Here is a 56,352-nt window from a genome sequence, read left to right on the forward strand (position 1 = left end):
AACGAGCGGAAGGGCAATAGCAGTAACTAAACCTGTTATAAGATAGAGACGATTGGTTTGAAAGAAGGTCTCTCGCTGTAGCATTAATTTATAAAAAAGGTAAAATATGAAAACTACGGCCGATGCTTTTAATAAATATTCCATAGTCATTATTTTTTATTTTCAATTAATTCTATAATTTCCTTAAGCTCGTCAACACTTATTTTCTCTTCTTTAGCAAAGAAAGAAACCACATTTTTATATGAGCTATTAAAATAATGGTCAATCGCAGTGTTCATAAATCTTTTTTTGTAATCTTCCTTAGATACAATTGGGTAGTACTGATGTGTTTTTCCAAATGCATTGTAGCTCACATATCCTTTGTCCTCTAGATTTCTAATAATCGTGGATAGGGTGTTGTAGTGAGGTTTATCGTCTTTAATTTCTGAAAGTACATCCTTTACAAAGGCTTTTTCTAACCTCCACAGAATGTGCATAATCTCCTCTTCCTTATTTGTTAGTTTTTGCATTGACTAATTAAATTTCATTGTAGTGAATTCAAATATAACTATTTTTGTAGTTATGTAACTAAAATAGTAGTTATTTAACGAAATTTTTAGTTTTTTCTTGCTTTAATAATGAAATGTTATCTTCGCGACTCTAATAAAAGAGGTGATTAAATAATTAATTGATACATGAGCGTATTCCTTGTTATAGCTGGTTTAGCATTGTTGGTCATTGGTGGTGATTTTTTGGTAAGGGCTTCGGTTGGCTTGTCTTTTAAGCTAAAGATTTCAAAACTCGTTATTGGTATGACAGTTGTGTCTTTTGCCACGTCTGCACCAGAACTTTTGGTGAGTTTACAAGCGGCCTTTGATGGTATTTCTGATATTGCCTTGGGTAATGTTATCGGTTCTAATATTGCTAATATTGGTTTGGTTTTAGGGATTACAGCAATCATTTCACCGTTGACAGTGGATAGGGACTTTTACAAGTACAATTGGCCTATGATGATGCTGGCTTCCTTTGTGCTGTATTACTTTTTGAAGAATGACCAAGTGTTAACGGCAATTGAAGGTGCTATAATGTTTACTTCGTTGATTATGTTTCTTTTTCTTTTAATTAGAAGCTCGAGAAAATTAACTAAAGCCAAATTAGATGAAATCGATGATGGGCTTGCCGTTGTGTCAAATTTTAAAATCGTAATGTGGCTTATAATTGGTGCAACTGGCTTGTACTATGGCTCTGAATGGCTGGTAGAAGGCGCTAAACGATTAGCGGCAGCTGTAGGAATTAGTGATTATGCTATATCTGTAACGGTAATAGCAATAGGTACGAGCGTACCGGAATTAGCAGCATCTGTTATTGCGGCTTTAAAGAAGGAAAAAGCTATTTCGTTAGGGAATTTAATCGGATCTAATATTTTCAATATCGCTTCGGTCTTAGGTTTAACGGCTATTGTAAAACCTATCGTTGTTAATCCTCAAACGCCAGAAATATTATCAACAAATATTTTTTGGATGATCGCATTTGCGGCTGTCCTGGTGCCTTTGATGCTGATTCCAAAGCAATTTATAATTAGCCGATATAAAGGGATGTTGTTGTTTGGGGCTTATCTTGTTTTTATATATATAACACTGCAATAAAAAAAAAGCCTGCTAAAAAGCAGGCTTCTTAATTATATATTGAATTGACAAGACTTAAACATCAGCACTTTTTACAGTTTTGATAATTCTACCTGCAATTTTATACGGATCGCCATTAGAAGCAGGCCTTCTGTCTTCTAACCAACCTTTCCAGCCTTTTTCAACTGTAATAATTGGAATACGGATAGAAGCTCCTCTGTCTGAGATGCCATAACTAAAATCGTGAATAGATGCCGTTTCATGTAAACCAGTTAAACGTTGGTCGTTAAACTCACCGTAAACTTCAATATGCTCTTTTACGACAGGTCTAAAAGCTTCACAGATTTTTTCATAAACTTCTTGACTTCCGCAAGTTCTTAACGTTGTGTTAGAGAAATTAGCGTGCATACCTGAGCCATTCCAGTCCATATCCTTACCTAAAGGTTTAGGGTGGTATTCTATATAGTAGCCATATTGTTCAGTTAGTCTGTCTAACAAATATCTGGCAACCCAGATTTCGTCACCTGCTTTTTTGGCACCTTTTGCAAATAATTGAAATTCCCATTGACCAGAAGCAACCTCTTGATTGATACCTTCAAAGTTTAGTCCTGCAGCAATACAAAGGTCTGCATGCTCCTCAACTAAATCTCTTCCGTGAGTGTTTTTCCCACCAACAGAGCAATAGTACATTCCTTGAGGTGCAGGATAGCCTCCAATAGGAAAGCCTAAAGGTAATTGTGTCTGAGTGTCCATAATAAAGTACTCTTGCTCAAAGCCGAACCAGAAATCATTATCATTATCATCAATGGTTGCTCTACCGTTAGACTCATGTGGTGTTCCGTCTGCATTTAGAACTTCAGTCATTACTAAATAACCATTTTTTCTTGCAGGATCAGGATAAATAGCAACAGGCTTTAATAAGCAATCTGAAGATCCACCTTCAGCTTGTCTCGTTGAACTCCCATCAAAAGACCAGATTTCGCAATCTTCTAGTTTTCCACTAAAGTCTTCTACTACTTTAGTTTTACTTCTCATGTTTTGAGTAGGCTTATAACCATCAAGCCAGATATACTCTAATTTAGATTTACTCATCGTAATAATATTTAACAAATTGACACTGCAAATATTGTGTTTTTTTTCAATAGGTCAAAAAAAATAGGGGTTTTTAGATGAAATGTTATTAATAATTGTTGACAACCCTATTTTTAGTAGGGTATATTTCTTAAATATTTAATAATTCTTATTTTTGCATCAAATAAATAAGAATATGTCAACACTAAGATTTAATGCAGTAAAAGAATCCTTAAAAAGAAAACCTCTTAAGGTAAAGGAATACAAACGTCGTTCAGAGGTCTTCGGCTCTAATGTTTTTAATGAGACAGCAATGCGTCAATATTTGACCAAAGATGCTTTATCTGGAATTCTAGAGGCTGTTGAGAAAGGTAAGAAGATAGATCGTGTAGTAGCTGATCATATTTCCACAGGAATGAAAGAATGGGCAATCTCAAAAGGTGCAACACACTACACACATTGGTTTCAACCTTTAACCGGAGCAACGGCAGAAAAACACGATGCTTTCTTTGAAACTATCGGAGATGGTATGGCGATTGAAAAATTTGGTGGAGGGCAATTGGTACAACAAGAACCTGACGCATCCAGTTTTCCACATGGTGGCATAAGAAATACGTTTGAAGCTAGAGGATATACAGCTTGGGACCCAACATCACCTGCTTTTATATATGGTACAACATTATGTATCCCAACAGTTTTTGTGGCTTATACAGGTGAAGCCTTGGATTATAAAACACCATTGTTACGAGCACTTCAGGCCGTGGATAATGCAGCGGTTGATGTTTGTAAGTACTTTGATAAGAATGTAAAAAAGGTAAATGCGTCTCTAGGTTGGGAACAAGAATACTTCTTAATAGATAATGCACTTGCAGCATCACGACCAGATATTGTACTGACAGGTAGAACACTTTTGGGCCATTCACCAGCGAAAGGTCAACAGCTCGATGACCATTATTTTGGTACCATACCAAATAGAGCCATGTCGTATATGCGCGATTTGGAAAACGAATGTATGCTTTTGGGTATTCCTGTTAAGACAAGACATAATGAAGTGGCTCCAAATCAATTTGAACTCGCTCCTATATATGAGGAAGCGAATTTAGCGGTAGACCATAACTCGTTGTTAATGGATGTAATGCACAAAGTTGCCGAACGTCATAGTCTAAAAGTATTGATGCACGAAAAACCTTTTGCAGGTGTCAACGGGTCTGGTAAACATAATAATTGGAGTCTGAGTACAGACACTGGGGTGAACCTGTTATCACCAGGGAAAACACCAATGAGTAATCTTCAGTTTTTAACCTTTTTCATTAATACCATTAAGGCAGTTCAAACTCATGAAGAATTGTTGAGGGCAGCAATTGCGTCTGCAAGTAATGACCATAGGTTGGGTGCAAATGAAGCTCCACCTGCTATTATATCTGTATTCATAGGCGCACAATTGACAAAAGTTCTCGAGGAACTGAAAACCGTTACCAAAGGAAAATTATCTCCACAGGAGAAAACGGATTTAAAACTGAACGTGGTTGGTAAAATACCTGAGATATTGTTAGATAATACCGATAGAAATAGAACCTCGCCTTTTGCCTTTACTGGTAATAAATTCGAATTTAGAGCTGTTGGCTCAACGGCTAACTGTGCTAATCCTATGACTGTTTTAAATACAATTGTTGCAAAACAATTGATAGATTTTAAAGCTGAAGTCGATGCCTTGATTGATAAAAAGACCATGAAAAAGGATGACGCTATTTTTAATGTGCTGAGAGAGTATATTAAAACATCTAAGAGCATTCTTTTTGAAGGTAATGGGTATAGTGAAGAATGGGAAAAGGAAGCTAAAAAGCGTGGTTTGAGTAATAATAAAACCACTCCTGAAGCTCTAAAAGTAAAGGTGGCTAAACCATCTCTTGAACTTTTTGAGAACATGGGAGTTATGAATAAGGTTGAGGCGCAGGCACGTTACGAGATTGAAATGGAAGAATATATTCTTCACATTCAAATTGAAAGTAGGGTTCTCGGTGATATTGCCAGAAATCATGTGGTACCAACTGCCGTGAGATATCAAAACATATTGATTGAAAACGTCACAGGGCTTAAGACCATTTATGGCTCTAAATTTAAGGACTTTGCAAAGGAGCAACTCGCATTGATTGAACAAATTTCGCAACACATTGAAGCTATAAATTCATTAGTAACCAAAATGACAGATGAAAGAAGGTCATTGAATAAGCAAACCAATATTGAAAAGAAAGCTAATGGCTATAGTTTAAAGGTGAAATCCTTATTTGATGAAATTAGATATCATAGTGATAAATTAGAACTTATGATTGATGATGAGCTGTGGCCATTGACAAAATATAGAGAGCTCTTGTTTACCAAATAGCAGATTATTGCTATAAAGTGTTAATGAAGTCATAATTATATCTTAACACATACGTAATAATACGTAGTTGAATAAGTTTTAAATTATAGGTTTTGTGCAGTTCGTCGATTGCATCTGCCTAATTGTCGAAAAGCCTATGTATTGTTGTTAAAAAACAGTGATTCTGCATCTTTACAAAGAGTAAATTTAGTATGTTTGTAGTGCTATTAATCAATATTTGTAAAAATGAAGAAGTTACTACTCAGTGTAGCTATTCTTGTGGGCGCGACATTAATTCTTTCTCAGGATAATTCTGAAAACATAAAAGATGTTGTCAAAGATGAGGTTGTAAATGTTCAGCCAGAGCTACAGACGGAATCTTAAAACTTAAGATAATACTAAAAGGCAAAATTGCCAATTTAGAATATAATAGGATAAAACCAGCTTGTTTGGTTTTATCCTATTTTATTAGCTAAATATTAGATTTTTTTATGTTTTGAATAATAATTTTCTATATTGCGCAGCTCCATAATCTTAAATGACGTAGGCTTATTTACTAACTAAGGTTATATGATTACAAAATATAAATACGTTTTTCTGATAGCAGTTTTGGCTGTTTTTGGACTTGATTTTGCGAACGCCCAAGAACAAAAGGAGGAAGGGAAGAAAGACAATGAGAAATTATATAGGCAACTAGAGTTTTTTAATTTAAGGGGCACTAATGCGGTTGATATGGCTATTGGCGCATCCCTTATCACTGGTGACTTCCCTCAACCAGAAGCTGATATTTTCTTCAAAATAGGCTACAAACGCTTCATCACTGAGCAAATAGGAATTAGCTTTACTTACAATAAATACAATCTGGCATTTAACGATGCTTTCCATCAAGGGTTTATGTCTTTTGATTTAAATCTCGAATATTTAATAAGCCCATATACTAGTATCAGTCCTTTTATTTATGGTGGCTATGGTTATAATGCCGACAATGATTTTGAGACTACTGGTGCTAAAGTACAAGGCGGTTTGGTTATTGAGTTTGTGCCATTTGAAAAAGTTGGTATAAAATTATTTGGAGAATATAATTATGTAATGTCCAACGAGGCCAATCCTATCATAATGGAAGAAAGTAACATTAGTTTTTTTAGAGTTGGAATAGGAGTAAACCTCTATTTTGGTGGTGGAAAGAAGAAAGAAAAGCTGCTCGAAGAAGTGGATACAGTTATTAAATCAAATTATATCAAATAATAAATATCAATTCTTACTTTTGCAGTACCAAGTATAAAATTCTTCAATGGGTAATTCGGTAAGCAAAAGATATGCACAGAGAGGTGTTTCAGCCTCTAAAGAAGATGTGCACAATGCCATAAAAAATATAGACAAGGGCTTATTTCCTAAAGCCTTTTGTAAAATAGTTCCTGATTATTTAACCAATGACGACGAGTATTGTCTTATAATGCACGCTGATGGTGCTGGTACAAAGTCTTCGTTGGCGTATATGTATTGGAAAGAAACCGGAGATATTACCGTATGGAAAGGTATTGCCCAAGACGCCTTGATTATGAATATTGATGATTTACTTTGTGTTGGTGCAGTTGATAATATTATGTTGTCATCGACCATAGGAAGAAATAAAAATTTAATTCCAGGAGAGGTTATTTCTGCGGTTATAAACGGTACTGAGGAATTAATTGAAGATTTAAAAAACTTCGGAGTTACAATTCATTCTACTGGTGGTGAAACTGCAGATGTTGGTGATTTGGTAAGAACAATAATTGTAGATTCTACTGTGACTGCGCGTATGAAGCGTAGTGATGTTATTGATAATGCTAATATTTCTGAAGGTGATGTTATCGTAGGATTAGAATCTTTCGGACAAGCCACATACGAAACCGAATATAACGGAGGTATGGGGAGCAATGGCTTAACGTCTGCAAGACATGATGTGTTTTCAAAATACTTGGCCAAAAAATATCCTGAAAGCTTTGATGCAGCCGTACCAGAAGACTTAGTGTATTCAGGAAATACAAAACTTACAGACTCAGTTGAGGATTCCCCAATTAATGCAGGCAAATTGGTATTATCACCTACAAGGACTTATGCACCTATCATAAAGGCTATATTAAATAAATATAAAAGTGATTCCATCCACGGAATGATTCACTGTAGTGGTGGTGCACAGACAAAGATTCTTCACTTTATAGACAATCTTCATATTGTAAAAGATAATATGTTTAGAATTCCTCCGTTGTTCAAACTTATACAAGAACAATCAAAAACCGACTGGAAAGAAATGTATCAAGTATTTAATTGTGGTCATCGTTTGGAGCTCTATGTAAAACCAGATGTAGCTGAGGACATCATCGCTATTTCAAAATCCTTTAATGTCAATGCAAAGGTCATTGGTAGAGTAGAGGCTTCAAAAACAAAACAACTTACCATTAAAAGCGAATACGGTACGTTTTATTATTAAAATAAATTTTTGGCATGCATTGTTATTTTAGATACCTACTGACGGTATGCACCATCTTTGTTTCAACTTTAGTATCGGCACAACCAGATTCCTTATTCTTTAAAAAGAAAACGAATGCTGATATACAATTGGGTTGGCGTACTAAAAAAGAAGCCGGACTTTACCTTAACCAAGTTTCTTTTACCAACTGGAATGCTGGAGGTACCAATTCCATTTCCGGAATCATAAGCGGAAAGGCATCAGCAAAATACAAACAAGAAAAATATTTTTGGAATTCGTCCATCAATATGCGCTACGGTTTAAACAAGCAAGAAGGCGAATCCGTTTTTAAAACTGAGGATGTCATTGAGGTCATTTCCAACTTCGGACTCGAAAAAGACCCTCAAAGCAATTGGTTTTATTCAGCTCGGTTTAGTTTTAATACACAATTCTCAAATGGATTTAACTACCCGAATAGAGATGAGCCAATTTCAAGATTTATGGCACCAGGCTATATGTTTCTTGGTTTAGGTATGGAATATGGAAGGCATATTGAGCGTATGTCCTTTTACGCCTCGCCATTTACTTTAAAAACGACATTTGTGTTAGATGACGATTTGGCTAACAGAGGAGCATTTGGTGTAGATCCGGCAATCTATGATATGGAGGGTAATATTCTTCAAAATGGACAAAAGATAAGAAGGGAGTTGGGCATATTACTGACCAATCAGTTTGAGGAAGAATTGTTCGAAAATATAAAAGTGAATAGCCTATTACGCCTCTATACGGATTACCTCAACAGTTTCGGAAATATTGATATTGATTGGGAGCTGAACATAGATATGAAAGTAAATCAATATGTTAAAGCTACATTTGGGTCCCATCTACGATATGACAATGACATTAAAAATAAAGTTGAAATCAACGACATGACCAATGAGGAAATTTTAATTGAGGGGCCAAGGCTACAATGGAAACAAATTCTAGGTGTAGGTGTTGTTGTGGATTTAGACAATATTATTGGTGTAGTCAGTAAGTCTTAGATAAATCCTTTTATAAGAAGTAAAAAAGTACATGTGATGACACTATCCAAAATAAAAATAGTGCCAAAAAACTTCAGATTAGAAACGCCTCTAATTCTATAGAACTTTAAACGTTGCCTTAGCTTTCTGTCACTGATCATTATCCACAATAAAAAAACCAAAAACAATTTAGTGCAGAGCGCTAATATTAATTCAGGATTAATAATAGTAATAGCCAAGGTCACTAAAAATGACCATAAAGCAAGCGGCTTGTAATAATTTAGTATGGACCTTAACTGCCTAAGCATATATTATACAACGCTAAAACAATTAAAAATATTTTCTTAATTCTGTACAAAATACAGTTCCAATAAAATCCATAAAAAATCGTACTTTTGAAATTCAATTTTTTGAAGATAGATGTTAGAGAAAATACAGATTGTAAAACAGCGATTCGATGAGGTTAATGACCTTATTATTCAACCCGATATTATATCAGATCAACAGCGTTATACTAAGCTGATGAAAGAATATAAAGATCTTAAGCTCATTGTAGATAAAGGAGAAGCTTATAAAGAAGCTTTGGAAAATCTTTCAGAAGCTGAAGAAATTATTGCTGATGGTTCTGATGATGAAATGGTAGAAATGGCAAAAATGCAACTCGAAGAAGCCAAGGAGTCTATAGAGAAATTAGAAGAAGAGATTCGTTTTATGCTAATACCAAAAGACCCAGATGATGCTAAAAATGTGGTGGTAGAAGTACGTGCCGGAACAGGTGGAGACGAAGCTAGTATTTTTGCAGGTGATTTGTTTAGAATGTATTCAAAATACTGTAGTGATAAAGGCTGGAAGGTCGATGTAGTATCTCAAAGTGATGGTACCTCTGGCGGATTTAAAGAAATTATATTTGAAGTTTCTGGTGAAGATGTGTATGGAACTTTAAAGTTTGAAGCTGGTGTTCATCGCGTACAACGTGTACCGCAAACAGAAACTCAAGGTCGTGTGCATACTAGTGCAGCAACCGTTATGGTATTACCAGAAGCAGAAGAAATTGATTTTGAACTCGATATGACCGAAGTACGTATAGAGCGTACAACATCAACAGGTCCAGGAGGTCAGTCGGTAAATACTACATATTCAGCAATTAAGTTGCACCACGAGCCAACAGGTATGATTGTGAGCTGCCAAGATCAAAAATCATCACATAAAAATTTAGAGAAAGCTTTAAAGGTTTTACGATCGCGTTTGTACGAAAGAGAGCTCGAAAAGCAACGAGAAGAAGATTCTGCTAAACGAAAAAGTATGGTGAGTTCTGGAGACAGAAGTGCTAAAATTAGAACTTATAATTATGCTCAAGGACGTGTTACGGACCATAGAATCGGATTGACCCTTTATGATTTATCAAACATCATTGATGGCGATATTCAGAAAATAATAGACGAATTAATGCTGGCTGAAAACACAGAGTTGTTAAAAGCTAGTGATGATGTAATTTAAATACAAGCCTCTTTATGAGGCTTTTTTTATAAATGACTACACAACAACTAACAAATCAAATCAAAAAAAAGCAATCCTTCCTTTGTATAGGATTGGATGTCGACTTAAATAAAATCCCTAAATACTTACTAAAAGAAGAAGATCCAATCTTTGCTTTTAATAAAGCCATTATTGATGCAACACATCACCTCTGTGTGGCTTACAAGCCCAACACAGCGTTTTATGAGGCTTATGGACTTAAAGGCTGGAAAGCTTTAGAAAAGACGATTAACTATCTTAATGAAAATCATCCAGAAATATACACCATTGCAGATGCAAAACGAGGCGATATTGGTAATACAAGTACTATGTACGCCAAAGCCTTTTTTGAGGATTTAGGATTTGATAGCGTAACCGTAGCACCATATATGGGTAAAGATTCAGTAGAACCTTTTTTAGCTTTTGAGGATAAACATACTATACTTTTAGCATTGACTTCTAATCAAGGAGCATTCGATTTTCAGACTAAGTCCGTGGACGGAATAGAATTATACAAACAAGTTTTAGAAACCTCAAAAACTTGGAAGAGTTCAGAAAACTTAATGTATGTTGTTGGCGCGACCAAGGCAGAGTATTTAGCCAATATTCGTAAAATTGTTCCAGATAGTTTTTTATTGGTGCCAGGTGTTGGGGCACAAGGAGGAAATCTTCAAGACGTCTGCAAATATGGAATGAATGATTCCATTGGGTTATTGATAAACTCTTCACGCGGTATTATTTATGCGTCACAAGATGAAACCTTTGCTCAAGCTGCTGCAAAAAAAGCCGAAGATCTGCAAATGCAGATGAAAGCCGAATTGAAACGCCATTCCAAATGATAATTAGACTGTCATTGCGAGAAGCTAAGCGACGTGGCAATCTCGTAAAATATAACTATAATTAAAAGGCCTGTCTACCAATAGGCAGATTGCTTCATTTTTTTCGCAATGCCATATATCGACCAACTCAATAGAAAACTTCAAATAACTGAAACACCAAAACGAATCATCTCGTTAGTGCCTTCCCAAACAGAATTGTTGGTCGATTTAGGTTTAGAAACTTCAATCGTTGGTGTTACCAAGTTTTGTGTTCACCCTAAACACCTCAAAAAAACCAAAACAGTTGTAGGTGGCACAAAGCAAATCAATATCGAAAAAATAAAAGCGCTCAAGCCAGATATTATTCTTTGTAATAAAGAAGAGAATACTAAAGAAATAATTGATGAGTTAGAGTCTACAGCTCCAGTTCATGTTAGTGATATTTATAATCTTGAGGACTGTTTTGAGCTTATTGAAATGTATGGTAGTATATTTAAAGTAGAGGCTAAAGCATCTGAAATTATTACCAAGATTAAAAACGACCGTAAGCAATTTCAAGAAAAAATAACGGTTAAACAGCAACCCAAAGTCGCATACTTTATCTGGAAGAACCCATGGATGGTTTCCGCTTCAAATACCTTTATTGACTATATGCTTTATGAAGCGGGTTTTAAGAATGTTTTTGAAAATGATCAGCGCTATCCAGAAATAGAATTGAGCAGCTCAAAATTAAAAGAAGCCGATATTATTTTTCTTTCGAGTGAGCCTTTTCCTTTTAAGGATAAGCATATTCTAGAGTTACAATCTCGTTTTCCTCAACAGACAATAAAAATTGTGGATGGTGAGATGTTTTCCTGGTACGGAAGTCGGCTGCAACAAGCTTTCAAATATTTTGAATCCCTACATAGTATAAAATAAAAAGTCGGTACCTAACTAAAATACCGACCTTTACCTAACTAACTTTTGTAATCTCTTTTAAGACTTACTCTCTTTTGCGTTACAAAGATGCTGACATTCTTTGTAATCAATGTTATGTTAATATTAGCTTATAATTAAATGTAGTTTAATAACTTAGTTAAAATAATATTAACATGAAAAAGCTCATAACCCTAACTACTGCACTAGTGTTTTCACTAGTAATGATTGCTCAAAATACGCCTTGTGTTTGTTGTACTGACAAACATTCAGAATTCGATTTTTGGATTGGCACTTGGGAGGTAACAAATCCAGATGGAACCAAAGTTGGTGAAAATGTAATTGAGAAAGTTCAGGATAAATGTGTATTACAAGAAAACTGGACGAGTACATCACCTGGTTATACAGGCACAAGCAACAACTTCTATAATTACAAGACCAAGCAATGGGAACAAATTTGGGTGGACAACAAAGGGCAAAGTTTACACCTAAAAGGTAATAAGGTCGGTAATCAAATGATAATGAGGACTGATGATGAGACCAATGCTGAAGGAAAAACTTTTTTTCACCGTGTGACTTGGACAGATAATAAAGATGGAACCGTAAGGCAATTATGGGAAACCATTACCGAAGGATCTGAGACCGTAATTGCATTTGACGGCTTGTATAAAAGAAAAGACTAATTGGCTTTTAGTTTAGAATCTCTAAGCATAAATTTAAGCTTATTGATTTTGTTGAGGACTTTAGTGGCTTGGTATTCAGAAAAATCACTTAAAGCATGGTCGGTTTGCCTAAGATTATAGGCATCTTCAATTAGCTGCTTGTATTGCTGCTTTAGTTTTGTCTTTTTTTGGAGCAATCGATCTAAATTGGCCACTTCGATTGGTTTATTAATTAAGTCTTTAAATTAATAAATAAAATAACACGAAACCATAATTTTAATCAAAAGAGCAACAAATTAATCTTGTAGAGCAAAAACTTTCTTCAACAAATCCGTTGTTCTCGAAGACACTTTGTTTCTAATTTCTTTCTCTTCAACTGCGATCATGGTATATACTCCTTCTAGGGCTTCTGACGTTACGTAATCGGTAAGATCTGGATTAACATCATTGGTTAACGGAAGGTTATTGTACTTAGTAATGAGATTTGTCCAGATTTGATCAGCACCAACTTTGCTGAACGAATTATTGATTACTGGTTTAAATTTGTTGTAGAGTTGAGTTTGTGTTTTTAATGTTAAGTATTCTGTTGCGGCATCATCTTCTCCTAAAAGAATATTTTTTGCATCATTGAATGTAATGTCCTTTACTGCATTTACAAATATAGGAGTTGCTTCCATAACGGCATCTTCAGCAGCTCTGTTAAGTGCTTTTATACCGCTATCTGCTAAACTGCTCAGCCCAACTGCGCGTAATGCATCATCAACTTTCTGCAATTCTTCTGGCAATAAAATCTTAACGAGTTCATTTTTGTAGAAACCATCTTTTTGAGTCAATTTTGTGACTTGTTTATCGATTCCAAAATCCAGTGCTTGTCGTAATCCTGCAGCCATATCGGCATTGCTAATTTCACCACTTTCTGGTAGTTTATTTATAACATCCTGTAGTTCTGCACAAGCAGTCAAGTTAAAAATTATAAGAAGAGCAAAAATCCTTTTTATCATGGCTTTAAGTTTTATCTTTAACAAAGATATATGTTACACATGAAAACGTTTCAATATTCAAGCCTAATATTATTTCTTTTGGTATTTGCGTGCCACCAAAAACCAGAAGAAAAGATTGAGATTGTGAGTAAAGCTATAAAGATAAAATCACAACAGTATATTACTGTTTTGGGTGTAGCCCAAGATGCAGGTTTTCCTCAGATTAATTGTGAAAAAAAATGCTGTATGGCCTTTTATAGTGGTAAAGAATCAAAGAAACTTGTATCGTGTTTGGGTCTAGTGGATATAGAGTTCAATAAAAAATGGCTATTTGATGCAACTCCAGATATTACAGAACAAACCCAGATTTTAAAAGAAAAGCATTTAGATAATGGCAAAGTAATTGACGGCATTTTTCTAACCCATGCACATATTGGCCATTATACAGGGCTAATGCAGTTGGGCCGTGAAGCTATGGGAGCTAAAAATATCCCTGTCTATACCATGCCTAAAATGAAAACCTATTTAGAAACCAATGGACCTTGGAACCAGTTGGTGGAACTAAATAATATTGAGTTGAAGTCCTTAAAAGCTGACTCGACTGTAAACCTGAACAGCAAATTAAAAGTTTTGCCTATACAAGTGCCGCATCGAGATGAATACTCCGAAACGGTAGGTTATAAAATAGAGGGTAAAAACAAATCCGCATTGTTCATTCCAGATATTGACAAATGGCATAAGTGGAATAGAAACATTGTAGAAGAAGTTAAGAAAGTGGATTATGCTTTTTTAGATGCTTCATTTTTTAACAATGGTGAATTAGAAAGAGATATGAGCGAAATTCCACATCCATTTATCACCGAAACAACGACATTGTTTGAGGACGAGACAATGGAAACTAAGCAGAAGATACATTTCATCCACTTTAATCATACTAATCCAGCATTAAAAGACCAAAATAGATTAAAGGATAGCATTCGGAATTTGGGCTTTAGATTTGCAAAACGCGGAGATAATTTTGATTTATAGACTCAAGAAAAAATAACAGTTTTGTTATTAAACACCATTACTTTTCTGTTGGCATGAAGCTTTATCGCATTAGAAAGCACAATCTTTTCCAAATCACGCCCTTTTGCAATTAAATCTTTTATGGAGTACGAATGGGATACGTGAGCAACATCTTGTTCTATAATTGGGCCAGCGTCTAATTCTTCAGTGATGTAATGACTTGTAGCTCCGATAATTTTCACACCTCTTTTATATGCAGAATGATAGGGTTTGGCACCAACAAAAGCGGGTAAAAACGAATGATGAATATTGATTATCTTATTTGGAAATTTATCAATTAAAAGATTTGAAACTATTTGCATATATCGGGCCAAAACGATAAAATCCACCTTATGGGATTCTAGCAATTCTAGTTGCTTAAATTCAGCTTTTTGTTTGGTGGCTTTTGCAACTGGGACATGGAAAAAAGGAATTTTGAAACTTTTAGCAATAGGCTCTAAGTCATTATGATTACTTAAAATAAAGGGAATCTCCAGATTAAGCTCACCAGAATTGTATCTGCCTAAGATGTCATACAAGCAATGGTCATACTTGGATACAAACAATGCCATTCTTGGCTTTCTGTCGGCTAAATACATGCGCCATTTTAAGTTGAATTTATCTACGAGGGCATTCTTAAATAATTCTTTAAAACTTTCAATAGAAAAAGCACTGGAATTAAACTCACATTCAAGACGCATAAAAAATATATTCTGCTCTCTATCTACATGTTGATCTATATATACAATGTTGCCATTGTTCAATGCCATGAAATTAGTGACAGAAGCAATGATGCCTGGTTGATCCTTACAGTGAATTAATAAAGTGATTTTATGCATATCCTCTAACTAATATGTTTGTAAATTAGGGTAAAATACTAAGTTTTGTTGATGCTTTTTAAGATTTAGATAATTAATAATTAATGCTTAGATTTTTTGAATATTCCGTAAATTTGTTGCTCAATTAAGCGATATTTTTACGAATGGAACAAGTCACACCATATAAGCCAAAACATAAAGTTAGAATTGTAACAGCAGCATCACTTTTTGATGGACATGACGCAGCTATAAACATAATGCGTCGAATTATACAATCTACAGGAGTTGAGGTGATTCATTTAGGACATGATAGAAGTGTTGAGGAAGTGGTAAATACAGCCATACAAGAAGATGCCAATGCTATTGCCATGACATCCTATCAAGGAGGACATAATGAGTATTTTAAATACATGTATGATTTGCTTCAGGAAAAAGGAGCAGGCCATATAAAAATCTTCGGTGGTGGAGGTGGAGTTATTCTTCCTGAGGAAATCAAAGAGTTAATGGATTATGGAATCACCAGAATCTATTCTCCAGATGACGGTAGAGAAATGGGCTTACAAGGCATGATTAATGATTTGGTAAAACAATCTGATTTCGCCATAGGTGATCAGCTCAATGGAGAAGTGAAAGTTTTACATAAGAAAAACCCAAAAGACATTGCACGTGTAATTTCTTCGGCTGAAAATTTCCCTGATGTTGCAAAAGACGCTCTTGAAACTATTCATCATAAAAACAAGAATTCCAAAACACCAGTTTTAGGAATCACGGGAACAGGAGGAGCAGGGAAGTCCTCATTAGTTGACGAATTAGTAAGACGTTTTCTTATAGATTTTCCAGAGAAAACTGTTGGATTGGTTTCTGTGGATCCTTCAAAACGAAAAACAGGTGGAGCATTATTGGGAGATAGAATCCGTATGAATGCGATTAATTCTCCTCGTGTTTATATGCGTAGTTTGGCAACGCGTCAGTCTAACTTGGCATTATCTAAGTATGTCAACGAAGCTGTTGAAGTATTAAAAGCTGCTGAATACGATTTAATAATTCTAGAAACTTCTGGTATTGGGCAATCCGATACCGAAATATTAGAACACAGTGATGTTTCGCTTTATGTCATGACACCAGAATTTGGTGCTGCAACCCAGCTTGAAAAAATTGATATGCTCGATTTTGCTGATTTGGTGGCCATCAACAAGTTTGATAAACGTGGTGCTTTGGATGCTTTGCGTGATGTTAAGAAACAATACATGCGCAACCATAATATGTGGCACGCTGACCTGGATACTATGCCAGTTTTTGGTACTATTGCTTCTCAGTTTAATGATCCAGGAATGAACACGCTTTATAAAGCGATAATGGATAAGCTGGTAGAAAAAACTGAAGCCGATCTAAAATCGACTTTCGAGATTTCTAAGGAAATGAGCGAAAAGATTTTTGTCATTCCACCAGCACGTACACGTTACTTATCTGAAATAGCTGAGAATAATCGTGCTTACGATAAAACTGCAGACGCTCAGGTTGAGGTTGCACAAAAATTGTATGGTATTTATAAGACTATAGAGTCTGTATTAGACGTCATTGCGAGTGAAGCGAAGCAATCTCATATGGATAAGCACGGACTAAATTCGGACGAAATCCTGAAACAAGTTCAGGATGACAAAAAGGATTTTATTAAAATGTTGATTGCCGAATTCGACCGTGTAAAACTAAATCTAGACCCATATAACTGGGAAATCATCACGGGTTGGGATGACAAAGTAAACCGTTACAAAGACCCTGTCTATACCTTTAAAGTAAGAGATAAAGAAATAAAAATTGAAACCCATACTAAATCACTTTCACATTCTGATATTCCAAAAGTAGCATTACCTAAGTATGAAGCTTGGGGTGATATTTTAAGATGGTGTTTACAGGAAAATGTTCCAGGTGAATTTCCTTATACAGCAGGATTATATCCGTTTAAAAGAACAGGTGAGGACCCAACCAGAATGTTTGCAGGTGAAGGTGGACCAGAACGTACCAATAGACGTTTTCATTACGTGAGTATGGGCTTGCCTGCAAAACGATTATCCACGGCGTTTGATTCTGTAACACTCTACGGAAACGATCCAGATTACAGACCAGATATCTATGGGAAGATTGGTAATGCTGGTGTAAGTATTTGCTGTTTAGATGATGCTAAGAAACTATATTCTGGTTTTAATTTGGCAGATGCTATGACTTCTGTGAGTATGACGATTAATGGACCTGCACCAATGTTGTTAGGTTTCTTTATGAATGCCGCCATAGACCAGCAATGCGAGATTTATATCAAGGATAATGGTCTGGAAAATGAGGTAGAACAAAAGATTGAAAAACTCTATAAAGGTAAAACAAGACCAAGTTATAATGGTGAAATTCCTGAAGGTAACGATGGATTAGGGTTAATGCTTTTAGGTGTTACAGGTGACCAAGTGTTACCAAATGATGTCTATGAAGATATTAAAGCGAAAACCATTGCTCAAGTAAGAGGAACGGTTCAAGCAGATATTTTAAAAGAAGATCAGGCACAAAATACCTGTATTTTCTCTACGGAATTTGCATTAAGATTGATGGGTGACGTTCAGGAGTATTTTATTGAGAATGGGGTCCGTAACTTTTATTCGGTATCCATTTCTGGTTATCATATTGCCGAAGCTGGCGCCAATCCGATTTCTCAATTGGCATTTACACTTGCGAATGGCTTTACTTATGTAGAGTATTACTTAAGTAGAGGCATGGATATTAATAAGTTTGGACCAAACTTATCGTTCTTCTTTTCAAATGGTATCGATCCAGAATATGCAGTGATTGGTCGTGTAGCACGTAAGATTTGGGCAAAAGCACTTAAACATAAGTATGGTGCAAATCCTAGAGCGCAGATGTTGAAATATCACATTCAGACTTCCGGACGTAGTTTACATGCCCAGGAAATTGATTTTAACGATATAAGAACAACGCTTCAGGCACTATATGCCATATACGATAATTGTAATTCATTGCATACCAATGCTTATGATGAAGCTATTACTACACCAACTGAAGAATCGGTTCGTAGAGCAATGGCAATTCAGTTAATCATTAATAAAGAATTGGGCTTAGCGAAAAACGAAAATCCAATTCAAGGCTCATTTATTATTGAAGAATTAACCGATTTGGTTGAAGAAGCGGTATTAGCAGAGTTCGATAGAATTACAGAGCGTGGTGGTGTGCTTGGTGCTATGGAAACTATGTATCAACGTTCTAAAATACAGGAAGAAAGTTTGTATTATGAGACCTTAAAGCATAATGGTGAATTCCCGATTATTGGTGTCAACACCTTCTTAAGCAGTAAAGGCTCGCCAACGGTTCAACCAGCTGAAGTGATACGAGCGACTGAAGAAGAAAAAGAATTTCAGATTAAGACTTTAGAGTATTTGCATAAGGCTCATGACACAGATGAGTTACTAAAAGAATTACAGCATAAAGCCATCAATAACAAAAATATTTTTGAAGCCTTGATGGAAGTTTGTAAAGTCTGTTCTCTTGGACAAATTACATCAGCCTTATTTGAAGTTGGTGGACAATATAGGAGAAATATGTAAGCAGAGAACCACTTTTTCTTTTTCAGAAAAAGTGAGTGAATCGCTTATGCTGAGCGAAGTCGAAGTATCTCACTGAGCCAATTTTTAAGCGTAGCGAAAAAAAATGTGTGAATATCGCTTATCCCGAATTTATTTCGGGATCTAGTAATTTTAAATCGAATTAATTTAATGTCTTTCAAGAAACTTCACCCATTATTAAAAGAAGCATTGCAAAATGTTGGTTTAGAAACTTCAAATACGTTTCAAAAAAAAGTACTGCCTACATTAAAAGGTGGTGCTGACGCATACATCATTGCGCCAAAAGGAAGTGGAAAGACTACAGCACTTATAATTGCTACAATCCATAAATTGAAAGCAGCAGCTTTTGAAGATTCGCCACGTGCCATAATCGTTGTAAAAGATAAAGCTGATGCAATAATTTTAAAAGAGGACTACGAAAAATTCACCAATAATACAGATCTTAGAGTCTATGCACTTTACGATGAATATGATATTGAAAAGCAAAAAGAAGAAGTCTATTACGGACAAGATATCGTTATTGCTACACCTTCACGCTTAAGTAAATTGTATTTTTTAAATGGTATTCATCTTGGCGAAATTCAGTTATTTGCTATTGAAGATGCAGATTATTTAGGTAGAAATAATGCGTATAATCATATTCTGCGTTTGTCTGAAAGCATCAATAAATGTCAATTTGTTATTATTGCGGATGAGATGAATTCTAAAATTAAGAATTATCAGAATGCATTTATGAGTAATGCGCATCTGATAAAAGGAAAATAAAAATAATTACTAATACAATCAGACACTATGAAAACCATTGCCATTCTTTTTTTTATTGTTATATCTAATGTTTTGATAAGTCAGACTATATCTATTGAAGATTGGGTTCAAAATATTGTCAATGATATGATTGAAATGAACGATTTAGATATCTATAGTTCAGAAGAACTTTCCCCAGAGTATAGTGTTAACTTTATTATGGTTGAATCTGTTAAGGACATTACAATTACAGATAACAAAATTAGTATGTTAGTGAATCACGGAAAAGGCACTTATTGTACTAAGATAACATTGCAATACCTTAAGAGGGATGACGGTTTTTACTTGGTGTTTTCAGAGCCAAGAACAAATATGACTTTAGGCAAAGAGAGAAAATGGATAGATCCTTGGATTGAAAAAGTGAATATTTGCGACTAAATTATTACAAAGTCAACATCCAACTGCGCTGTAGTTTTCTAAACGTTTTAAGTTCTCCTTTAAGAATAGGTAAATAATCTTTCCCGTTACTTTTAGAACGTTCTAATCGTCTGCAATTACTGTATAATTTTGAAGTCAATCGGTCTAAGCTTTCTAAATGTTTGTGTTTTTTATCAGAATAGCGTTCGCGCTCTGCATTGATAATTTCTGGAGCAAGATTAGTCGATTGTTGAACGATATCTCCAGAGAAATAAATATCATTATCCTCAGTACCATCTTCATTTAAATAGCATAAATCCTGATTTAAATAGGTAGAAATACTTCGAGACAACATAATAATGTCCATTGCCTTTTTATATATAGGCAAATCCGAAAGATGTGATGGTAGGTTATAATTCATTTTTCAATAGCAATTGTTACGAATTTACGGAGTAGAATTGATATTTTAATTTAGTATTTAAAGTAAAATAGTATATTTACTTTAAAATTTAGTTAATTATTGGTTAATTTCTTTAAATGAGTATAGATAGCTTAAATTGGAAGATATTAAAGTGTCTTCAGCAGAATGCGCGTATGTCTAATGCAGAGATTGGAAGACGTGTTGGGATAAGCTCACCAGCTGTAAGTGAGCGTATTAAAAAGATGGAGGATGCGGAAATTATACAAGGATACACCACCTTTGTTTCTCCTTTTGAAGCGGGTTATCAATTAAAGGCGCTTATTACACTTCGTGCATTTATGGGAATGCTAAAACCGTTTCTGGAAAAAGTAAAAACCTACGATGAAGTCGTCAATTGCTATCGGATTACAGGTAATGAAAACATAGTCATGGAAGTGGTTCTTAAAAACCAAAAGCATCTAGAGTCTTTTATAGACCAATTGATTTCTTATGGAGAAACCAAAACCCAAATTGTATTATCTCATGTGGTAAAACATAGTGAAGTCAAGCCATTAAAGTAGAGACAAATCGTGACGTGTTCAACTATTCAAGTTATTCGTCAAAAAAATCGTTCGAGTCAAACGGGATATCATCGTCTGGATCGTGGTCATCGTAATTGACGCCAGGTGGATTAAAAAGTCCCCAACGATCTATGATGTAGTTCCAAGGGTCAAAGGTTTTTACCCATTCTGCAAACAGTACCCTAAACTCATCGACTTCTTTTCTTAGTAAATCCAAATACTCCTCTTCTTGGTAGCCGTGTATTTGCAATCCTCTGGCATCGGTAATCAATTCCCTTGCAGCCTTTCTAATGATTGAAGCGTTTTCCATTCGCAAATCGTAAATTTGATCTTCGTTTGCTGCACCAGCAATTTTTGCAGGAATAATCATTGCATTTTTTCGCAGGTATTCTAGGTTGTGCTGAATCATTTCGGCTTGTATCTCTTTTTCGAATTTTATATCGGTTTGTTCTACTGCCTTTACAATGTGTTCTACCAATTTTTCAATTTCCATTGCCTTTTTGAACAATGGTAGTTTTTCCCATTCTTCTTTCATAATAAATGTTATTATTCAATTATTAGATGTGGTACTTGGCCCAAATCCCAATCAATAACCAATCCTTTTGCTAATGACTCAGCAATATCCTTTCCATAAAGGTGCTCGCTTAAATACAATGTGGCTTCAAACGATTTTGCTCCTCCTGCTGAGGTGATATATTTGCCATCATGAACAAACAGGACATCCTTTCTAATATCTAATTTAGGAAACATGTCTCGCATTTTGTCAATATCACTAGGGAATGTCGTAGAAACAACATTATCCAATAATCCTGCTTTGGCGAGTACAAAGGCTCCATCACAATGCGAGGTTATAAATTGTGCTTCTTTGTCAACTTTCCTAACAAAATCGAGCATCACGTCATCTTCTAAGTCGGTATCTAGATGATGCTGAGCACTTGGTACGACTAGAATATCGATTTTTGGAAGTGAGTCTTTTACGTAATTAAAATCTGGAAGTATTCTCATACTTTCAAAAGATGTAATGGGCTCATCTGTATTGGCAACGGTAAAGACATTCATGGCTTTAATGCTGTCTCTAAATATAGTATGTTGAAAGATATCAAAAGGTGCCGTAAGTTCTGTATTGTAAACGCCATCCATTATGAGGAATGCAACATTGTAACGGTTGGGTTCTAACTTCGGGAATTCCTTAGTTTTACTTTCATCTCTATCGTTGTCGGGAGGTTTTTCTTTTGTGGAATCATTACAGCCCAAAAGCAAAAACAAGATAGTTAAAGGTAATATTGCATGTTTCATTTGTTCAGGTTGTTTTTTATATGGTTAGCTATAATTTTTGCATGGATTCTCGAATTTTCGATAAACCATTTATGTGTCTCCATCCCTCCACAAATGACTCCAGCGAGGTATAGTCCTTTAACATTAGATTCCATTGTTTCAGAATTATAGTTTGGAATATGTTTTTCGTCTTTTGAAAATTCAATTCCAGCGTCTGCCAAAAACTTAAAATTTGGTCGGTAACCTGTTAAAGCGATGACATAGTCATTAGGAAGAATCTTTTCACCTTCGGGAGTTTCAATTATAATTTCATTGAGCTTAATTTCCTTGATTTCGGAATTAAAATAAGCCGTTATGCTACTTTCTTCAATACGGTTAAGAATATCTGGTCGCACCCAATATTTTACACGTTCACCAATGGCTTCTTTTCTCACGATCATGGTGACGTTTCCACTTTTTCTGTAAATTTCTAATGCGGCATCGACGGCAGAATTACTCGCACCTACCACTGCAATATTTTGCAAAGTGAAAGGATGCGCCTCTTTATAATAATGAAAGACTTTTGGTAAATCCTCGCCAGGTACATTTAAATAATTTGGGATGTCGTAAAATCCGGTTGCGATAATCACTTTATTGGCCTTGTAATGCTGTTGGTCTGAAACTACTTGAAAATCATCGTTGTGCTTTTTTATTGAAACTACCTTTTCATACAGGTTAATGTTGAGCTGATTAGAGGTGGCAACCCTTCGGTAATACTCTAAAGCTTCATTTCTATTGGGCTTAGGATTATTACTTATAAACGGAATATTATCAATTTCCAACTTTTCGGAAGTTGAAAAAAACGTCATATTCAACGGGTAATTAAAAAGCGAATTGGTTAGTGCTCCTTTTTCAATAACCTGATAGTTTAAGTTTTGTTTTTTACATTCTAAAGCGCAGGCAATACCTATTGGGCCTGCGCCTATTATGATGATGTCTAAATCTGTTGATTTCATAGATTTTATAAATTTAGAGCAATTAATAGTTTTAGGATAATTTGTGCTCTGATATTAACAGTCTATTTAAATAATAGAGTAGGATAACACCGAAAACTCCTAAGATGCACATAACATACCATGTGTTATCATATCCAATTTTATCAATAAGTTGTATGCCTCCGTTATGTCCAAAAACACTTGCTAACGAAAACGCCATGACGTACATGGCTAAGTATTGCCCTTTTTTACCTTTCTTGGATCGATCCATAGCAAATGCATTAGAGAAAGGAAAACCTATCATTTCTCCAACTGTCATCAATAACATACCTATAACCAATACACCAATCCAACTAGAAAGATTTAATACTATAAAACTAAAAACAGTAAGCACAAGCCCTAGCAATGTGAGCTTTATTTTATTGTATTTGCATATTTCAAGCCAGTGTATAAAAGGCATTTCTAATGCAAATATTAAGAATCCATTCATTCCTAAAAGTACACCAATTTCAATTTCGGAAAGCTTATGAATATTTCTGTAATACAAAGGCATAGTAGAGAAATACTGCATAAAAATAACAGCAAATAGAAGCATAGCTAGAAAAAATACCCAGTAAGGCCTATCTTTATAAGCCGATTCAGGATTAATAGTTAGTTCATTGTCTAATGGCTTTGCAACTCTAGGATTTAAAACTTGAATTAAAACTATTGTAGCCAAAATGCACGTAATGCCATCCACCCAAAATAAACCACTATAGCCTAGTGTTGCAATGATTATTCCACCAATTGCAGGTCCAGCAGAAAAGCCTAAATTGATAGCTAGTCTTATAAGCGTTACTGATCTTGTTTTGTTTTCAGGTTTACTGTAAACGCTCATTGCAACATACATTGCTGGTCTAAATGTGTCGGCAACAACCATTACCAAAAATATACCAACACAAACTTGAGTGAATGTTGTTAAAAACTGAAGCGCAATAAATACGATACCAGTGCTCAACAAACTTCTCACCATCACTTTATAATAACCAATTGTGTCTGTTAACTTTCCTCCAATCCATGTACCAACCACAGATCCTAAACCAAAACAACTCATTATCCACGCGACTTGAGGAAATGAGAAAGACAAGTCTTCTGTGAGGTATAAGGTTAAAAACGGAATAACCATGGTACCAGCTCTATTTATAAACGTTATGAGAGCAAGCCACCAAACTTCATTAGAGAGTTCTCTAAATGTGTTGAAGTAATTTCTAAATAATGTTTTCATGTTGGTTGTTGTTATAAATGTAAAAAGTCCGACGGTATCGTCGGACTTTTAAATATTGTTTAATAGTATATAAGTATAGCTACAATAGATAATGCATCCGAATGTTTTCTGAAGAAATCATGATTCTCTGCTTGGTATATCTATTGACGCGTAACATTGTTTTACTTTGATTAGTTACTCAAAGCTACAATAAAATTCTATAAGTTGTATTTTTGAATTTTAAAATAATTAGAGATGAAGAGTTTTCTTTTACTTTTTTTAATGGTGTTTACTCTTGGTTGTGCACAAGACAAACAGATGCTGAGTGGCGAAACTGAATGGCAAAGGGAAATGAATGCTGATTTTAAGGATGCTTCAAAATCACCTTTAAAGGATAAAGACAGAAAGAATTTCACTGGTCTGGATTTTTATAAATATGACTCTACTTATGTAGTAAAAGCGAGTTTAAAACGTACACCGGATAGCCAATGGTTTAAAATGAAAACTACTACAGACCGAGAATCTGAAGAACGCGTTTTTGGTATTCTGTCGTTTGAATTAAAAGGTAAAATGTATCAACTCAATGTGTATCAAGGAAAAGAATCAATGACCACCGAAGGATATGAGGATTATTTGTTTTTGCCATTTTTAGATGATACTAACGGCAGTGGTAGTTATGCAGGTGGAAGATATATCGATTTACGGATTCCAGATGGAGATATACTTGTCATTGATTTCAATACTGCTTATAACCCTTACTGTGCTTACGATGAGAAATACTCTTGTCCAATTGTGCCGAGAGAAAATTATTTAGCCACAGAAGTTAAAGCTGGTGTAAAAGCATTTAAAAAGCATTAAGCTTTAACAAAGTATAACCCTAAAAATACTGCTAAGAATCCAACTACAAAACTCGCAATCGTGTAAATCGCAAAACTCGTAAAGTCTCCAGATTTTAAAAACGCTTGATTTTCATAAGCAAAAGTTGAGAATGTCGTGAAACCACCACAAAAACCTGTGGCTAACAATAAGGTTTGGCTTTCGGTAAGGCTATTGTTTTTAGCCGCTAGGCCTAAAATAATTCCAATTAATAGACTACCTACAATGTTTGCTGTGAAAGTGCCATAAGGGAAGCCACCATCAGAAGTATTCAGCCATTTGCCAATAACATACCGAAGCACGCTACCAAAGCCACCTCCTACAAAAACTAAAAGAAGTTGTTTCAAAATCTATTTTACTTCAATGTATATTTCGGTTTTCCAATCCGCAGGATTAGGAACTGACGAAGGGTCTGTTGGGTAAATTTCTAACATAGATCCACCATCAACCGATTCCAAATTGTTTTCTTCGATATACGTCATTGTTTTCTCCCAGGCTTCCTTTAAGTTGTCGTAATTACCCATAAGCACAGTTTTTACTGCTTTAAAGGATTCTAGCTGACCAGTTAGTATTTCTGGGTCGTTGGATATAATTCTTGAATTGGTAGGAATACATACTGAGAAAATAACGGCATTATTCTCTTCATCCCATTTTTCATAAAGTACAAATGGTGCACCAGCAAAAGTAATATTATTCGCTATGGCATAAGCACCGACTTTCGGGAATTCTTTCTGCATTTCAGTCTGAAAATCACTTAATTTACAAGATGTGGTTTTATAAAGATAATAGCCTCCGCTATGTTGCGTTACACCTTCTACATTAACACTATAAACGTTCATTTTATCCTGTAGAACACTGTCTAACATTGTTAAACTACGCTCATATTTTGGGCCTATTTGGCTTTCCATTCCTCCCATAAGTGTAGAGAACATCTTAAAGACAAATGGAAGATCTTCACCAGAGATATTCCATTTAACATCTGTGGTGCCATTGTCATTAGGTTCAAACTGCCAAACAACTTTAGATTTAGGAAAGTCCTCAAATTGCATCTCTTGGGTTATAGAGCTAAATGGTTCAGCATCTACGGTCTTCATTCTACCGATACCATCCTCATCTTCCCACATATAATTCCCTCCAACACCATCAGTTTGTTCACCTAAAGTTATTTTGGTATCTGGTCTTTCCTCTACCCAAGCAGACCAGGCTTCCCAATTTTCAAAATCAATAACTTCATTATAAACCACAGGTTGAGGAGCATTAATGGTTTTTGTTCTTGTGACCTCAAAAGAATTTGGTTGTACTGCAATGTAAATGGCGAATCCTATTATTGCTATGAGTAAGAATAATAAGATGAATTTTAGAGCTTTCATGCTGTGGTTAATTATAGTTAGTATTCAAAGATACTAATTTGTGATATAAATATTACATTTGTGTAAAATCAAAAAAAACTAACAACATGAAACTAAAATCGATATTTATAATCTGCCTTTTTATGGCTTTTGCATGGTCATGTAAAGACGATTCAAAAGAACCTGTGGATAAGAATTCCATGGAAAAAACCGAAAAGGATTTTGACTATAATGTAGAGCAATTTGCTGATATTAAAATTTTACGTTATCAAATTCCAGGATGGGAAAACCTAAGCTTAAACGAACAAAAATTAGTGTACTACCTCGTTGAAGCTGGTTTGGCTGGTCGTGATATTATGTGGGACCAAAACTACAGACACAATCTTAAGATTAGAAAAGCTTTAGAGAATGTTTATACAAACTACAAAGGGGATAAAACGACTAATGATTGGAAAGCTTTTGAAACTTACCTAAAACGTGTATGGTTTAGCAACGGTATTCATCATCATTATTCTAACGATAAGCTAAAGCCAGAATTTGATAAGGATTATCTTAATGAGTTGTTTTTAGCGACCAACACAAAATTAGATGGTGAAGCTTTTGACGTTATCTTTAATGATAAGGACATGAAAAAAGTAAATCAAGCTAAAGGTGTGGATAATGTAGCGTTATCTGCAGTCAACTTCTATGGGCCAAATGTCACCAATGCAGATGTAGAAAGATTTTATAAGAATAAAAAATCTCCCGATCCAGATAGACCATTGGCTTATGGTATCAATACCAAATTGGTAAAAGAAAACGGAGAAGTAAAAGAATTGGTCTATAAATCAGGAGGCTTATACGGCTCAGCAATTGATGAAATTGTAAAATGGTTAGAAAAAGCACAAGGAGTTGCAGAAAACAAAGCACAAGGTGATGCTATTGGTCTATTGATTCAGTATTACAAAACAGGTGATTTACAGACTTGGGACGATTATAATGTAGCTTGGACTAAAGCTACTGCAGGAAATGTAGATTACATCAATAGTTTTATTGAGGTTTACAATGATCCATTAGGTTATACAGGTTCTTACGAAACCATCGTTCAGATCAATGATTTTGATATGTCTCAAAAAATGAAGGTGTTATCAGACAATGCACAATGGTTTGAAGACAATTCACCGCTTATGGATGAGCATAAAAAGGATAGTGTTGTAGGTGTAACTTATAAAGTGGTAACTGTAGCAGGTGAAGCTGGTGATGCGTCTCCAAGTACTCCAATAGGTGTTAACTTACCAAACTCTAACTGGATTAGAAAAGAAGTGGGCAGTAAGTCTGTTTCGCTTGGAAATATTATTAATGCTTATAATAATGCTGGTAGCGGAGGACGATTAAAAGAATTCGTTCACGACGATGAAGAGTTGAAACTAGAAGAAGAACATGGTCAACTGGCAGATAAACTGCATACCGCTTTACATGAGGTTATTGGGCACGCATCTGGACAATTAAACCCTGGAGTTGGTGAGACCAAGGAAACCTTAAAAAATTATGCTTCCACTTTAGAGGAAGGTAGAGCTGATTTAGTTGGATTATACTATTTATACAGTCCAAAATTACAGGAACTTGGTTTAGTTGAAGATTGGAAAGCTGTCGGAAAAGCTGCTTATGATGGTTATATTAGAAATGGTTTGATGACACAATTGATTCGTTTAAATCTTGGTGACGATGTTGAAGAAGCACATATGCGAAACCGTCAGTGGGTAAGTGCTTGGGCTTACGAAAGAGGAAAAGCCGATAATGTGATTGAAAAAGTAACCAGAGATGGCAAGACCTATTTCAACATCAACGATTACGATAAGTTAAGAGAAATTTTTGGTGAGTTGTTGAGGGAAACGCAGCGTATTAAGTCTGAAGGAGACTATGCTGCTGTTGAAGCTTTAGTAGAAGGTTATGGTGTAAAGGTAGATCAGGCAATACATGCTGAAGTTTTAGAGCGTAACAAGCAATTTACATCTGCTCCTTATAGCGGATTTGTAAATCCGGTGATTATGCCAGCTAAGGATGCTGATGGTAATATTACAGCATTTAAAATTGAACAACCTACAGGTTTCCCTGAGCAAATGTTAGAGTACAGTAAAAAGTACAGTTATTTGCCAGAAGTGAATTAATAAGAAGAAAGCAATTAAAAAAAGAGCAGTTAATTAACTGCTCTTTTTGTTTTTATACTATTTCTATACTTTAGCAAGAAAAGAAATGCTGATTCTTTATAATGGTCAAATATATGTCGCTACAATAAGGTGAATTATATAAAAATAAACTTAATAGCGGCAATCATACCAATAAAACCGATAAAGGCAATTAATATCCAGATGGTACCTTTGTAATGCGTTCTATGGGTTTTTATATCCTTACGGTATTGATAGGCAATCGCAATAACGAATGCTATAAAGAATAATATTCCGAAAATCCATTGACCAGTAGAAAACATTAGTTTAATTTTATGCAAAAATAAGTAAAACGAGACTAAAAACTTAATATTAACAGCCTCTACATTTATATATACGAAAAAATAATAATCTTAGATTTACACTATAATTATGCAAGATAAAATCAATGCTGTAAAAGCATTTCACACCGCTTTTAAAATAGGTCATAGAGAAACACCAAAAGCCGATTTAGGCATAGAAAAGAATATGCTCCGCTACAAACTTATGCGCGAAGAAAACGAAGAATATCTAGAGGCTGCAAATGACAACGACTTGATTGAAGTGGCAGATGCACTTGGTGATATGCTTTATATATTATGCGGAACCATTATTGAGCATGGTTTACAATATAAAATCGAGGAGGTTTTTGAAGAAATTCAACGTAGCAACATGAGCAAGCTCGGTGAAGATGGAGAACCAATTTATAGAGAAGATGGCAAAGTACTCAAAGGACCAAGTTATTTTAAACCAAAAATTAAAGAAATTTTAGAAAAATAATGAAGTTGTTGTTTTGCTTGGTTTTTTTATCAACTAACAACTAACAACTAACACACTTTAACTCGCCATCCATAAGGATCATCCGATTTATTGGTCTGTATATCCGTAATACGTTTTTTAAGTAAAGCTCCGTAAGTGTTTTCAAGTTCTGGCAATTCGTAATCCTTGCCTTTAAAGCCAAATCCAGATATTGGCGAGACCACAGCTGCCGTACCTGCGCCAAAAAGTTCTTTAAGGCTTCCGTTTTCTGAGGCTTCAATAAGTTCAGCAACCTTTATCTTACGAACTTCAACATCAATACCTTCAGCTTCAGCTATGGTTAAAATACTTTTTCTTGTGATGCCATCCAATATTCTATCACTTGTGGGTACTGTAAGCAACGTGTCATTTATTCTAACAAAGATATTCATGGCTCCAGCTTCTTCAATATACTCGTGTGTATTGTCATCTGTCCAAATAACTTGCTGGTAGCCTCTGTTATTGGCAAGTTGAGTAGGATAAAATTGACCAGCATAATTACCACCAGCTTTCGCAAAACCTACACCACCATTGGCAGAACGTGAATACTTTTCTTCAATAAGTACTTTTACTTTTCCAGAAAAATAAGATCCTGATGGAGCACATGCGATGATGAATTTATAGGCATTTGCTGGCGACGCATGAAAACCTTGTCCTGTAGCAAACATAAAAGGTCGGATATATAACGAACTACCTTCAGAGGTAGGAATCCAGTCTTTTTCCAGCTTTATAAGTTCTTTAAGACCATTCATAAAACAGGCTTCGGGCAGTTCTGGCATTGCCAAACGCTTAGCGGAAATATTCAAGCGATTAAAATTGTCAACTGGCCTAAATAAAAACACATTATTATCTGAGTCCTTGTAAGCTTTCATGCCTTCAAAAATAGACTGTCCATAGTGAAAAATCTTTGCAGAAGGCTCAAGTGTCACAGGCTGATAAGGCACAATACTCGGATTTTGCCATTCTCCATTCTTAAAATCGCATACAAGCATGTGATCTGAGAATACACGACCAAAAGCTAAATTGTTAAAATCAACATTAGCAATTTTTGAAGTTTTAGATTTTTCAATTTGAATGTCCTCTGTGTAGTTAATAGCCATAAGCACGTGTCATTTATTCCGCAAAAGTACACAATCAATGCCGTTAATAAAAGGCTATGTTAGCTTAAATTTTGTAAATTCGCAATTCAATAAACAAATAATTTTAAAGATATTGATAATGAAAAAAATACTCTTATTCCTTGCAATTGGCTTATTTGTAGTATCATGCAAAAATGAAAAAGAAACTACCGAAGAGAAAGTTGAAGATGTAAAAAAGGAAATGGCATACACGTCAATTGGGATGGAAATTAACGATGCAGATGCCTTATCATCTAAGCGTATGATGGAACATTACAAAGGCATGAAAGCTGGTGATACGGTTCCTGCAAAAATGAAAGCAAAGATTGTTGAGGTCTGCTCTAAAAAAGGTTGTTGGATGACTTTGGATATGGACGGAGAAAATAAAGTGATGGTAAAGTTTAAGGATTACGGATTCTTTATGCCATTGGGTGCAGAAGGAGAGGTAGTGGTAAACGGAAAAGCTTTTGTTACGGAAACTCCAGTGGATGAATTAAGACATTACGCTGAAGATGCAGGAAAATCTAAAGAAGAAATCGAAGCGATTACCGAACCTAAGTTAGAGTACCGTTTTGAAGCCGATGGAGTATTGCTTAAAACAGAGTAATTGAAGAGAAAAATCATCACCACGTCTGATGGCTCCAAGACCATTCAGATAGAAGATTGGAATGAACAATACCATTCCATTCATGGTGCCATACAAGAAGCAAATCATGTATTCATTAAGCATGGTTTGCTTTTCTTTTTTGAATCGAATTGTCACACTGAGCGGAGTCGAAGTGTAAGTGGGTATGGTGCTCTTAACATTCTAGAAATCGGTTTCGGTACAGGCCTTAACGCTTTCCTGACGTTATTAGAAGCGGAAAAGTTAAAACAGCACATCAACTACGTAGGAGTAGAGGCATATCCTGTGAAGCAAAATGAAATTGACCAGTTGAATTATGTTGAGTTAGTTTCTGAAAATCATAAAACGCAATTCGAGAAAATGCATCATGTTCCTTGGGAAGAACAACATGGCATCACACCAAATTTCAGATTAGAAAAACAGGAAAAATTCTTTAAGTCTATCGATGCTCACAACGAATTTGATATCATATATTTTGATGCTTTCGGAGCTCGTGTACAACCAGAACTTTGGACAGAAGACATCTTCACCATCATGTATAAAGCGTTAAAAGAAGAAGGCGTTTTAGTTACATATTCAGCTAAAGGTAGTGTGAGACGTGCCATGCAAGGTGTTGGCTTCACCGTTGAACGCCTTCCTGGTCCACCTGGAAAGAGAGAGATGTTGCGTGCAATCAAACTGTGATCATAACTATCTGTAGAATACAGAATTTTTAATGTTAAATTCTTTGTTTACTGGAAACGTTAAATCCAAACTAAAGTCCTTCACAAGGCATTTTACCTTTAGTATCTTTGTATAAAAAGAATAATGACAGTTTTAATAACAGGAGCGACAGGATTAATAGGGCAAAAGATTGTAAAACTTTGTCATGCAGAGGGGATTAGTGTTCATTATTTAACTACTTCAAAATCTAAACTGACTACAGAAGACAATTACAAAGGCTTCTATTGGAACCCAAATAAAAATGAAATCGACCATAAATGCTTTGAAGGAGTATCTTCAATAATAAACCTGGTCGGCGCAACAATATCAAAACGTTGGACAGAAGATTACAAAAAAATTATTCTTGAGAGCCGTACCAAAACTGCAGAACTCTTACAAGATACTATTAAGAAGCACAACTATAAAATAGATTATGTGGTGTCTGCAAGTGCTATTGGTATTTACCCATCTAGTTTTGTTAACTTTTATGATGAAGAGAATACTGAAATTTCTGAGACATTTTTAGGTGAAGTCGTAGCCGCTTGGGAGAGTGCTGTGGATAATTTTAAACCTCTTGGTTGTAAAGTGGCAAAGGTTAGAATTGGTTTGGTCTTGGCAGAAAATGATGGAGCACTTCCTAAAATGGCAAAACCGATAAAATATGGTGTTGGTTCTCCTTTTGGTAGTGGTAAACAATGGCAAAGTTGGATACATGTAGAGGATTTAGCCAGACTTTTTATATATGCTTTGCAATATCAATTAATAGGTCTTTACAATGGTGTGGCACCAAATCCTGTAACTAACAATGACCTAACAAAGGTGATAGCTAACGTTCTTAACCGACCATTGATTTTACCTAATATTCCAAAGTTTGCAATGAATTTAGCTTTAGGCGAAATGCATATCTTACTATTTGAAAGCCAGCGCGTCAGCTCTCAAAAAATTGAAAACAAAGGTTTTTATTTCAAATATGCCAATTTAAGGCCAGCTTTAGAGGATTTGTTAGAATAAATCACCTCAAATACACGTTAGTCACTAATCTTTCAACAGTCGGATGGTCATTACCACCAGCAGGTTCTATTGTTATATTTAATGATTCGGAATGATCTATGTAGTTCATGGCCATTAATTTTTTATCCTTAGAAATAACACCCATATTAATCATTTCTCCTTCAACGTCGGCCCACATTTGGTAGTCGTGATCAGCATCTAAATCTGGTAATCGCTCAGTATTTATCACAACAGATTTTGTACTGTGATTAACATAACTAATTACCTTAGTTTCCGGTGATATATCATTTCCGGTTAAAACATACTTTTCTGTTTCCGGATGTGCTATAGCCGCGTATAGTGAGTTCTTGTTTTTAAGTTCCTTATTAAGGCTTTCAATGGTGGTATTCAATTCGGTTTTTTCGTTTTCAACTGTTTGTAATTGCTGTTTCACAGCATTTAGCTGATTATACATCCAAAAACTTCCAATCATAAATAACGCAGCAATGCTTGCGGCAATTCCCAAATAAAATTTTGAGTTACTATTAGGTTTCAATTCAACAATCTTAGTGTCATTTGAGGCTGAATTTATAGCATTTAGAAGATTAGATTTTACCAAGGCAGGTGGCGTAATAGTATTTTCGAAACCGAGGGTTTCAAAGTCTTCCTCGAGTTGATCAAAATATGCTTTTAATTCAGTATCTGAAGATAGGATACGCTCAATCTGTTCGCTTTCTTTAACATCGAGTTCTCCGAGCAAATATTGCTCTAGTAATCCATTTTCTAATATCGTTTTCTTATCCATCATCACAACACATTTAGTATTAGTAAAAGAACAATTATTGCCTTGGAATAAGTAATTCTCAGCTCTTTTAAGGCTTGCCTAACATAAGATTTAAAAGTACCCAAAGGCACATTCATTTCTTTATGAGCCTCTCTATGAGTCAGTCCTTTAAAGTAGACTAATTCTATTGCCTCCTTATGATGAGCTTCGAGACTGGTAATCGCACCCTTGAGTTCTAAATACTCACTATCTATACTAATAGCTTCTTCTTTATTTTTATATACACTAAAATCATCTGTTTGGATGAGCGGATCATTCTTTCTTAGAACATTTAACGTTTTGTTTTTGGCAATACGATATACCCAAGTGTAAAAACGACCCTTGGTAGCGTCATAGTTTTCGGCCTTGTCCCAAACTGTCATAAAAGTGTCTTGTAATAAGTTTTGAGCTTTACCCTCATCTCGTATCATTTTTAGAATAATACTGTAAATAGCACCAGAATATTTGTCGTAGAGTAATGATAACGCACTTTCATCCTTATTTTTTAATTGTTGAATAAGTCTAGTGTCGTTTTGCATTTAATGTTAAAGATTTCACAAAAGTGAGGTCTTGCTCATCTATGACCAAGAAGCCTGTGTAAATATAAATGAAAGCACTTCAAAAATAAAATAAGTGCATTAAATAGTTTAACCAAAAAATTAAAAAACATGAAAAAATTAGTATTTGTATTGACAACAGTAGTAGCATTAGCATTCTCACAAACGGCTACAGCCCAAAAAACAATTGTAGATGCAGCAGTAGGTAATGAAAATTTCTCAACCTTAGTAACAGCATTAAAAGCGGCAGATTTAGTAGAAGCATTACAAGGCGATGGTCCTTTTACAGTATTCGCACCAACAAATGATGCTTTCGCTAAAATAGACGAAGCAACATTAAAAAGTTTACTTAAGTCAGAGAACAAGGAAATGTTATCTAAGATTTTAACGTACCATGTTGTATCAGGAAAATTAATGGCTAGTGATGTTGTTGCTGCATTAAAAAAAGGAAACGGGAAAGTTGAAATAGAAACTTTGGCTGGGCAAAAATTAACCGTAATGCAAAAAGACGGTAAGATCTGGTTAAAAGATCAAAACGGAAATTACAGTGAAATCACAGCGACAGATGTAGAGGCAAGTAATGGCGTGATTCACGTAATTGACACTGTAGTAATGCCAGAATAATGGTTTAGTGTTAATGTTAGTTAGGCATTATTACTTAAAAGGTTATTAATCACTATTTGGTTGGTTATAATTGATTAATAGCGACGCAATTTTAGAGATAAAATTGCTATGAAAAGGAAAAGCACTTACAGTTTTGTAAGTGCTTTTTTTTATTCTAATTTTTTCTTTTACTTAAGCCTTCTTAGCTACTAAGTTAACTTTTAACTCAATATCATCGTTGATGAAGCTATCGCCTAGATCATCAAAAAAAGATTTTGATCCATATTTTACATTCCACTTAGAACGATCAATTGTAAAAGTTTCACTTGTTAACTTCATCATGTCACCATCCATAGAAGTGGTAACTGGGATGCTAATATTGTTCGTAGTTTCTTTCATAGTTAAATTACCAGAAAGCATTGTTTTACCGTCCACAGTTTCTAAACCTGTAACTTCAAATTTTGCTTTCGGATAGGCTTCTACGTCAAAGAAATCGGCACTCTTAAGATGACCTGTCAATTTTGCATTACCTTCTTTCTCTACTGGGATATCTGTAACTGTAATGCTATTCATGTCAATAGCAAAACTACCGCTTTCAATATTACCATCATTTACGCTTACAGAACCTTCAGCAATTGAGATTGTTCCTGTATGTGTGCCAGTTGGCTTAAACCCTTTCCATTCTATGGTCGATTCATCAGCAATAGCTTTATAAGTTACAGCAGATGCTTCGGCTACAGCTGCGTCTTCTGCTTCTGTAGTTTCTGCTTCTTTCGCTTTGTCTTTACAGCTTGAAAATGCTACTAATGCTATTACGGTAAAAATTTTTAAAAAGTTTGTTTTCATGTTAGTGTTTTTTTTGTTTTTGTTTTAAGATTGTAAAATTACAAAATAGATAGGCTATGTACTTATAAAAAAATGTTAATGACATTTTGACATTATCATAATAATGGCAGTACTTTTGCAGACCTAAATCGAAGATTTAATTCAGATTAAAAAATTTAAACTCAAAATGAGTAAAAAAGATAAAAATAAAAAGGCTGACGAGCCTCAAGTAGAGGATGCAGCAACAGCAACCGCTGAAGCCATAAAAGAGGAAAAAGAAAAAGTATCTGTAGAGGAACAACTTCAAGATCAATTAGCAACTGAGAAAGACAAGTTTATGCGTCTCTTTGCTGAGTTCGAAAATTATAAAAAACGCACAAACAAGGAACGAATTGAGCTATTTAAAACAGCGAGTGAAAGCGTAATGCTGTCTATGCTTCCTATATTAGATGATTTTGAACGTGCTTTATTGCATATTGAGGAAGATAAGGAAGCTGAGGAATTGCGCAAGGGCGTGTTGTTAATCTACAATAAGCTTTTAACAACATTAGAGCAAAAAGGCTTATCTAAAATCGAAGTGAATAAAGGCGACGTCTTTAATGCCGATGACCACGAGGCAGTAACACAAATACCTGCACCAAGTGATGATTTAAAAGGTAAAATCATTGATGTAGTAGAACGAGGATATAAACTGGGAGATAAGGTTATTCGTTTTCCAAAAGTGGTTATTGGACAATAATAAAAAAAATTCCCGATGTCTCGGGCAATACACATGAAAGAAGATTATTACGACGTTTTAGGAATAAGTAAAAATGCATCTGACGCTGAAATTAAAAAAGCCTATCGTAAGATGGCTTTAAAGTATCATCCAGATAAAAATCCAGGGGATACTGAAGCGGAAGATAAATTTAAAAAAGCAGCTGAAGCCTATGAGGTTTTGAGCAATGCTGATAAAAGAGCACGTTACGACCAATTCGGTCACCAAGCATTTGATAATAATGGTGGCTTTGGTGGAGGTGGTATGAATATGGATGACATCTTCAGCCAATTTGGTGATATTTTTGGTGGTGCTTTTGGTGGAGGCGGATTTAGTGGCTTCGGTGGAGGCGGAAGGCAGCGTGTTGTTAAAGGAAGCAACCTAAGAATTAGAGTAAAGTTGTCTTTAGAAGAAGTGGCTAATGGCATTGAGAAAAAAATAAAAGTAAAGCGTAAAGTACAAGCAGAAGGAACCACATATAAAACTTGTGGAACTTGTAATGGTTCTGGCCAAGTAACACGTGTAACGAATACTATTTTGGGTAGAATGCAAACCGCTTCAACATGTCAAACATGTGGTGGTGCAGGGCAAACTATTGATAAAAAACCATCTGATGCTGATGCCCAAGGATTAAAAGTTGCAGAAGAAACTGTTTCGGTAAAAATACCTGCAGGTGTTGTGGATGGTATGCAATTAAAAGTAACAGGAAAGGGAAATGATGCGCCAGGAAATGGAATTGCTGGTGATATGTTGGTGGTAATACAAGAAGAGGAACATCCTACCTTAAAGCGTGAAGGAGACAATTTGCATTATGATATGTATGTAAGTTTGCCAGATGCAGTATTAGGAACTTCAAAAGAAATAGATACCGTAACAGGTAAAGTAAGAATTAAGATAGAAGCAGGAGTGCAGTCTGGAAAAATTCTAAGATTGAGAGGAAAAGGGATTCCAAGTATAAATGGTTACGGTAAAGGAGATTTGTTGGTACATGTAAATGTTTGGACACCAAAGACTTTGAGCAAAACCCAAAAGGAATTTTTTGAAAGCATGCGAGAAGATGAACATTTTGAACCTAAGCCAGAGAGCTCTGATAAATCTTTTTTTGAGAAGGTTAAAGATATGTTTTCATAAAAAAGTGTATAATTCATAAAAAATACTATCTTTGATATATCGCTAATGCTAATTAGCGGTAATTTTTCTTTTTCATAGCAATTTTTTCCCATCCTTATCTAACCATAAGGGTGGGTTTTGTTTTTTATAGTATTTCTTCCTTGTTTTATTTTTCTTTAGAGTTAAGGAAATATTTATTTGTAATATAAATAGTCTTACTTAATTACTGTAAAAATTCATACATTTAATATCTTTACGAGCCTTAAACCCTATCTAAAAAATTAAGTTCTATATGAATGATTTATTAGTTGCTGATTCCGTGTCAAAAAACTTTGGGAATTTTAAAGCACTAAATCAGGTATCCATTGCTGTGCCAAAGGGAAGCATCTTTGGATTACTTGGCCCAAACGGAGCAGGTAAAACCACTCTTATACGTATCATTAATCAAATCACCATGCCAGATGAAGGCTCTGTTCTATTAGACGGACAACCTTTAAAACCAGAACACATTAAGGATATTGGCTATTTGCCAGAAGAACGCGGGCTGTACAAATCCATGAAGGTTGGTGAGCAAGCGTTGTATTTGGCTCAACTAAAAGGCATGTCAAAAGCTGAAGCTAAAAGTAGATTGAAATATTGGTTTGAAAAATTGGAAATTGGAGATTGGTGGAATAAAAAGATTCAAGAATTAAGTAAAGGTCAAGCCCAAAAAATACAGTTTATTGTTACTGTTTTGCATAAACCAAAACTGTTGATTTTTGATGAACCATTTTCAGGTTTCGACCCTATAAATGCCAACCTGATTAAAGATGAAATCTTACAATTGCGTGATGAAGGTGCAACGGTGATTTTCTCTACACATCGTATGGAATCCGTTGAAGAACTGTGTGACCACATTGCGCTGCTTCATAAATCAAATAAAATATTGGATGGTAAGTTAAATGACATCAAAGGTCAATATAAAACCAACACTTTTGAAGTCGGTTTACAATCCAACAACAGCACTGCTGTTTTAAACGAAATTAAAGATAGGTTTGAGGTGCTACCAGCAACTTTTAAAAATCTGCATGACGATATTAAGTTGAATATAAAAATAAATGAGTCGGCATCGTCCAACGATTTGTTGTCATTTTTAACCTCAAAGGCAGAAGTGCATCATTTTGTTGAGGTAATTCCATCTGCCAATGACATTTTTATTCAAACTGTAAAAAACAACTAAATAATGAACCACTTACCACTCATTATAAAGCGCGAATATTTAACCAAGGTTAAGAACAGATCATTTATTGTAATGACGTTTTTAAGCCCATTGATAATGATTGCCCTGATTGCAGTTGTGGCATATTTATCTCAATTAAACAATGATAAACAACGTACCATTTCGGTATTGGATGAAACAGGATTTTTTAACGATGTGTTTCAAAATACTGAAAACACAACCTACACGAGCTTAAATGAATTAAATCTAGACGATGCTATTGCTTTAGTAAAGGAAAAAGAGGACTATGGCTTATTACATATTGCTAAAATAGATTCAATAGATGCTATTTCTAATAACGTGAAATTTTACTCTGAAGAATCCCCTTCTTTATCAATTATGTCTAGTTTGGAGCGTAAAATAGAGAAACGCGTTCAAGAAATGAAACTTAAGAAAGAGGGAGTGAGCCTTGCCCAAATTGAAGCTTCAACAATTAACTTAGATATATCTCAAGAAAGTTTTGATGGAGAAAAAACGTCTAAAGAAGGTAACGTAGTAAAGTTGATTTTTGGTGGTGTTGCAGGTTATTTATTGTTTATGTTCATCATTATCTATGGTAATATGATCATGCGAAGCGTTATTGAAGAAAAAACCAGCAGGATTATAGAGGTTATCATATCTTCAGTAAAACCTGTACAACTGATGTTGGGTAAAATAATAGGTACCTCACTGGCAGGTATTACACAATTCGCCATTTGGGTTGTTTTAGGAGGTGTGTTAATGGTAGTGGTATCAGCAATTTTAGGAATAGATTTAGCCCAATTACAGACACCACAGCAAGAAATGGTAACCCAAGCTATGGAAGCTGAGGGAGCACAAGCAATAGCAGAGAACATTTTTATTGAAATTACCAATTTGCCAATTTTAAATTTGGTTTTTGCTTTTATATTTTTCTTCGTAGGAGGTTACTTATTATATAGTTCCTTGTATGCAGCCATTGGTGCAGCAGTAGATAATGAAACAGATACTCAGCAGTTTATGTTGCCAATTCTTATGCCGTTGATTTTGGCGGTTTATGTTGGCGTGTTTACGGTTATAGAAGATCCGCATGGAACGGTTTCTACTGTATTTTCATTTATTCCATTAACATCACCAGTTGTTATGCTAATGCGTATTCCGTTTGGTGTGCCCTTATGGCAACAGGGATTATCATTAATACTTTTAATAGGGACGTTTATGTTTGCGGTATGGTTTGCAGCTAAAATTTATCGCGTAGGTATTCTAATGTATGGTAAAAAACCGACCTATAAAGAACTATTTAAATGGCTTAAATATTAACCAATGGTACAAGATTTAAGTAAAATAGAAGAAACAATCACAGAGAGTTCTGCCTGGGAATCTACTAAGGAATTCTTAGGAAGGCATATAGATATAGGGAAAGATATAAGTATTTCAATTTTAGATGTCTTAATTGTCATTACGGCAATATTTATTACAACGATTGTATTAAGAATCATTTTAAGAGTAATTACAAGAAACCTTCCTGAAGACGATAAAAGTAAATTCAATGTGGTCTATGGTTATTTTAGATGGTTGATTTACGTTATTATTCTGCTCATCACTTTACATTCCGTTGGAATAAATGTTACAGCAGTATTTGCAGCTTCCGCAGCTTTACTAATCGGTGTGGGTTTGGCACTACAAACCTTATTTCAGGATATAATATCTGGAGTATTTATTTTAATAGATCAATCGGTACATGTTGGTGACATCATAGAAATTGAAGATAAGGTTGGGAGAGTAGAAGAAATAAAACTAAGAACGACGAGAGCGGTTACTATTGACAATAAAGTCTTGGTAATTCCAAATCACTTATATTTAACTAACTCGCTATATAATTGGACACAGAACGGAGCTACAACCAGAGAAAGTGTAGAAGTAGGCGTTGCCTATGGTAGTGATGTGCAACTAGTTAAAAAGTTATTGTTGCAAGCAGCAAGTACTCATGAAGATGTTATTAGCGAGCCAGAACCAACGGTATTGTTCACTAATTTTGGGGATAGTTCTTTAAATTTCAAACTTGTTTTTACACTAGCAGATAGTTTTAAAGCACAGTTTCCAAAGAGCGATATTCGTTTTGAAATTGATAGATTGTTTAGAGAAAACAACGTTACGATCCCTTTCCCACAACGCGATATTCATATTATTGAAAAATAGAAAAAAATGACTTTACGCTTTTCAAAATGTTGCATAATACTAATTATAACTTTGTTTTATGCTCAGTTTGTTCAAGCCCAACTCGATGATTTAGCGCGTTTAGAGTATTCTTTTATACCAAAAAGCGGCTCAGATGATCAATATACAAGGTTAAGGCTGTCGCTCAACTATCCTATAGAATTAAAAGAAGATACTTATTTCATAGTTGGAGGTGAGTATAATAGGGTAATACTTAACTTACAAGATAACTATCCTTTTGATAGATCGCTTTTAAAAACTATAAATATTATTGACCTTAATTTAGGATATACATTCAAGACCAGTGAAACATGGAGACTTGGTTTTCGTTTAAATCCGAGAATAGCTTCAACCTTAACCCAAAAAATTAGTGGTGATGACTTTTTTCTAAATGGAGGCGCTTTTGCTATTATAGATCGATCAAAGGATGAAAGTCTAAAACGACCTTACAGATTAATTTTAGGCCTTACCTATAATACCACAACGGGTTTACCGTTTCCTTTGCCATTTGTAAGTTACTACAGAAAACCAAGCGAAAAATGGTCATTTTCTATTGGTGTACCAAAATCCAATATCAAATGGTTTTTAGACCAAAAAAACACCTTGCAATCATTTGTAAGCTTAGATGGTTATTTTGCACACTTGCAAGAGCCCTCTGTTGTAAATGGCAAGCAAGTTGATAATGTATCGTTATCCGTAATTGTTGGTGGTGCTGGTTATGAGTATTTATTTACAAAGCATTTGGTAGCCTATGCTTATGCTGGTTATACCTTTAGGTTAAATAACGTATTGCGCGATGGTGATAGAAATGAGGTTTTTAAATTAAATGATTTAAACGCCTTTTACTTAAGAACAGGAATAAAATTCAAAATATAGATATGTCAAAAATATTGATAATAGAAGATGAAGCAGCCATTAGAAGAGTATTGGTAAAAATTCTTTCTGAAGAGAGTGATACCTATCAAGTTGAAGAGGCCGAAGATGGTCTAGCTGGAATTGAAAAAATCAAAAAAGACGATTACGACTTAGTGCTCTGTGATATTAAAATGCCAAAAATGGATGGGGTTGAGGTTTTAGAAGCTGTAAAAAAAATAAAACCAGAAATACCTATGGTAATGATATCTGGTCACGGAGATTTGGATACAGCCGTAAACACAATGCGTTTAGGTGCGTTTGATTATATTTCTAAGCCACCAGATTTAAATAGACTTTTAAATACGGTTCGTATTGCTTTAGACAGAAAAGAGCTTGTAGTTGAAAACAAAATGCTAAAAAAGAAAGTTAGCAAAAACTACCAAATGGTAGGTGAGAGTGATGCTATTGAGAATATCAAGGATATGATTGATAAAGTGGCTCCAACAGATGCTCGTGTCCTCATTACAGGTCCAAACGGAACAGGTAAAGAATTGGTGGCACACTGGTTGCACCAAAAAAGTGAGCGCTCCAAAGGGCCAATGATAGAGGTTAATTGTGCTGCAATTCCTAGCGAATTAATCGAAAGTGAATTGTTTGGCCATGTAAAAGGGGCATTTACATCAGCAAATAAAGACCGAGCTGGTAAGTTTGAAGCGGCAAACGGAGGTACTATTTTTCTTGACGAGATAGGCGATATGAGCCTGTCTGCACAGGCTAAGGTATTGAGAGCCTTGCAGGAAAGTCGTATTCAGCGTGTTGGTAGCGATAAGGACATCAAAGTAAATGTAAGAGTTGTAGCTGCAACAAATAAAAACTTGAAGAAAGAAATTGAAGACGGTAAGTTTAGGGAAGACTTGTACCATAGATTGGCTGTTATTTTAATAAAAGTGCCAGCACTGAATGATAGGCGAGAAGACATTCCTCTATTGGTGGATTATTTTGCAGAAAAAATTTCCAGTGAACAAGGAACAGCTAAAAAATCATTTTCTTCTAAGGCTATAAAACTTCTTCAAGATTATGATTGGACAGGCAACATCCGTGAATTAAGAAATGTTGTAGAAAGATTGATTATCTTAGGAGGAAAAGAAGTAAGTGAAGCAGATGTAAAGGCGTTTGCTTCGAAATAACATGAAATTAAAATTAACTGCATATAACAAAAGAGCACTATTAGGAGGTATTATATCTGCTATAATTATTGGTTTGGGTGCTTACGGATTGGGTAATATAAGTGGTTATGAAGCAAAATCACTGATTGCCTCCTCTTTACCAGGTATCAATGCCCTTTGTAATACCATTGTCCTTGCGTCTGCAACAATTCTTGCACTTTTATTAACACTTCTAAGTATAAGCTCTAGCACTAAGTCCAGATTAAAGGACGAACATTATAAACATGTTTTGCTCATTGCCAAAATAGACACAATAGTGTTTGTTGCTGCCATGATAGTTTTTCAGTTAATGAACATTCCTGTGACTGAAGCGGAAAATGTACCTAGCTCTTGGTACACAATAATTTATTATATCAGTTTGGGATTGTCCGCAATTTTAAGTGGAGGATTAATAAGTGTTGTCTTAATGCTATACAATACGGTTGTTAGTATTATAAAAATTGTTGGCTTAGGTGTTGAGGATCACCCATTGACTTATCAAGAAGAGGAAGCTAGCGACGAATCGATGAAAAATTAAACAAACTACATCACATGAAAGAAGTCAAAATTGAGGATTTTAAGATCACATCTGAGATTAATATTTCAGATTTACCAACACATGTAGATTTAGATGCTGATAAAAAAGAACTTAAAGAAGCCTTAAGGGATGTCAGTAAAGATTTAGCGGATATCCAAAACGCGATGTATGCACATGGTAAATACTCGGTTTTGTTTTGCATTCAAGGTATGGATACGGCAGGTAAGGATAGCTTAATCCGTGAAGTTTTTAAGGAATTTAACGTAAGGGGTATTGTAGCGCATAGTTTTAAAAAACCAACGGATTTAGAGTTAAAGCACGATTATCTTTGGAGACATTATATAGCATTACCAGCAAGAGGTAAATTTGGGATTTTTAATAGAACGCATTATGAAAATGTTTTGGTAACACGTGTGCATCCCAATTATTTGATGTATGAGAATATGCCAGATATAAACTCTGTTGCGGATGTTGATGATGCCTTTTGGGACAGACGATTTGAAGAAATCAATAATTTTGAAAAGCACATTGCAGATAATGGTACCATCATCTTTAAGTTCTTTTTAAATCTATCTAAAGAAGAACAGAAAAACAGATTATTAAGACGTCTCAACAGACCAGATAAACATTGGAAATTTTCAGCAGATGATTTAAAGGAGCGTAAATTGTGGGATAAGTATCAAGCCTGTTATGAAGATGTATTAAACAGAAGTTCTAAACCTCATGCACCTTGGTTTAATATTCCTGCAGATGATAAGCCAACGGCAAGATACATTGTGGCTAAGATTCTATATGAGATATTGACAACTTATAAAGATATAAGAGAGCCGGAGTTGCCAGCTAAGGAAAAAGCGAATATTGATGTATATAAACAAGAACTAAACGATGAATAACTACCTTAAGACTATATCCAGAATTGCATTACTCATTTGTTTCTGTCTTTCCTTTTCTCTGAAAGCACAGTCGGATGAAGACGTTCTAAAAAACATTTATAAACAATCGCTAACCAATGGTAAAAGTTACGAATGGTTAGATTACTTGTCCAACAAAATAGGTGGACGCTTATCTGGTTCAACAAATGCTGAACTCGCTGTACAATATACTAAAGCAGAACTTGAGAAATTAGGACTAGATAAAGTTTGGTTGCAACCTGTAATGGTGCCAAAATGGGTGAGAGGTGAACAAGAAATGGCTTATTTTAAAACTTCGAACGACTTAAATAAAGTCAATATCTGTGCTTTAGGCGGATCAGTTGCTACACCAGAAGGTGGTGTAAAAGCAAAGGTTATAGAAGTCAACTCGTATCAGGATTTAGAAAAACTGGGTGAGGAAAACATAAAAGGTAAAATTGTATTCATTAACAGATCTTGGGAACAGGAACTTGTTAATACATTTCAAGCCTATGGAGGTTGTGCTGCAGAGCGTTATGCAGGTGCTGCTGAAGCGGCCAAATATGGCGCAGTTGGTACAATTGTACGTTCTTTGAGTTCTCGCCTAGATGATTATCCGCATACTGGTAGTATGGGTTACGGAGATTTACCTGTAGAGCAACGTATTCCTTCTGCAGCAATCAGTACCAATGATGCCGTAAAACTAAGCGAAGCTTTAAAAAAGGATAAAGATATTGAATTTCACTTTGAGATGAGTTGTCAGCAGTTTGACGACGTGATGTCTTATAACGTCATTGGTGAAATTACTGGTAGCGAATTTCCAAATGAATATATCATAGTCGGAGGTCATTTAGATTCATGGGATTTAGGAGATGGAGCACATGATGACGGCGCAGGTGTGGTACAATCCATGGACGTTTTACGATTGATGAAAGAAAGCGGTATCACACCAAAACGTAGTATTCGCGTGGTGTTGTTTATGAATGAAGAAAATGGGTTACGTGGCGGAAGAAAATACGCCGAAGTTGCTAAAGAAAAGAACGAAAAGCACATTTTCGCCTTAGAAAGCGATGCTGGCGGATTTACACCACGAGGTTTTAGTTTTGATTGTAATGACCTTATGTTTTCAAAAATTGAAGCATGGAGACCACTATTCAAACCGTATTTAATCCATTATTTTGAAAAAGGTGGAAGTGGTGCCGATATCGGTCCATTGAAAAATGATGATATCGTCTTAGCGGGATTACGACCAGACTCACAGCGCTATTTCGACCATCATCATGCAGCAAATGACACCTTTGAACACGTCAACAAACGCGAACTGGAGTTAGGTGCCGCAACCATGACTGCTTTGATGTTTTTGGTGGATAAGTATGGTACTGAAACCATAACCAATACCAAAGAAATAAAAGATTAATAGTTTTGCCTTATGAAGAAAGTACTTCTAATAGTCATTTCATTATTTGCACTAATTAGTTTCGCACAAGAAAGTTCTGAAAGCGAATTACCATACTATGAAATCCCAGAGTACTCTGATGAATTTACCGCTGGTACTATGGCAGCGCGAATGGTTGATGCACTAGGCTTCCGTTATTTTTGGGCAACGGATAGCTTAACGGAAAAAGATTTAGCCTATAAAGCTAATGAGGACGGTAGATCGACCGAGGAAACGATCAAACATATTTATGATTTATCAAAGATTATTGTCAATTCAACCTTAAAAGAACCAAACTCTAGAGTTGATGAAGATTTGTCTTATGAAGAAATGCGAGCAAAAACACTAACAAACCTTAAAACCGCAGCCGATATTTTAAGAACTAGTGATGATATTTCGCAATACAAAATTATTTTCGGTGAACAGGAAATTCCGTTTTGGAATCAAGTTAATGGCCCAATTGCAGATGCCATTTGGCACTGTGGGCAGATAGTAATTTACAGACGAACAACAGGAAATCCTATTAATCCTAAGGTTAATCATTTTTCAGGAAAAGTGAGAAACTAGGTTATAGTTTCCGTTTGTAGAACCTGCCTTGTTTTAATTTTTTTCGTTTTTGTCCTTTAAAATAAAAAGGTATTGATAATCCTCCAGATTTGTAGAGTACTAAATGCAAGTGTGGTATCGTGGTAAAACAAGTCATACCAGAAATAGCAATGGGTTGACCAGCTTTAACTATATCTCCGACATCAACCAAAGCTCCTTCACAATCTAAATGCACATAGTGCGCCATTGAGCCATCATCGTGTAAAATATAAAGTTTATTGGCCGTATTTATACACTTTCGGGTTCTGCAATGTTCCTTAGAGTCTTCTTTTATAAAAAACACTTTTCCAGATCTTACCGCAGTTATAGTATCTCCAACTTTAGTCCCAAAATCGATGGCATATTTAGAATGTGGATCATTATGGGAGAATTTTCCACCAAAGGATTGTATTATTTTATATCGTTTTCCTTTTGGGTAAGGTAACAGATAAGCGTGGTTATTATCAGCATCGCTTTTAGAATCACCAAAATTAGCTTTAAATTTTAGGTAAGACTGAATATGGATTTTAGAGGTATCTGCAAGTCGTGCAATTGGAATCGCTACTGCCTTTTTTAAAGTGTCTTTGTACTTTAAAAAACTATAGGGATTTACTTTTATAAACCCCTTTGTAGAATCCAAAGGTAATAATTTTACTTCCATAGGAGCGTAAAACGGGTTTATAAAATCTAGATAAACCGTATCGTTTTCAATATGCTTATAGCTTTTTAAACTCTGGCCATAAAACTGCTGAATAGAAGTAAACGTTATAAGAAGAAGTAGCAACTTTTTCATATAGTAGAGATACAGGTTTGATTAAATTGTTACATTTATAAAGATAAATATTTTAAAAAATGAATACTGGTTACCTCAAAGAAATTCATCCTGTGTTACCTGTTAAAAGCGTAGTTAAAGCTGTCGATTTTTATGTTGAAAAATTAGGCTTTAAGCTTGCTTTTACTGACACAACGAGCGATAACGGTTATGCTGGTGTGTCTAGAGATAATATTGAGATTCACCTACAATGGCACGATGAAAAAGAATGGGTAGAGGGTTTAGACAGACCAATGCTTCGCATATATGTTGAAAATATTACAAAATTGTACGAAGAGTATAAAACCAAAGATATTTTTCATGAGCGCACAGCTCTAAAGGAAAAGATTTGGGGAACAAAAGAGTTTGCTTTTTATGATTTGTACGGAAATGGTTTAACGTTTTATAGAGATCTGTAATTGTATTTTTTATGTATTTTGTCTATAGCATGAAATTAAGACTTCTATTTATTTCCGTTTTTATTATAGGTGCTTCTGTATTGACCTTCGCGCAGAATGCTAACGAATTACTCTGTAAAGTTTTAGATTTTGAAACGAAATACCCTGTATCCTTTGCAACAATTAAGTTTGATGATGTGCAAAATGGTGTGATTGCAGATGAAGATGGTGAATTTAGGCTGCCTATTGATTATAAATCGTCTGGTAAAACAATCATTATATCCTCCATTGGTTTTGAAACCTTAAGAATCAATGCAGGTTCGTTTAATTTAAATACTATAAATAAAATATACTTAAGACCTAAAGTTGAAGAATTGTCTGCTGTTTTGGTTGTGGCCCAAGCAAAGTCTATTACTTATGCACCCGAAACAATAATCAAGGAGGCTATAAAGAGAATACCTTTCAATTATCCCAGAACACCTCATTCATACATGGCATATTACCGAGATTACCAATTGGTTAACAATAATTATTATAACCTCAATGAGTTTATTTTAGAGACCTTTGATGCAGGTTTTCAAACCAATAAATTTAGGAATTCAGAAAACCGTACGGCCTTATATTCTTATGATTTAAATGACGACTATTATTTGGATTCTTTGCTTTTAAAGAGCGTGTATGGTCAAGCCAAAGTTATAAATAAGGATGAGAGCGCACAGTTTAATACAGCATTAGAAAACGAATTGGAGATATTAAACGGACATAATGCCATACGTAATTTTGACATACCGAGCTTTTCTTTTGTCGACACTTTTAGGGACGACTTTGTGAATAACCACGATTTTAAGCTTGAAGGCATTAAATACATAGAAGATACTCCGTTATTTGAGATATCTTTTGCATCAAAGAATACTGAAGTAGCAAAATTTAGGGCAAAGGGGACAATTTATATAGCCAAAGGTGATTACGCCATATATAAGATTGAATATAAAATGATTGAGAATGAAAATTTTGCTCAGTACAAAATACAAAGTGGTAATAGCACAAAATTTGAGTTAAGGGAACGCTTAAATACCTTATACGAAGTTAATGTAGAGTACAAGCCATATAATGACAAAATGTACCTCAATTACATCACCTTTAATAATAGGTTTATTATTAAAGAGCCCAATCCATTTAAGGTGAGCGATTTTGAGTTCGATCCTAATGATCAGGCATTTTACATTAGCTTTAATAAAGCAGTTGATGAGTCTTCAATTGCAAGAAAGAGTAGGTTTAGAGTATTGTATAAAGACAAGAAATTAATAATTAAAGATATAGAGCTTGTTAAGCCCAAAATGGTTAAGATTCATGTATTGGATTGGGCTGCTGGTACAGGTGCGAGTTTAGAAGAAGTAAAATCAGAGGACTTCTCTTATCGCGTTAAAAAAATTAAAGATGCCACAGGTGCAAAATTAAATAAGGATTCAAAATTATTGGGTTATCAATTTAGGGAGTTCTTTACGCAAGAGATTTTTGAAGATAAAAAACCAAATAATAATCTCATATTCGTTACCAAAACACTACCAATTTTAGATACAAGGGTAAATCCTCCAACTTTTGATATAGATAAATATTGGGTCAATTCTCCTTTAAAGAAAACAAAGGGAGGTGACCTTTAACCTTATTGCTCTAATCGTTTATTAATTCTGTCTAAGAGCATTACAGCATTCTCATTATACGCCTTAGTTATTCCAGAATGGTTTCCAACGGCAAGCATGGCGTGGGATGCAACTTTTACTCTGTAATCTTCACTCTGCACAAAATATTCAATGAGTTCATTTGTCATCTTGCCTTGAGCTAAATCAACAAACCAAGGAAATTTTTCAAAATCTGTGAAGTTTCTCATAACAATGGTTTCCATCCTATCGTTATTTTTAGCTATTAAGGGTTTAAAGATGGTGTAGAACTTTGTAATGTCAATTATAAGGCTGTCTTTTTCGGTAGCGCGTTCATCTATCAGGTTTTTAAGCTGTTCAAAACCTTTGGTTTGTATATTAAACGGTTTGTAGATGGTCACAAGGCTCATACATTCTGGGCATTCCTTGTAGTTCTCCATGGTAATTTCGCGATCAATAATTTTCTTACTGTTTTTAGCATTGGCATCATAGTATTCTATGATTGATCTAGCGGATAATGTGTCCACTTCTAAATCGTAAGAAATAGTTCTTAACGTATTATTGATATTGTTTTTTAGCTTTCGTTCTTCATTTAAATTATTGACATAGAGTGCCAGTAAAATACCAATCATTACCAAGACAATTTCACCAATGGCATAGAGTAAATAACTGCTCATTTTATTAGAGAAGAACTTTTTTCTAATTTTTCTAAAGATATTAATCATAACTTATCTTTTTTGTCTTCTTTATTTTCTTGTTTCATTTTTATATATCTAGACACCAAGCGCATACCTAATCGAGCAAAAAGGATTACGGCAATTACCATTACAATGTCAAATCCATTCATAAGTCTTGGTTTTCTATATGTAGATAAGATACTATAAAAGTTACAGATAGCTTAGCCACCATTTGTCTTTATTGTTTGCTTTATATTGCATATATCGTTTACAGATAGGGAATAAAAGAGCAATAACTAAAACCCAAATTAGATAGGTTACCCAAAGATCAAAACCTTTATCAAATAGATAGCCACTCATAAAACGAGCAGGTGTTAAAATAAGTTTTTTCCAATCGTACCCTTGTATGGATAGTCCTATCATTCCGATGAGATGGATTAAATATAAATGAAGGATGTAATAGAAAAAAGGAACACGCCCAAAAACGATTAAAAAATCAGTAACCTTATTCTTAACGGATTCAATGGCATATAAAAACAATAGAGATGGTCCCAATGTCATTAGCGTATAGAGCAATGATGGTGGATATTTAGTGGTGTTAAAAAATGACAAGAAGGTTTTAGTCGTTGTATCTTGATAACTCCATGGAGCCAAATCGCCATACACGTTTAAAAAACGTAAGCTCACAAATAATATGATGGCGCCAAAACCTAAACGAAGCAACCATTTTTTGCGTAAACTAGCATTAAAGCCTTTGGTGTAAAAATACCCAAAACAATAGCCCAATATCATAATACCTAACCATGGTAAAAAAGGATAGGCAATCGCCAACATACCTTGGCCATCATTGATCACCTGAAAGTTAAACTGATGAACGTAATACCATAATAATGATAAGGGTTCTGTGCCTTCTTGTGTAATACCATCCAATAAATTGTGTCCAAATACTATAACAAGCCCAAGAGCCAAAAGTATTTTCTTAGACAAGTAAATTAAAGCAGCTAAAAACATCATGCAAATGCCTATTGCCCATATAACCTGGAAAATATGGACACCAAAACCAATATCAAATGTCCATGCTAAATTAACGACGGTCAATTCAATAACAACCAGCCAAAGCCCTCTGGTAAACAAAAATTTAGCAAGCTGATTTTTAGAGGCTTTTTTACTTCCATATAAAAAGGCAGAAGTGCCAGCCAAAAACACAAATACAGGAGCACAAAAATGTGTAATCCATCTGGTGAAAAAAAGTATGGGAGTGGTGGTTTCTAAATTTGTGGGATCTGCAAACATGTAACCCGTATTGGAGTAGTCTCTTACATGATCTAGAGCCATTATGACCATTACAAGGCCTCTCAGAATATCTATAGATTCAATTCTGGTTGATTTGATTAATTTCATCAGTCTTTAGTGTTAGGATTATAAAGACTTCGGGCATGGTTAAAGGTAATGAAAAAGAATAGTACTATGACGTTGGTTATGATATATAATCATCCGATTTATAGACGATCTTCTTCTTGCCCTGTGATGTTCTTACCATATTCATTTTTATAGATTTTAACCAATGCCATAAAAATACTAACTAAAAGAGGTCCAAAAATAAGTCCAATAAAACCAAACAAAGGAACACCGACAATAACACCTATAAGCGTAATTAGTGGATGAACGTTATCAAGTTTTTTAAGCACGTACAGCCTAATAAGGTTATCGGTAGATCCGACAACAACAAGTCCGTAGATTAAAATTCCCCAAGCTTGAAAAGTATTGCCGGTCGATAAGGTTAAGATAAAAACGGGTATAATGCCAATTAAAGTGCCTATAAACGGAATCATAGAACCAATAGTCACAATTACGAACCAAAAAAATGGGTCTTCAATACCAAAAATAACAAATCCTATCAATGCTATAATTCCTTGAGCTAATGCAACAAGGGGAATACCGATAGCGTTAGATTTCACCATGGCTTGTACTTCATTGCCTATGGAGTTTAGACTATCATTGCCCATTGGGATGTAGTCTCGCAACGATTTCCGTAATTCCTTACGATTAGTTAGCATGAAATAAAGCATAAAATACATCAGTCCTACAGCAATAAAAAGGTTAAATGTATTGCCAGCCAAATTCTGTAAATTTTCTGATAGCCAAGTGGTAATGGACTGCGTGTCTATTTGCGAATTGATATTGATACCAGTTGTTTTTTCTAATGAGCCTGTCTGTTGTTTAAAAGCCTTAATCACCTTTTCGCTGTTCTGTGCAGCATCAGAAATTTTATTGCCAAGCATAATGCCAAATCCACTAAGTGGTATAAGAATTATAACAAATGAACCAACCATAAGGGTGATTGCTGCCAATGCTGGTTTCCAATTATATGTTCTCACCAGTTTTTTCATTAACTTTCTTAGAAGAATATAAAAAGTGATGGCACCTAGAACTCCGCTTAAATAAGGGAGCATTTCTCTAAAAATCAGACTACCTGTAAGAATGATTAAAAGTAAAACGAAAATTTGGCGTATTATTTTTGGTGCGATCTGATTCATAATGGTATAAGCAAAGGCTTCTCACAAAGATAAATCTTATCGTATTCCAAAAATTATCTTAACCCCTAAAATATTAACGCATTTGAATTTTGCACCTAACCTAAAAATTAATCTCCACTTGATTATTCAGAATATCATCAAAAGTTTCCCGTTTTCTGATAAGTTGAGGTTTCCCTTGGTAAATCAGTACTTCTGCTGGTCTGTAACGCGAATTATAATTACTCGCCATTGTAAAACAATAGGCTCCTGCATTTTTAAAACAAAGAATGTCACCCTCATTGATTTGATTAATGCGCCTGTTATTTGCAAACGTATCCGTTTCACAGATATAACCTACAACAGAATAAAAACGTTCTCGTCCCTTAGGATTCGAAATATTAATAATCTCGTGTTGAGAACCGTAAAGCATAGGACGTATTAAATGATTGAATCCAGAATCTACTTGGGCGAAAACAGTAGAAGTGGTTTGTTTTACCACATTGACTTTGGCTAAAAACACACCTGCTTCACTCACCAAGAATTTACCAGGCTCAAAAGCCAAGGTTAACTCTTTACCGTAGTTTTTACAGAATGTATTAAAACGTTTGGATAGTTTTTTTCCGAGTTCCTCAATATTGGTTTCAATATCACCAGCTTTATAAGGCACTTTAAAACCAGAACCAAAGTCGATAAATTCAAGATCTTTGAAGTTTTTGGCCGTTTCAAATAAAATTTCACTGGCATATAAAAAGACATCAATATCTAAAATATCACTGCCTGTATGCATATGGATACCATTGATATTCATTTTGGTGTTTTCTACAATACGAAGTAGCAAAGGAATCTGATGAATTGAAATTCCGAATTTACTATCAATATGTCCCACGGAAATATTAGTGTTGCCACCAGCCATCACATGAGGATTAATTCTTATACAAACAGGAACTTTAGGATGCTTAGTGCCAAATTGTTCTAAAATAGATAGGTTGTCTATATTAATCTGTACACCTAACTTAGCGACGTTTTCAATTTCTTCAAGGGAAACACCATTTGGGGTAAATATAATATCCTCTGGCTTAAACCCAGCTTTTAAACCCAGTTGCACTTCCTGTATAGAAACAGTATCCAATCCAGAGCCCAATGAATTAAATAATTTTAAAACTGAAATATTGGAAAGTGCTTTAACCGCATAGTTCAATTTTAAATTTTTAACGGTGCTAAATGCTTTGGTTAAGCGGTTATATTGCGATGTTATGGTGTCTGCATCATACACATAAACAGGACTTCCAAAATCCTCGGCAATTTGTAAAAGGGTTTTATTATTCATAAGTGGATTGTACTTCTAAAATTTAGACGCAAACATAGACTATCAATATATAATAATGAATTATTTGTAATTAATTTACTAATTTTGCACAAATTGTTAAATAATTAACAAATATGAAAACCGTATCATCTTGTGTTGAAGCTATTGTACTAGAGCAGCCCTTTTTAGAAGAAGGTATATCCAAAGAAATTATCAATTACTCCGCTTTAGCAAACGTATTGCAAGAGGACGTATCAAAACAATTAGGTCGTCCGGTAAAAACAGGAGCGATAATGATGGCGCTGAGGCGCTACAAGGATAAATTAACCGTTAGCAAACCTTATCATGGTTTAAAAACTTTACTCGAGCAACTTGGTGATATCACTTTACGTTCTAATTTGAGTGATTTTACATTCAAAAATTCAAATACATTAATCAATAGCCAGGCTGATATCTTGAATAAAATAAAAGACAAAAGCCATATCTTCTATACGTTTACTAGAGGTATTTTAGAGAGTAACATTATTATTTCAAGCTCAGAAAAACAGGATGTCCTGGAAAGCTTTAAGGATGAAGTTTGCTTAGAGTTAAAAGAAAATTTATCTGCCATTAGTTTAATATTGCCAAAGAATAACTCAAAGGTCTCAGGTTTATACTATCTCATCCTAAAACGACTGGCATGGCAAAACGTACCGCTATACGAAGTCATATCCACAACTAATGAGTTCACCATTGTTGTAGAAGATACTGTGGTTGATAGCGCGTTTTCAATTATAAAAAATCTGAATAAAGTTTAAGGACATTACTAAAATCAGCCAAAAAAAATATTGGTATAAAGTATAGTATGTGTATTTTTGTGCAGCAATAAATTTCTGATAACAAATGAATTTACACGAATATCAAGGGAAAGAATTATTAAGCAGTTTTGGAGTACGTATCCAACGCGGTATTGTAGCAAAAAACGCTAAAGAAGCTGTTGATGCAGCAAAGCAATTAACAGCAGAAACTGGTACAGGTTGGCACGTTATTAAAGCTCAGGTTCATGCAGGTGGACGTGGAAAAGGCGGAGGCGTAAAATTAGCTAAGAATCTACAAGAGGTTGAAACCATAGCAGGTGAAATCATTGGGATGAACCTAGTGACACCTCAAACATCTGCTGAAGGTAAAAAAGTACACCAAGTATTAATTGCTGAAGATGTGTATTATCCTGGTGAAAATGAACCAGATGAGTACTACATGTCTGTATTATTGAATCGTGGTACAGGTAGAAACATGATTATGTATTCTACTGAAGGTGGAATGGATATTGAAACCGTTGCAGAAGAAACACCACATTTAATTTTTACTGAAGAGGTTGACCCAGCATTGGGACTGTTACCTTTTCAAGCGCGACGTGTAGCATTTAATTTAGGATTATCAGGTGCTGCGTTTAAGGAAATGACAAAATTCGTTTCAGCATTATACACGGCTTATGTAAAGTCTGATGCGTCTTTATTTGAAATCAATCCGGTTTTAAAAACCAGCGATAATAAAATCATGGCTGTTGACTCTAAAGTAACTTTAGATGATAATGCCTTATACAGACATAGAGATTTAGCAGAAATGCGCGATTTACGTGAAGAAAATCCTATTGAAGTAGAAGCAGGAGCTTTAGGTCTTAATTATGTTGACCTTGACGGAAATGTAGGTTGTATGGTAAACGGAGCTGGTTTGGCGATGGCAACTATGGATTTAATTAAGCAAGCAGGTGGTGAGCCAGCTAACTTTTTAGATGTTGGTGGTACAGCAGATGCAGCTAGAGTAGAGGCAGCTTTTAAAATCATTTTAAAAGACCCTAACGTAAAAGCTATCTTAATTAATATTTTTGGTGGTATTGTACGTTGCGATAGAGTAGCGCAAGGTGTTATTGATGCGTATAAAAACATGGGTAACATTAACGTACCGATTATTGTACGTTTACAAGGAACCAATGCAGACATCGCTAAAGACTTAATCGATAATTCTGGATTGGATGTATTAAGTGCAACTGAATTCCAAGAAGCTGCGGATAAGGTGCAGAAGGTATTAGGATAAGTTTTTACTTTTCATATAAATGCAAAGAGCAACGTGTTAATCGTTGCTCTTTTTTTGTTTGGGTTTATTAGAATCTTGTTTTTTGGGCATTGGACCTCTTAGGTGAATAATCAATCCATTAAGGAAATTTCTAAGAATT

The 56,352-nt window shown here is 34.9% G+C and carries 62 protein-coding genes (2 of these 62 running past the window's edge); 37 read left to right on the forward strand and 25 right to left on the reverse strand.

Features of this window, described 5'->3' with window-relative positions:
- On the reverse strand, positions 1–144 hold the start of the coding sequence (locus tag F1003_RS15085; RefSeq protein ID WP_162306996.1) for a M56 family metallopeptidase. The gene continues 1,806 nt to the left of window position 1, outside the view; only the first 144 of its 1,950 coding nucleotides appear in the window; its start codon is at positions 142–144; its stop codon lies beyond the left edge, outside the window.
- Positions 145–149: 5 nt separating this feature from the next.
- A complete protein-coding gene (locus tag F1003_RS15090) occupies positions 150–509 on the reverse strand; it encodes a BlaI/MecI/CopY family transcriptional regulator (RefSeq protein WP_155090271.1) in 360 nt (119 codons plus the stop codon).
- Positions 510–674: 165 nt separating this feature from the next.
- Between F1003_RS15090 and F1003_RS15095 the strand changes: the two genes are divergently transcribed.
- A complete protein-coding gene (locus F1003_RS15095) occupies positions 675–1,625 on the forward strand; it encodes a calcium/sodium antiporter (protein WP_155090272.1) in 951 nt (316 codons plus the stop codon).
- A gap of 54 nt (positions 1,626–1,679) precedes the next feature.
- Here the strand turns inward: F1003_RS15095 and F1003_RS15100 are convergent, their stop codons facing one another.
- Positions 1,680–2,696: a glutamine synthetase beta-grasp domain-containing protein gene (locus F1003_RS15100; protein ID WP_155090273.1), complete on the reverse strand. Its 1,017-nt coding sequence runs from the start codon at positions 2,694–2,696 to the stop codon at positions 1,680–1,682.
- A gap of 175 nt (positions 2,697–2,871) precedes the next feature.
- Between F1003_RS15100 and F1003_RS15105 the strand changes: the two genes are divergently transcribed.
- The 9 genes from F1003_RS15105 (at position 2,872) to F1003_RS15145 (ending at position 12,439) form a co-directional block, all read left to right on the forward strand.
- Entirely contained in the window at positions 2,872–5,058 is a 2,187-nt protein-coding gene (locus tag F1003_RS15105) for a glutamine synthetase III family protein (RefSeq protein ID WP_155090274.1), read from the forward strand.
- A gap of 225 nt (positions 5,059–5,283) precedes the next feature.
- Positions 5,284–5,421: a hypothetical protein gene (locus tag F1003_RS15110; RefSeq protein ID WP_155090275.1), complete on the forward strand. Its 138-nt coding sequence runs from the start codon at positions 5,284–5,286 to the stop codon at positions 5,419–5,421.
- A 186-nt stretch (positions 5,422–5,607) separates the two neighbouring features.
- Positions 5,608–6,282: a Curli production assembly/transport component CsgG gene (locus tag F1003_RS15115; RefSeq protein ID WP_155090276.1), complete on the forward strand. Its 675-nt coding sequence runs from the start codon at positions 5,608–5,610 to the stop codon at positions 6,280–6,282.
- Between the two features lie 46 nt (positions 6,283–6,328).
- Positions 6,329–7,507, forward strand: coding sequence for an AIR synthase related protein (locus F1003_RS15120; RefSeq protein ID WP_155090277.1), 1,179 nt, complete (start codon positions 6,329–6,331; stop codon positions 7,505–7,507).
- A 14-nt stretch (positions 7,508–7,521) separates the two neighbouring features.
- Positions 7,522–8,529: a DUF3078 domain-containing protein gene (locus F1003_RS15125; RefSeq protein ID WP_155090278.1), complete on the forward strand. Its 1,008-nt coding sequence runs from the start codon at positions 7,522–7,524 to the stop codon at positions 8,527–8,529.
- A gap of 399 nt (positions 8,530–8,928) precedes the next feature.
- On the forward strand, positions 8,929–10,005 hold the full coding sequence (prfA, locus tag F1003_RS15130) for a peptide chain release factor 1 (protein ID WP_155090279.1): 1,077 nt from the start codon (positions 8,929–8,931) through the stop codon (positions 10,003–10,005).
- A gap of 32 nt (positions 10,006–10,037) precedes the next feature.
- Positions 10,038–10,862 (forward strand): orotidine-5'-phosphate decarboxylase, encoded by an 825-nt coding sequence (gene pyrF / locus F1003_RS15135; protein ID WP_155090280.1) that lies wholly within the window; start codon positions 10,038–10,040, stop codon positions 10,860–10,862.
- Positions 10,863–10,970: 108 nt separating this feature from the next.
- Positions 10,971–11,759, forward strand: a complete 789-nt coding sequence (locus tag F1003_RS15140; RefSeq protein WP_155090281.1) for an ABC transporter substrate-binding protein — start codon at positions 10,971–10,973, stop codon at positions 11,757–11,759.
- A 173-nt stretch (positions 11,760–11,932) separates the two neighbouring features.
- Complete coding sequence (locus F1003_RS15145; protein ID WP_155090282.1) at positions 11,933–12,439, forward strand: hypothetical protein; 507 nt, start codon at positions 11,933–11,935, stop codon at positions 12,437–12,439.
- Here F1003_RS15145 and F1003_RS15150 read toward each other — a convergent pair.
- Together F1003_RS15150 and F1003_RS15155 are read right to left on the reverse strand one after the other, a co-directional pair.
- The gene (locus F1003_RS15150) at positions 12,436–12,633 is read right to left on the reverse strand and encodes a Lacal_2735 family protein (protein WP_162306997.1); all 198 of its coding nucleotides are present in this window, start codon (positions 12,631–12,633) and stop codon (positions 12,436–12,438) included. The genes F1003_RS15145 and F1003_RS15150 overlap by 4 nt on opposite strands.
- Before the next feature lie 81 nt (positions 12,634–12,714).
- Positions 12,715–13,419 (reverse strand): DUF4197 domain-containing protein, encoded by a 705-nt coding sequence (locus F1003_RS15155; RefSeq protein WP_155090283.1) that lies wholly within the window; start codon positions 13,417–13,419, stop codon positions 12,715–12,717.
- Positions 13,420–13,458: 39 nt separating this feature from the next.
- Here F1003_RS15155 and F1003_RS15160 point away from each other — a divergent pair, with 39 nt between their 5' ends.
- A complete protein-coding gene (locus F1003_RS15160) occupies positions 13,459–14,427 on the forward strand; it encodes an MBL fold metallo-hydrolase (RefSeq protein WP_155090284.1) in 969 nt (322 codons plus the stop codon).
- Positions 14,428–14,429: 2 nt separating this feature from the next.
- On the opposite strand, the gene purU is transcribed toward F1003_RS15160, so the two are convergent.
- Positions 14,430–15,284 carry a formyltetrahydrofolate deformylase gene (gene purU / locus F1003_RS15165; RefSeq protein WP_155090285.1) on the reverse strand — a complete coding sequence of 285 codons (855 nt, stop codon included), beginning with the start codon at positions 15,282–15,284 and terminating at the stop codon, positions 14,430–14,432.
- Between the two features lie 143 nt (positions 15,285–15,427).
- Between purU and F1003_RS15170 the strand changes: the two genes are divergently transcribed.
- From F1003_RS15170 to F1003_RS15180, 3 genes are all read left to right on the forward strand, one after another.
- A complete protein-coding gene (locus F1003_RS15170) occupies positions 15,428–18,865 on the forward strand; it encodes a methylmalonyl-CoA mutase family protein (RefSeq protein WP_155090286.1) in 3,438 nt (1,145 codons plus the stop codon).
- 168 nt (positions 18,866–19,033) lie between these two features.
- Positions 19,034–19,648, forward strand: a complete 615-nt coding sequence (locus tag F1003_RS15175; RefSeq protein ID WP_155090287.1) for a DEAD/DEAH box helicase — start codon at positions 19,034–19,036, stop codon at positions 19,646–19,648.
- Positions 19,649–19,675: 27 nt separating this feature from the next.
- Positions 19,676–20,065 carry a hypothetical protein gene (locus F1003_RS15180; RefSeq protein ID WP_155090288.1) on the forward strand — a complete coding sequence of 130 codons (390 nt, stop codon included), beginning with the start codon at positions 19,676–19,678 and terminating at the stop codon, positions 20,063–20,065.
- A 4-nt stretch (positions 20,066–20,069) separates the two neighbouring features.
- On the opposite strand, the gene F1003_RS15185 is transcribed toward F1003_RS15180, so the two are convergent.
- Positions 20,070–20,465 (reverse strand): hypothetical protein, encoded by a 396-nt coding sequence (locus tag F1003_RS15185; protein ID WP_155090289.1) that lies wholly within the window; start codon positions 20,463–20,465, stop codon positions 20,070–20,072.
- A 116-nt stretch (positions 20,466–20,581) separates the two neighbouring features.
- On the opposite strand from F1003_RS15185, the gene F1003_RS15190 reads away from it, so the two are divergent.
- Positions 20,582–21,025 (forward strand): Lrp/AsnC family transcriptional regulator, encoded by a 444-nt coding sequence (locus F1003_RS15190; protein ID WP_155090290.1) that lies wholly within the window; start codon positions 20,582–20,584, stop codon positions 21,023–21,025.
- Between the two features lie 31 nt (positions 21,026–21,056).
- Here the strand turns inward: F1003_RS15190 and F1003_RS15195 are convergent, their stop codons facing one another.
- From F1003_RS15195 to F1003_RS15210, 4 genes are read right to left on the reverse strand one after another with little or no spacing between them, the layout of a single operon-like run.
- Positions 21,057–21,560, reverse strand: a complete 504-nt coding sequence (locus F1003_RS15195; RefSeq protein WP_155090291.1) for a hypothetical protein — start codon at positions 21,558–21,560, stop codon at positions 21,057–21,059.
- An 11-nt stretch (positions 21,561–21,571) separates the two neighbouring features.
- Positions 21,572–22,321, reverse strand: coding sequence for a DJ-1/PfpI family protein (locus F1003_RS15200; RefSeq protein WP_155090292.1), 750 nt, complete (start codon positions 22,319–22,321; stop codon positions 21,572–21,574).
- A complete protein-coding gene (locus F1003_RS15205) occupies positions 22,318–23,295 on the reverse strand; it encodes a YpdA family putative bacillithiol disulfide reductase (RefSeq protein WP_155090293.1) in 978 nt (325 codons plus the stop codon). The genes F1003_RS15200 and F1003_RS15205 overlap by 4 nt, the downstream gene beginning before the upstream one ends.
- A gap of 31 nt (positions 23,296–23,326) precedes the next feature.
- Positions 23,327–24,538, reverse strand: coding sequence for an MDR family MFS transporter (locus tag F1003_RS15210; protein ID WP_155090294.1), 1,212 nt, complete (start codon positions 24,536–24,538; stop codon positions 23,327–23,329).
- A 234-nt stretch (positions 24,539–24,772) separates the two neighbouring features.
- Here F1003_RS15210 and F1003_RS15215 point away from each other — a divergent pair, with 234 nt between their 5' ends.
- Complete coding sequence (locus tag F1003_RS15215; RefSeq protein WP_155090295.1) at positions 24,773–25,375, forward strand: DUF1684 domain-containing protein; 603 nt, start codon at positions 24,773–24,775, stop codon at positions 25,373–25,375.
- Here F1003_RS15215 and crcB read toward each other — a convergent pair.
- On the reverse strand, positions 25,372–25,740 hold the full coding sequence (gene crcB / locus F1003_RS15220; protein WP_155090296.1) for a fluoride efflux transporter CrcB: 369 nt from the start codon (positions 25,738–25,740) through the stop codon (positions 25,372–25,374). The genes F1003_RS15215 and crcB overlap by 4 nt on opposite strands.
- Before the next feature lie 3 nt (positions 25,741–25,743).
- The gene (locus F1003_RS15225) at positions 25,744–26,763 is read right to left on the reverse strand and encodes an SRPBCC family protein (protein ID WP_155090297.1); all 1,020 of its coding nucleotides are present in this window, start codon (positions 26,761–26,763) and stop codon (positions 25,744–25,746) included.
- 86 nt (positions 26,764–26,849) lie between these two features.
- Here F1003_RS15225 and F1003_RS15230 point away from each other — a divergent pair, with 86 nt between their 5' ends.
- The gene (locus F1003_RS15230) at positions 26,850–28,889 is read left to right on the forward strand and encodes a dipeptidyl-peptidase 3 family protein (RefSeq protein ID WP_155090298.1); all 2,040 of its coding nucleotides are present in this window, start codon (positions 26,850–26,852) and stop codon (positions 28,887–28,889) included.
- 134 nt (positions 28,890–29,023) lie between these two features.
- Here the strand turns inward: F1003_RS15230 and F1003_RS15235 are convergent, their stop codons facing one another.
- Entirely contained in the window at positions 29,024–29,209 is a 186-nt protein-coding gene (locus F1003_RS15235) for a hypothetical protein (protein ID WP_155090299.1), read from the reverse strand.
- A gap of 109 nt (positions 29,210–29,318) precedes the next feature.
- Here F1003_RS15235 and F1003_RS15240 point away from each other — a divergent pair, with 109 nt between their 5' ends.
- Complete coding sequence (locus tag F1003_RS15240; RefSeq protein ID WP_155090300.1) at positions 29,319–29,705, forward strand: pyrophosphohydrolase domain-containing protein; 387 nt, start codon at positions 29,319–29,321, stop codon at positions 29,703–29,705.
- 47 nt (positions 29,706–29,752) lie between these two features.
- On the opposite strand, the gene F1003_RS15245 is transcribed toward F1003_RS15240, so the two are convergent.
- On the reverse strand, positions 29,753–30,823 hold the full coding sequence (locus F1003_RS15245; protein ID WP_155090301.1) for a branched-chain amino acid aminotransferase: 1,071 nt from the start codon (positions 30,821–30,823) through the stop codon (positions 29,753–29,755).
- Positions 30,824–30,941: 118 nt separating this feature from the next.
- Between F1003_RS15245 and F1003_RS15250 the strand changes: the two genes are divergently transcribed.
- The 3 genes from F1003_RS15250 to F1003_RS15260 all read left to right on the forward strand — a co-directional run bounded on the left by F1003_RS15250 (position 30,942) and on the right by F1003_RS15260 (position 33,179).
- On the forward strand, positions 30,942–31,448 hold the full coding sequence (locus F1003_RS15250) for a DUF4920 domain-containing protein (RefSeq protein ID WP_155090302.1): 507 nt from the start codon (positions 30,942–30,944) through the stop codon (positions 31,446–31,448).
- Positions 31,449–32,150, forward strand: coding sequence for a tRNA (5-methylaminomethyl-2-thiouridine)(34)-methyltransferase MnmC2 (gene mnmC2 / locus F1003_RS15255; RefSeq protein WP_155090303.1), 702 nt, complete (start codon positions 31,449–31,451; stop codon positions 32,148–32,150).
- 123 nt (positions 32,151–32,273) lie between these two features.
- A complete protein-coding gene (locus F1003_RS15260; protein ID WP_155090304.1) occupies positions 32,274–33,179 on the forward strand; it encodes a TIGR01777 family oxidoreductase in 906 nt (301 codons plus the stop codon).
- Position 33,180: 1 nt separating this feature from the next.
- On the opposite strand, the gene F1003_RS15265 is transcribed toward F1003_RS15260, so the two are convergent.
- Positions 33,181–33,966 (reverse strand): anti-sigma factor, encoded by a 786-nt coding sequence (locus F1003_RS15265; RefSeq protein ID WP_155090305.1) that lies wholly within the window; start codon positions 33,964–33,966, stop codon positions 33,181–33,183.
- Positions 33,966–34,520 (reverse strand): RNA polymerase sigma factor, encoded by a 555-nt coding sequence (locus tag F1003_RS15270; RefSeq protein ID WP_155090306.1) that lies wholly within the window; start codon positions 34,518–34,520, stop codon positions 33,966–33,968. Before F1003_RS15270 ends, F1003_RS15265 begins: the two co-directional genes overlap by 1 nt.
- Positions 34,521–34,649: 129 nt before the next feature.
- Here F1003_RS15270 and F1003_RS15275 point away from each other — a divergent pair, with 129 nt between their 5' ends.
- Positions 34,650–35,162: a fasciclin domain-containing protein gene (locus F1003_RS15275; protein ID WP_155090307.1), complete on the forward strand. Its 513-nt coding sequence runs from the start codon at positions 34,650–34,652 to the stop codon at positions 35,160–35,162.
- A 171-nt stretch (positions 35,163–35,333) separates the two neighbouring features.
- Here F1003_RS15275 and F1003_RS15280 read toward each other — a convergent pair whose 3' ends face one another.
- Positions 35,334–35,987: a YceI family protein gene (locus F1003_RS15280; protein WP_155090308.1), complete on the reverse strand. Its 654-nt coding sequence runs from the start codon at positions 35,985–35,987 to the stop codon at positions 35,334–35,336.
- A gap of 166 nt (positions 35,988–36,153) precedes the next feature.
- Here F1003_RS15280 and F1003_RS15285 point away from each other — a divergent pair, with 166 nt between their 5' ends.
- The 11 genes from F1003_RS15285 to F1003_RS15335 all read left to right on the forward strand — a co-directional run bounded on the left by F1003_RS15285 (position 36,154) and on the right by F1003_RS15335 (position 46,756).
- Positions 36,154–36,705 (forward strand): nucleotide exchange factor GrpE, encoded by a 552-nt coding sequence (locus F1003_RS15285; RefSeq protein ID WP_155090309.1) that lies wholly within the window; start codon positions 36,154–36,156, stop codon positions 36,703–36,705.
- A 33-nt stretch (positions 36,706–36,738) separates the two neighbouring features.
- Positions 36,739–37,854, forward strand: a complete 1,116-nt coding sequence (gene dnaJ / locus F1003_RS15290; RefSeq protein ID WP_155090333.1) for a molecular chaperone DnaJ — start codon at positions 36,739–36,741, stop codon at positions 37,852–37,854.
- Positions 37,855–38,125: 271 nt separating this feature from the next.
- A complete protein-coding gene (locus F1003_RS15295; protein WP_155090310.1) occupies positions 38,126–39,052 on the forward strand; it encodes an ABC transporter ATP-binding protein in 927 nt (308 codons plus the stop codon).
- A 3-nt stretch (positions 39,053–39,055) separates the two neighbouring features.
- The gene (locus F1003_RS15300) at positions 39,056–40,369 is read left to right on the forward strand and encodes an ABC transporter permease (RefSeq protein ID WP_155090311.1); all 1,314 of its coding nucleotides are present in this window, start codon (positions 39,056–39,058) and stop codon (positions 40,367–40,369) included.
- A 3-nt stretch (positions 40,370–40,372) separates the two neighbouring features.
- Complete coding sequence (locus tag F1003_RS15305) at positions 40,373–41,248, forward strand: mechanosensitive ion channel family protein (RefSeq protein WP_155090312.1); 876 nt, start codon at positions 40,373–40,375, stop codon at positions 41,246–41,248.
- Positions 41,249–41,254: 6 nt separating this feature from the next.
- The gene (locus F1003_RS15310) at positions 41,255–42,142 is read left to right on the forward strand and encodes a DUF6268 family outer membrane beta-barrel protein (RefSeq protein WP_235898398.1); all 888 of its coding nucleotides are present in this window, start codon (positions 41,255–41,257) and stop codon (positions 42,140–42,142) included.
- Positions 42,143–42,144: 2 nt separating this feature from the next.
- A complete protein-coding gene (locus F1003_RS15315; RefSeq protein ID WP_155090313.1) occupies positions 42,145–43,308 on the forward strand; it encodes a sigma-54-dependent transcriptional regulator in 1,164 nt (387 codons plus the stop codon).
- A gap of 1 nt (position 43,309) precedes the next feature.
- Entirely contained in the window at positions 43,310–43,864 is a 555-nt protein-coding gene (locus tag F1003_RS15320) for a hypothetical protein (RefSeq protein WP_155090314.1), read from the forward strand.
- 14 nt (positions 43,865–43,878) lie between these two features.
- Positions 43,879–44,757 carry a PPK2 family polyphosphate kinase gene (locus F1003_RS15325; RefSeq protein WP_155090315.1) on the forward strand — a complete coding sequence of 293 codons (879 nt, stop codon included), beginning with the start codon at positions 43,879–43,881 and terminating at the stop codon, positions 44,755–44,757.
- Positions 44,750–46,171: a M20/M25/M40 family metallo-hydrolase gene (locus F1003_RS15330; RefSeq protein ID WP_155090316.1), complete on the forward strand. Its 1,422-nt coding sequence runs from the start codon at positions 44,750–44,752 to the stop codon at positions 46,169–46,171. Before F1003_RS15325 ends, F1003_RS15330 begins: the two co-directional genes overlap by 8 nt.
- 12 nt (positions 46,172–46,183) lie before the next feature.
- Positions 46,184–46,756 carry a DinB family protein gene (locus tag F1003_RS15335; RefSeq protein ID WP_155090317.1) on the forward strand — a complete coding sequence of 191 codons (573 nt, stop codon included), beginning with the start codon at positions 46,184–46,186 and terminating at the stop codon, positions 46,754–46,756.
- A gap of 1 nt (position 46,757) precedes the next feature.
- On the opposite strand, the gene F1003_RS15340 is transcribed toward F1003_RS15335, so the two are convergent.
- Entirely contained in the window at positions 46,758–47,567 is an 810-nt protein-coding gene (locus F1003_RS15340; RefSeq protein ID WP_155090318.1) for a M23 family metallopeptidase, read from the reverse strand.
- A gap of 59 nt (positions 47,568–47,626) precedes the next feature.
- On the opposite strand from F1003_RS15340, the gene F1003_RS15345 reads away from it, so the two are divergent.
- Together F1003_RS15345 and F1003_RS15350 are read left to right on the forward strand one after the other, a co-directional pair.
- Positions 47,627–48,004 (forward strand): glyoxalase superfamily protein, encoded by a 378-nt coding sequence (locus F1003_RS15345; RefSeq protein ID WP_155090319.1) that lies wholly within the window; start codon positions 47,627–47,629, stop codon positions 48,002–48,004.
- Between the two features lie 29 nt (positions 48,005–48,033).
- On the forward strand, positions 48,034–49,644 hold the full coding sequence (locus F1003_RS15350) for a carboxypeptidase-like regulatory domain-containing protein (RefSeq protein WP_162306998.1): 1,611 nt from the start codon (positions 48,034–48,036) through the stop codon (positions 49,642–49,644).
- 2 nt (positions 49,645–49,646) lie between these two features.
- Here F1003_RS15350 and F1003_RS15355 read toward each other — a convergent pair whose 3' ends face one another.
- The 5 genes from F1003_RS15355 to lysA all read right to left on the reverse strand — a co-directional run bounded on the left by F1003_RS15355 (position 49,647) and on the right by lysA (position 54,161).
- Positions 49,647–50,366, reverse strand: a complete 720-nt coding sequence (locus F1003_RS15355; RefSeq protein ID WP_155090321.1) for a hypothetical protein — start codon at positions 50,364–50,366, stop codon at positions 49,647–49,649.
- Complete coding sequence (locus tag F1003_RS17205; RefSeq protein WP_262884638.1) at positions 50,363–50,488, reverse strand: hypothetical protein; 126 nt, start codon at positions 50,486–50,488, stop codon at positions 50,363–50,365. The genes F1003_RS15355 and F1003_RS17205 overlap by 4 nt, the downstream gene beginning before the upstream one ends.
- A 40-nt stretch (positions 50,489–50,528) precedes the next feature.
- Complete coding sequence (locus F1003_RS15360) at positions 50,529–51,719, reverse strand: acetyltransferase domain-containing protein (RefSeq protein ID WP_155090322.1); 1,191 nt, start codon at positions 51,717–51,719, stop codon at positions 50,529–50,531.
- Positions 51,720–51,817: 98 nt separating this feature from the next.
- Positions 51,818–52,855 (reverse strand): AI-2E family transporter, encoded by a 1,038-nt coding sequence (locus F1003_RS15365; RefSeq protein ID WP_155090323.1) that lies wholly within the window; start codon positions 52,853–52,855, stop codon positions 51,818–51,820.
- Positions 52,856–52,955: 100 nt separating this feature from the next.
- Positions 52,956–54,161: a diaminopimelate decarboxylase gene (gene lysA, locus F1003_RS15370; RefSeq protein ID WP_155090324.1), complete on the reverse strand. Its 1,206-nt coding sequence runs from the start codon at positions 54,159–54,161 to the stop codon at positions 52,956–52,958.
- Between the two features lie 113 nt (positions 54,162–54,274).
- On the opposite strand from lysA, the gene F1003_RS15375 reads away from it, so the two are divergent.
- Together F1003_RS15375 and sucC are read left to right on the forward strand one after the other, a co-directional pair.
- Positions 54,275–54,937 (forward strand): hypothetical protein, encoded by a 663-nt coding sequence (locus F1003_RS15375; RefSeq protein ID WP_155090325.1) that lies wholly within the window; start codon positions 54,275–54,277, stop codon positions 54,935–54,937.
- Between the two features lie 85 nt (positions 54,938–55,022).
- Positions 55,023–56,213, forward strand: a complete 1,191-nt coding sequence (gene sucC, locus F1003_RS15380) for an ADP-forming succinate--CoA ligase subunit beta (RefSeq protein WP_155090326.1) — start codon at positions 55,023–55,025, stop codon at positions 56,211–56,213.
- Positions 56,214–56,249: 36 nt separating this feature from the next.
- On the opposite strand, the gene F1003_RS15385 is transcribed toward sucC, so the two are convergent.
- On the reverse strand, positions 56,250–56,352 hold the end of the coding sequence (locus F1003_RS15385; protein ID WP_155090327.1) for a DUF1456 family protein. 164 nt of this gene lie beyond the right edge of the window; 103 of the gene's 267 nt are visible here — the last part of the coding sequence; its start codon lies beyond the right edge, outside the window — the gene reads right to left on this strand; it ends in the stop codon at positions 56,250–56,252.

It is taken from the genome of Winogradskyella ouciana, assembly GCF_009709615.1.
In the GTDB taxonomy this organism is placed as follows: domain Bacteria; phylum Bacteroidota; class Bacteroidia; order Flavobacteriales; family Flavobacteriaceae; genus Winogradskyella; species Winogradskyella ouciana.

What these genes read in the sequence shown, in the direction of transcription:
- F1003_RS15280 (WP_155090308.1), bottom strand. Translation starts at nt 35,987, where the DNA reads ATGAAAACAAACTTTTTAAAAATTTTTACCGTAATAGCATTAGTAGCA.
- F1003_RS15300 (WP_155090311.1), top strand. Translation starts at nt 39,056, where the DNA reads ATGAACCACTTACCACTCATTATAAAGCGCGAATATTTAACCAAGGTT.
- F1003_RS15205 (WP_155090293.1), bottom strand. Translation starts at nt 23,295, where the DNA reads ATGAAATCAACAGATTTAGACATCATCATAATAGGCGCAGGCCCAATA.
- F1003_RS15210 (WP_155090294.1), bottom strand. Translation starts at nt 24,538, where the DNA reads ATGAAAACATTATTTAGAAATTACTTCAACACATTTAGAGAACTCTCT.
- F1003_RS15265 (WP_155090305.1), bottom strand. Translation starts at nt 33,966, where the DNA reads ATGATGGATAAGAAAACGATATTAGAAAATGGATTACTAGAGCAATAT.
- F1003_RS15180 (WP_155090288.1), top strand. Translation starts at nt 19,676, where the DNA reads ATGAAAACCATTGCCATTCTTTTTTTTATTGTTATATCTAATGTTTTG.
- F1003_RS15200 (WP_155090292.1), bottom strand. Translation starts at nt 22,321, where the DNA reads ATGAAACATGCAATATTACCTTTAACTATCTTGTTTTTGCTTTTGGGC.
- F1003_RS15360 (WP_155090322.1), bottom strand. Translation starts at nt 51,719, where the DNA reads ATGAAATTAATCAAATCAACCAGAATTGAATCTATAGATATTCTGAGA.
- F1003_RS15105 (WP_155090274.1), top strand. Translation starts at nt 2,872, where the DNA reads ATGTCAACACTAAGATTTAATGCAGTAAAAGAATCCTTAAAAAGAAAA.
- F1003_RS15090 (WP_155090271.1), bottom strand. Translation starts at nt 509, where the DNA reads ATGCAAAAACTAACAAATAAGGAAGAGGAGATTATGCACATTCTGTGG.
- F1003_RS15125 (WP_155090278.1), top strand. Translation starts at nt 7,522, where the DNA reads ATGCATTGTTATTTTAGATACCTACTGACGGTATGCACCATCTTTGTT.
- F1003_RS17205 (WP_262884638.1), bottom strand. Translation starts at nt 50,488, where the DNA reads ATGAATGGATTTGACATTGTAATGGTAATTGCCGTAATCCTTTTTGCT.
- F1003_RS15175 (WP_155090287.1), top strand. Translation starts at nt 19,034, where the DNA reads ATGTCTTTCAAGAAACTTCACCCATTATTAAAAGAAGCATTGCAAAAT.
- F1003_RS15365 (WP_155090323.1), bottom strand. Translation starts at nt 52,855, where the DNA reads ATGAATCAGATCGCACCAAAAATAATACGCCAAATTTTCGTTTTACTT.
- F1003_RS15120 (WP_155090277.1), top strand. Translation starts at nt 6,329, where the DNA reads ATGGGTAATTCGGTAAGCAAAAGATATGCACAGAGAGGTGTTTCAGCC.
- pyrF (WP_155090280.1), top strand. Translation starts at nt 10,038, where the DNA reads ATGACTACACAACAACTAACAAATCAAATCAAAAAAAAGCAATCCTTC.
- F1003_RS15195 (WP_155090291.1), bottom strand. Translation starts at nt 21,560, where the DNA reads ATGAAAGAAGAATGGGAAAAACTACCATTGTTCAAAAAGGCAATGGAA.
- F1003_RS15355 (WP_155090321.1), bottom strand. Translation starts at nt 50,366, where the DNA reads ATGATTAATATCTTTAGAAAAATTAGAAAAAAGTTCTTCTCTAATAAA.
- lysA (WP_155090324.1), bottom strand. Translation starts at nt 54,161, where the DNA reads ATGAATAATAAAACCCTTTTACAAATTGCCGAGGATTTTGGAAGTCCT.
- F1003_RS15235 (WP_155090299.1), bottom strand. Translation starts at nt 29,209, where the DNA reads ATGTTTTCTACTGGTCAATGGATTTTCGGAATATTATTCTTTATAGCA.
- F1003_RS15160 (WP_155090284.1), top strand. Translation starts at nt 13,459, where the DNA reads ATGAAAACGTTTCAATATTCAAGCCTAATATTATTTCTTTTGGTATTT.
- F1003_RS15225 (WP_155090297.1), bottom strand. Translation starts at nt 26,763, where the DNA reads ATGAAAGCTCTAAAATTCATCTTATTATTCTTACTCATAGCAATAATA.
- F1003_RS15250 (WP_155090302.1), top strand. Translation starts at nt 30,942, where the DNA reads ATGAAAAAAATACTCTTATTCCTTGCAATTGGCTTATTTGTAGTATCA.
- F1003_RS15145 (WP_155090282.1), top strand. Translation starts at nt 11,933, where the DNA reads ATGAAAAAGCTCATAACCCTAACTACTGCACTAGTGTTTTCACTAGTA.
- F1003_RS15340 (WP_155090318.1), bottom strand. Translation starts at nt 47,567, where the DNA reads ATGAAAAAGTTGCTACTTCTTCTTATAACGTTTACTTCTATTCAGCAG.
- prfA (WP_155090279.1), top strand. Translation starts at nt 8,929, where the DNA reads ATGTTAGAGAAAATACAGATTGTAAAACAGCGATTCGATGAGGTTAAT.
- F1003_RS15245 (WP_155090301.1), bottom strand. Translation starts at nt 30,823, where the DNA reads ATGGCTATTAACTACACAGAGGACATTCAAATTGAAAAATCTAAAACT.
- F1003_RS15345 (WP_155090319.1), top strand. Translation starts at nt 47,627, where the DNA reads ATGAATACTGGTTACCTCAAAGAAATTCATCCTGTGTTACCTGTTAAA.
- F1003_RS15305 (WP_155090312.1), top strand. Translation starts at nt 40,373, where the DNA reads ATGGTACAAGATTTAAGTAAAATAGAAGAAACAATCACAGAGAGTTCT.
- F1003_RS15170 (WP_155090286.1), top strand. Translation starts at nt 15,428, where the DNA reads ATGGAACAAGTCACACCATATAAGCCAAAACATAAAGTTAGAATTGTA.
- F1003_RS15350 (WP_162306998.1), top strand. Translation starts at nt 48,034, where the DNA reads ATGAAATTAAGACTTCTATTTATTTCCGTTTTTATTATAGGTGCTTCT.
- dnaJ (WP_155090333.1), top strand. Translation starts at nt 36,739, where the DNA reads ATGAAAGAAGATTATTACGACGTTTTAGGAATAAGTAAAAATGCATCT.
- F1003_RS15295 (WP_155090310.1), top strand. Translation starts at nt 38,126, where the DNA reads ATGAATGATTTATTAGTTGCTGATTCCGTGTCAAAAAACTTTGGGAAT.
- F1003_RS15275 (WP_155090307.1), top strand. Translation starts at nt 34,650, where the DNA reads ATGAAAAAATTAGTATTTGTATTGACAACAGTAGTAGCATTAGCATTC.
- F1003_RS15215 (WP_155090295.1), top strand. Translation starts at nt 24,773, where the DNA reads ATGAAGAGTTTTCTTTTACTTTTTTTAATGGTGTTTACTCTTGGTTGT.
- F1003_RS15095 (WP_155090272.1), top strand. Translation starts at nt 675, where the DNA reads ATGAGCGTATTCCTTGTTATAGCTGGTTTAGCATTGTTGGTCATTGGT.
- F1003_RS15375 (WP_155090325.1), top strand. Translation starts at nt 54,275, where the DNA reads ATGAAAACCGTATCATCTTGTGTTGAAGCTATTGTACTAGAGCAGCCC.
- F1003_RS15185 (WP_155090289.1), bottom strand. Translation starts at nt 20,465, where the DNA reads ATGAATTATAACCTACCATCACATCTTTCGGATTTGCCTATATATAAA.
- F1003_RS15320 (WP_155090314.1), top strand. Translation starts at nt 43,310, where the DNA reads ATGAAATTAAAATTAACTGCATATAACAAAAGAGCACTATTAGGAGGT.
- F1003_RS15140 (WP_155090281.1), top strand. Translation starts at nt 10,971, where the DNA reads ATGCCATATATCGACCAACTCAATAGAAAACTTCAAATAACTGAAACA.
- sucC (WP_155090326.1), top strand. Translation starts at nt 55,023, where the DNA reads ATGAATTTACACGAATATCAAGGGAAAGAATTATTAAGCAGTTTTGGA.
- F1003_RS15155 (WP_155090283.1), bottom strand. Translation starts at nt 13,419, where the DNA reads ATGATAAAAAGGATTTTTGCTCTTCTTATAATTTTTAACTTGACTGCT.
- F1003_RS15325 (WP_155090315.1), top strand. Translation starts at nt 43,879, where the DNA reads ATGAAAGAAGTCAAAATTGAGGATTTTAAGATCACATCTGAGATTAAT.
- F1003_RS15240 (WP_155090300.1), top strand. Translation starts at nt 29,319, where the DNA reads ATGCAAGATAAAATCAATGCTGTAAAAGCATTTCACACCGCTTTTAAA.
- F1003_RS15115 (WP_155090276.1), top strand. Translation starts at nt 5,608, where the DNA reads ATGATTACAAAATATAAATACGTTTTTCTGATAGCAGTTTTGGCTGTT.
- F1003_RS15110 (WP_155090275.1), top strand. Translation starts at nt 5,284, where the DNA reads ATGAAGAAGTTACTACTCAGTGTAGCTATTCTTGTGGGCGCGACATTA.
- F1003_RS15310 (WP_235898398.1), top strand. Translation starts at nt 41,255, where the DNA reads ATGACTTTACGCTTTTCAAAATGTTGCATAATACTAATTATAACTTTG.
- F1003_RS15230 (WP_155090298.1), top strand. Translation starts at nt 26,850, where the DNA reads ATGAAACTAAAATCGATATTTATAATCTGCCTTTTTATGGCTTTTGCA.
- F1003_RS15330 (WP_155090316.1), top strand. Translation starts at nt 44,750, where the DNA reads ATGAATAACTACCTTAAGACTATATCCAGAATTGCATTACTCATTTGT.
- F1003_RS15285 (WP_155090309.1), top strand. Translation starts at nt 36,154, where the DNA reads ATGAGTAAAAAAGATAAAAATAAAAAGGCTGACGAGCCTCAAGTAGAG.
- F1003_RS15270 (WP_155090306.1), bottom strand. Translation starts at nt 34,520, where the DNA reads ATGCAAAACGACACTAGACTTATTCAACAATTAAAAAATAAGGATGAA.
- F1003_RS15100 (WP_155090273.1), bottom strand. Translation starts at nt 2,696, where the DNA reads ATGAGTAAATCTAAATTAGAGTATATCTGGCTTGATGGTTATAAGCCT.
- F1003_RS15315 (WP_155090313.1), top strand. Translation starts at nt 42,145, where the DNA reads ATGTCAAAAATATTGATAATAGAAGATGAAGCAGCCATTAGAAGAGTA.
- F1003_RS15260 (WP_155090304.1), top strand. Translation starts at nt 32,274, where the DNA reads ATGACAGTTTTAATAACAGGAGCGACAGGATTAATAGGGCAAAAGATT.
- F1003_RS15335 (WP_155090317.1), top strand. Translation starts at nt 46,184, where the DNA reads ATGAAGAAAGTACTTCTAATAGTCATTTCATTATTTGCACTAATTAGT.
- F1003_RS15190 (WP_155090290.1), top strand. Translation starts at nt 20,582, where the DNA reads ATGAGTATAGATAGCTTAAATTGGAAGATATTAAAGTGTCTTCAGCAG.
- purU (WP_155090285.1), bottom strand. Translation starts at nt 15,284, where the DNA reads ATGCATAAAATCACTTTATTAATTCACTGTAAGGATCAACCAGGCATC.